Here is a 47413-nt window from a genome sequence, read left to right as displayed (position 1 = left end):
TCAAGAATTATAATCTCTTAAATTATAACATAGACAAATGATAAAATCTGCCAAAACCAGACAACTGCATCATAAGTACCGTACTACAGTGTAGCATAATAGGCTAGTCCATTCTTAGTAGTTTGTTTAGTTTTTCCATTAAAAATCGATGCTAAGCTATATAGATCTATTCATAGCAATACTGATTTCAGGGGTGATTTTCATATTAATTGACTAGTTATTTATAAAAGGAGAGTAATCATCCAACAAAATAAGAATCTAACGGGATTTATAACTCTTTAATTTCAAAACAAAAAAACCTAATCATTAAAGTAATTAGGCTTCATACTGTTAGGTCAACTCTTCTATTAAAAGGTGTCGTTCTTGCACTGTCGTATAGGAGCATATCGATCACTTTAGTTGTCTTTGCATCCTATATCCCTATTAAAAGACTTTTGTTTGTTTTGTGCAATTTATTTATTTTTTAATTTATATAAATGGAATTAAAGGATTTTAGGAATATTCGTCCAATTATTATAGGTAAATAAAACCTATGGGAAGGCGGACAAATAATGAAAATCCTCCAAAATGAAAACATGGATTCAATTCAGGAAGTTAAAGCTTGTATGCACGGTTTAAGGGATCTACGGATGTTTAAACGTCTCCAGGCTATCCTTTTGCATTTAAAGGGACGGCCTTATGCAGATATCGCTGACCTCTTAGGTTGTACCGAGCAAACGATATATAACTATGTACGAGCCTATAAAGCTAACGGATTGAAGGGATTAGTTCCCGGACAATCTCCCGGACGCCCTTGTCAACTAACGGAGGAACAAGAAAAGGAACTCTATCAGTTAATCGTTGAGAAAAAGCCAGCCGATGTCGGATTTCCCGCCGAGATGAACTGGACTTCTTTTCTTGTTCGCGATTGGATTAAGCAAACATTTGACATTGTCTATACGGATCGGGGTGTAAGAAAACTATTGACTCGTTTAGGATTTAGTTACACAAAACCAACGTATACCCTAGCAAAAGCTGACCCCGAGAAACAGGCGATGTTCAAACAAGAATTTGAAACGATTAAAAAAAATGATGAATGGCGAAATTGATCGAATTCTGTTTCAAGATGAATCTATGATCCGGGACTATCAAGCTTTAGCTCATACATGGTTTCCTATAGGACAACAAAAAGTGATACCTACTTATGGAAAACATCATGGGGTTAAATTAATTGGTACCCTCGATTATGAAACAGGCGAAGTGTTTGTCACCGAGGAGGAACACTATGATGCTCAAGTTTTCCTATCTTTTCTTGAAAAAGTTGTAGTCAAATAAGTTGTAGTCAAATACCAAGGTGAGAAAATTGTTATGATACTAGACAATGCTAGAATCCACCATGCGAAACTGATTCAACCTTTTCTCGAAGCCCATAAAGATCATCTGCAACTTGTTTTTCTCCCTCCGTATAGCCCGGAGTTAAACCTTATTGAAGGTCTGTGGGGATGGTTAAAAAAATCGATTATCTATAATGTTTTTTACAAAACGGTAGAAGAAATTAGAGTTGCTGTCCAGACCTTCATTACACAAATCAATAAAGAACCTATGAAAATTGTTAATCGCCTATGTCTAAAACTATAAAATCTTTAGTTCCGTCTATATAGATATTATATCAGCTTCCACATCATTAATTTTGCTCTTTAGAGAAGGAAAATCTGGCATTGATTCAGGTACAGTTCTCTCGACTTGTGTTCCGTTACTAGTATCAGTTATTTTAAATTTACCCTGATGTGCCCCTAATACCCAATAGTGGGTTTCTGGGACAACATTTACATCACCTTTATCAAGTTTCGGAGCAGCACCGAACAATAAAACTTTGTCATTGCTTTTCAAATTTGGCACACCATTAGAAAGAACCTTCACTTTTTCATTTAACTCTGCTTCAGTTAATTTCATTTTTTTATCTAACCCTAGAGCCTTTTTGGTTGTCATCCCACCTGGTTCAATAAAAGTAATAATAGCATCTTTTTTAACTGTATCGTTAAAAGACTTTGTTACTTTCACTTTTGCCTTAGTTAACACTGTACCCGCCTCGGTACCAATAGGAGTGTAATCCACGGAACCTGACTTTGTTGAATTCAGAAAAGCTTTCCTTTTGCTTGGGGGAAGGCTTTCTTTATTGATAATTCTTTCTTTATTGTATATACTTTGTATACACTAAATAAAAGGAGGAATTATGCTATGCAAGTACAAAGATGGGGGAATAGTTTAGCGATTCGCTTACCAAAGTCTTTATGTCAGGCGATAGGGTTTGAAGAAGGCAAAGAGTTAGATTTTACTGTTGAGAAAGACATTATCACATTGAAACCGAAAAAAGAATCAGAATCCTTAGAGAAAATGTTAGAGCGTATTACTCCTGAAAATTTGCACGAAGAACACTTTACTGATTTGGTAGGACGTGAAAAATGGTAAAACCTTATATACCAAACAGAGGAGATATTATTTGGATTACGCTTGACCCTCAAGCAGGAAGGCGACCTGCAATGGTACTTTCTCCAATGCTTTATAATCAAAAAACGAAGCTTTGCTTAATCATACCTGTTACGAATTAAGAAAAACCCCGAAATGACGGGGTTTTTTCTTTGTTATCCGATACTGCCTTCCATCTCGAACTTAATCAACCGGTTCATTTCGACGGCGTATTCCATTGGCAATTCTTTTGTAAATGGCTCGATGAAGCCCATGACGATCATTTCGGTTGCTTCTTGCTCGGAAATGCCGCGGCTCATTAGGTAGAATAGCTGCTCTTCAGAGACTTTGGATACTTTTGCTTCGTGTTCAAGCGAAATATTGTTGTTCAATACTTCATTGTTTGGAATTGTATCCGAAGTCGATAAATGATCCATAATCAGTGTGTCGCATTCAATATTGGCGCGGGCACCGTCGGCTTTGCGGCCAAAATGGACAAGTCCACGGTAATTTGTTTTACCGCCGTGCTTGGAAATGGACTTTGAAACGATTGTTGAAGAAGTATTTGGCGCTAAATGGATCATCTTTGATCCGGTATCTTGGACTTGGTCTTTGCCGGCAATCGCGATGGATAGCGTCATCCCGCGGGCACCTTCGCCTTTCAAAATAACAGCCGGGTACTTCATCGTTAACTTCGAACCGATGTTGCCATCGATCCACTCCATTGTTGCATTCGCTTCGCAGACAGCCCGTTTTGTTACAAGGTTAAAGACGTTGTTGGCCCAGTTTTGAATCGTTGTATAGCGGCAGTATGCACCTTTTTTGATAATGATTTCAACAACCGCGCTGTGCAGGGAGTTCGTTGTATATACCGGTGCTGTACAGCCCTCGACATAGTGAACAGATGCACCCTCATCCACAATAATCAATGTCCGTTCAAACTGGCCCATATTCTCGGAATTGATGCGGAAATACGCTTGCAGCGGTGTGTCTACCTTTACTCCTTTTGGTACATAAATGAACGAACCGCCGGACCACACAGCTGAATTCAGTGCCGCAAACTTATTGTCTGTTGGCGGAATTACTTTTGCCCAGTGCTCGCGGAAAATATCTTCATTTTCTTTCAGTGCCGAATCCGTGTCTTTAAAAACGATTCCTTGCGCCTCAAGGTCTTCCTTCATATTGTGATAGACAACTTCGGACTCGTATTGAGCGGATACTCCGGCAAGGTATTTTTGCTCTGCTTCTGGAATGCCCAGTTTATCAAATGTTGCCTTGATCTCTGCCGGAACTTCATCCCAAGATTTCTCGGATTTTTCAGATGGTTTTACATAATACGTAATTTCATCAAAATTTAATGAGGATAAATCCCCGCCCCATTGCGGCATCGGCATGCTGTAAAAATGCTCGAGTGATTTTAAACGGAAGTCCAGCATCCATTGCGGTTCTTCCTTCATTTTTGAAATTTCCTCAACAATTTCACGTGTAAGACCGCGTTTTGATCGGAAAATGGAAACGTCTCGATCGGCAAACCCATATTTATACTCACCGATTTCAGGCATTTTTTTCGCCATCGTCGTGTTCCTCCATTCTTATATGAAAAAGCGCAGGCATCAAGATTGGCAATCTGCCAGTCAACGTCACGCTTGTCAATTATTTTATTCTTGTTCAGTTAATCCTTTTTCCATCGCCTTCCAGGCTAAGGTTGCACATTTGATGCGCGCCGGGAACTTCGATACCCCCTGAAGCGCTTCAATATCCCCAAGATCAAGTTCTTCCTCATCATATTCTTTTCCCTGCATCATCTCGGAAAAAACGTTTGAGAGCTTCAAAGCATCAGCCAATTTTTTCCCTTTGATGGCTTGCGTCATCATCGAAGCAGACGACATCGAAATCGAACAGCCTTCGCCTTCAAACTTCGCATCCGCAACGATACCGTCCTCAATTTTCATCGTTAATTGAATCCGGTCGCCACAGGTAGGATTATTCATGTTTACCGTTAGGCTGCCTTCTTCCAAAACCCCTTTGTTGCGGGGATTTTTGTAATGATCCATAATTACCTGACGATAAAGCGCATCTAAGTTATTAGAAGACATCGCTAAAATACTCCTTCGTTTTGATAAGCGCTTCGACAAGCTTATCAATCTCTTCTTCCGTGTTGTAAAGGTAGAAGCTCGCACGGGCCGTAGCCGATGCTTTCAGCCATTTCATTAAAGGCTGGGCACAATGATGGCCGGCACGAACCGCCACACCTTCCGCGTCTAAAACAGTCGCTACATCATGCGGGTGAACATCGGCAAGATTGAATGTGATCAGTCCTGCGCGTTTTGCAGGGTCTTGCGGACCGTAGATCGTCAGGCCCTCAACTGCCTTTAATTTTTCAAAAGCATACGCTGTCAGCTTATGTTCATGATCGGCAATCACCTCAAGACCAACTTCATTTAAAAAATCTATTGCCGCTCCAAGTCCAATTGCCCCCGCAATAATTGGCGTCCCGCCTTCAAACTTCCAAGGCAGCTCCTTCCATGTGGAATCATGCAATTGAACAAAGTCAATCATCTCGCCGCCAAATTCGACCGGTTCCATTTTTTCAAGCAAATGCTTTTTCCCGTACAGTACACCAATTCCGGTTGGTCCAACCATTTTATGGCCTGAAAATGCGAGAAAATCACAATCCAAATCTTGCACATCAATCTTCATATGCGGTGCGCTTTGGGCGCCGTCTACCACCATAACCGCACCATGTTCATGAGCAATTTTCGCAATTTCTTTAACAGGATTAATCGAACCAAGTACGTTTGACACCTGCATCACAGAAACAATTTTCGTATTAGGAGTAACCGTTGCCCGAACATCATCAAGGGAAATTGTTCCGTCTTCCTGCAGCGGAATATAGTTCAGCTGGGCGCCTGTCCGCTTGGCCACTTGCTGCCATGGGATAATATTGCTATGGTGCTCCATATACGTAATGACGATTTCATCGCCTTCTTTTAAATTGTCCCGCCCATAACTTTGGGCAACCCAGTTAAGAGAAGTCGTTGTTCCTCTTGTAAAAATAACTTCCTGCATCGATTTTGCGTTGATAAACTTACGAACCTTTTCCCGGGCGCCTTCATAGGCATCGGTTGCTCTTGTGCCTAATGTGTGCACCCCGCGGTGAACGTTCGAATTATCTTGTTTATAATATTTCTCCAACGTCTCAATTACTTGAACCGGTTTTTGCGATGTTGCTGAACTATCAAGATAAACTAATGGATTGCCATTGACTTCCTGGTTTAAAATCGGAAAATATTGACGAATCGTTTTGATATCCATTATCGGACTTTCCTTTCAATGACTTCCGTTAATTGCTTTTTCACGCCTTCAATCGGAAGCTGGTTTACAACTGGAGCAAGGAAACCATGAATAATCAAGCGCTCTGCTTCAGCTTTTTGAATCCCGCGGCTCATTAAATAATACAGTTGTACTGGATCAACACGGCCAACTGATGCCGCGTGTCCTGCCATGACATCGTCTTCGTCGATTAACAGGATGGGATTGGCATCACCGCGTGCTTTTTCGCTAAGCATTAGCACGCGTGACTCTTGTTCAGCATTCGATTTCGATGCACCGTGCTCGATTTTACCAATTCCGTTAAAGACCGTAGAGGCGCTGTCTTTCATCACACCATGGTTTAAAATATTTCCATCGGTATGCTTGCCAAAGTGAACAACCTTTGTCGTAAAGTTCTGAGTTTGTTCACCGCTGCCGACCACCACGGTTTTCGTATCACCACTTGAGCCGTCGCCAATAAGATTGGTTGTATTTTCAGAAACCGTATTGCCTTCATTCATTAAGCCTAACGCCCATTCAATTCGGGCATCTCTTTCCGCAATACCACGGCGGTTTACATAGGTTGTGATCCCCTTCGCCAAATAGTCAACGGCACCGTAATTAATTTTCGCATTGGTATTGGCAATCACTTCTGTTGCGATATTTACCACATTGCTGGAAGAATCAAGTGTCGAAATGTAGTTTTCCACATAGACGACCGAGCTATTATCTTCAGCCACAACGATAACATGGTTAAAAAGATTAGCTTCCGGATCGTCATGCACGTAAACAGCTTGGATTGGCTCTTCGATTTCCACGTTTTTTGGAACGTAGAGGAAGGAACCGCCATTGAAAAGAGCTGCATGAAGAGCCGTTAACCGATGTTCATCTACTTTGATTGCTTTTGTCATAAAATATTTTTCAAGCAAATCCCCATGCTCACGGGCAGCTGTAAAAATATCTGTAAAAATAACTCCCTTGTTGCGAAGATCATCCGACAGTGTTAAATATGCCGGTGTTTGGTTGCGCTGAATATACAAATTTTTGTTCGTTGCTTCCAAATCGCCAATTAACGCTTTTACTTCCACTGGAAGCTCTGTTAATGATCCATATGATTTACTTTTGACTGTATGCTGATTAAACTGGCTAAAATTCCATTTTTCAATTTTCGTTTTGTCTGGTCTTGGTAGCGGTAGATCGCCAGCAATATTGATCGCTTTCACTCTAATTGCTTCAAGCCATGCCGGTTCACCCATTTCTTTTGAAAAGGAGCTGACAAAATCCGTACCGAACGATTGATTTGTTTCGATTGTCATGTTAATCCTCCTAACGCTTACGCTTCTTGCCCAACTGTTTCATCTTCAATGCCAAGTTCTTTCTTGATCCAGTCATATCCTTCTGCTTCTAAGCGTTGTGCAAGTTCTGGTCCGCCGGATTTCACGACGCGTCCCTGCATCATAACATGCACATAGTCAGGAGTGATATAGTTTAATAAACGCTGGTAGTGAGTAATCACCATACAGCCAAAATCTTCACCGCGCATTTCATTGATTCCCTTTGAGACTACTTTCAAGGCGTCAATATCAAGGCCTGAATCAATTTCATCAAGGATTGCAATTTTTGGCTCAAGCATCATTAATTGTAAAATCTCATTGCGTTTTTTCTCTCCGCCGGAGAAACCTTCATTGACATAACGCTGCGCCATATCGAGATCCATCTCTAGAAACTCCATTTGTTTATCCATTTTACGGATAAATTTCATCAAAGAGATTTCGTTTCCTTCTCCAAGGCGGCTATTAAGTGCCGAACGCAAGAAGTCAGCGTTTGTTACCCCAGTGATTTCGCTTGGATATTGCATGGCCAAAAACAGACCTGCACGGGCACGTTCATCGACTTCCATTTCCAGAACATTTTGTCCGTCCAATGTAATGCTCCCGCTTGTTACCTCATATTTTGGATGACCCATGATTGCCGATGAAAGCGTTGATTTCCCTGTCCCGTTCGGGCCCATGATCGCATGGATTTCGCCGCCTTTTATTTCAAGGTTGACACCTTTTAAAATCTCTTTCCCATCAATTGCTACATGAAGATCTTTGATCGTTAACGTTGATCCAGCCATATATATTTACCTCGCTTTTATAAAAAAATGGTATTAATTGAAAGCATTCTTTCTATTCTCATTCTATTCTCATTACAATCTTATAACAAATGAAATGTGTTAGCAACTCCTAAGCAGTGATAAAGGTCACAAATTAAAAATGATTTTCTTTTTCAATTGGTTATTGGTCTAAATAAGAGGTTTGCTCTTTTCTTAGGAAAAAGCCAGCATGATTCGTTGCCGGCTTTTTCTCATTCTTCCTATTTATATAGGTGCATATCTTCAAGCTCGTTTTATCCGTGAAATTTGTTCGTTTATCCGCGGAACTTTTCCATTTATCCGCGAAGTTTCTCTTTTTATCCATGGATTTTTTTGTTTTATCCGCATTTTTAATTTTTTTTCAAATAAGTTTTCGAAGATCCTGACCCTCTTTAGTATGCAAAAACGGAAATGGAACTATCCTTGTAATAACAAAAAGCAGGCTTATTGCCTGCTTTTTGTTATTTCGAAACCGGTACAACGGCACCTTTGTATTTTTCAAGGATAAAGTCTTGAATTTTTTTTGAGTGCAGTACATCAACAAGTGTTTTGATTGCTGGTTTATTTTCATCGCCTTGGCGCACCGCAATAATGTTCACGTAATTCGGATCAATCGGCTCTTGTGCGATTCCATCTTTTTTCGGATTTAAACCATTGTCAATTGCATAGTTGGAGTTAATCAGAACTGCATCTCCTTCACCGTTTTTAAAGATTTTCGGCAATAAAGACGCTTCGTAATTCGTATCAAATTTCAAGTTCTTTGGATTTTCCACAATGTCTTTAATATCGTACTCTTGAGGATTCACACCTTGTTTTAATTTAATAAGACCTAGCTTCTCAAGCATCCGCAGAAGACGAGGGTGATCGGAAACAGAATTACTCATAATTAGAGTTGCACCATTTGGAAGATCCTCAAGTTTTTTGTATTTTTTCGAATAAACAGCAATCGGCTCAATGTGAATTCCACCGGCATTGGCAAATTTATAGCCGTTTTCCTTCATTTGTACTTCCATATAAGGAATGGTCTGAAAGTAGTTTGCATCCAATTCTTTTGAAGCCAATGCCTTATTTGGCATAATGTAATCCTGGAACGTCTTAATTTGCAGATCAATTCCTTTTTCCTTTAAAATTGGCTGTGCTTCTTTTAAAATTTCAGCATGCGGTACATTGGAAGCACCGATAACCAATTTTGTCAGCTTTTTACCGCCTTGTGCATTATCCTTCGAAGTCGAAGTTCCGCATGCAGCTAAAGCCAGTACCAGCGTTAGCGCCAAAAGCGCTCCTAACCATTTTTTCATTCTAAACATCTCCTTTTATCGTTTATCTATTTTTTTCGTGATGGTATCACCAATAAACTGAATGATAAAGACAATAACCAAAATGATAATCGTAGCAACTAACGTCACATCGTTGCGGTTGCGCTGGAATCCCTCAAGATAAGCAAGATTTCCAAGGCCGCCGGCGCCAATGACACCTGCCATCGCGGTATAGCTGACAAGCGCGATGGCTGTAACCGTAATTCCGGACACAAGTGCAGGCATCGATTCAGGAAGCAGCACTTTCCAAATAATCGTTCCCATTGATGCACCCATCGATTTGGCTGCCTCAATCACCCCTTTATCAATTTCCCGCAATCCAATTTCAACCATTCTGGCGTAAAATGGAGCTGCTCCTACGATCAAAGCTGGCAATGCGGCGTTTTCGCCAATCATTGTCCCGAAAAGGAGGGTTGTGAACGGGATTAAGAGAACAATTAAAATAATAAATGGGATCGAACGAAAAACGTTGACAACGGCACTAATGACAAGATTAACAGGCCGGTTTTCCCACATATTTCCCGGTGAAGTAAGGAACAACAAAAGCCCAAGCAAAATTCCTAAAATAAAGGTAGCCAGAACGGAATAACCTGTCATGTATAGGGTTTGAACCGTTGCATCCCACATTGCCTGCCAATCAATATCCTTAAAATATTGCTTATCCATTTGAAACCACCTCCACTCCTACTTGCTGCGAACGGAGAAAATCAAGGGCTTGCTCAATTTCCTGCTGGTCGCCATCAAGGTGAATAAAGAGGGTGCCATATGAGCCATTTTGCGTTTGTGATATTTTTCCTTGAAGGATATTCACATTCGCTTTTGCATTCCGAATCAAATTGGTAATCACCGGCTGCTCGGCTGCCTCGCCAATAAAGGTTAATTGGACAATTCTTCCAGAATGATATTTTTCAAGCAGGTGATCAACTGTATCTTTTGTCGCCTCAGGTTCGGTTACCTGCTGAACAAACCGTTTTGTAATCGGCTGCTGTGGATTTTTAAATACTTCCAGGACTAATCCCGTTTCAACTACCTTACCGCTCTCCATTACTGCCACCCGATGACAGATTTTACGAATGACATGCATTTCATGGGTAATGAGCACAATTGTTAGACCCAGTCTTTTGTTGATATCAACCAATAAATCCAGGATTGAATCCGTCGTTTGCGGATCCAAAGCAGATGTTGCTTCATCACAGAGCAGGACTTTCGGATTATTGGCAAGTGCCCTTGCGATTCCGACCCTTTGCTTTTGCCCGCCGCTTAATTGTGAGGGGTATGCATTCTCCCTGCCTTCGAGGCCGACAAGCTTGATTAATTCTTGAACCCGCTTCAGCCTATCAGGGCCTTTAATGCCGGCAATCTCCAGCGGAAACGCAATGTTTTCGGCAACGGTTCTTGACCATAACAAATTAAAATGCTGAAAGATCATACTGATTTCCTGACGTGCTTTTCGAAGTTCCTTGCCTTTAATTTTCGATACTTCCTGGCCGGCTACTTTTATTGTACCTTCTGTAGGAATTTCCAATCCATTCAGCATGCGGATTAACGTACTTTTTCCGGCGCCGCTGTAGCCAATAACTCCGAAAATTTCTCCCTCGTCGATTTCTAAATTCACCTTGTCAACGGCGGTTAATTCACCCTGTTTGGACGGGAAAATTTTACGGACATTTTTAACAGATATCACTTCAATCACCTACTTTTTTTCAAATTTATAACCAACCCGCATTTATTTCAAGCGATTCCTGTACAACAGATAGCGTTTGATCGTTGAGCTTAAACCATTCTAGCAAAAAGAAAATGCCTTCCTGCATACTGGCAGAAAGGCATTAGAAAACAAACCTTTCTCCCATCTCCCAAAGCAAACGCTTTGTGTGAATTGGCACCATTTCAATTCGTATTGACGGTTGCCGGGCTTCATTGGGCACATCCCTCCACCTCTCTTGATAAGAGAATCCTCTATTCAATTAACGTTATCGGCTATTCCTAAAATAATTACGGAAACTATCGTATCACGGATAAAAAAAGGTGTCAATAAAAATTTCGACAAAATTCTCGAAATTCTCAACTACCCATTCGTTTTAAACCAAGAACTGTTCCGGTTCGCTTTTTGCTAAATAAAAGATGGACTCCAGCAGCAAGATCGTGCGAAAAGGCGCTTTGATAGACAAAACTTTTTTTTCCGCCAAGGAACGCAATTTTTCCTGTCCCTTCAATAAGGCAATCATTCCCTCTTCTCTGCCCGTCATCTGCCAATTTTCATACTCACCACTATCATTAGGATTCATACACACATCGCCGTCGAAAAAAACCATCGAAACCCGTTCTGCCTCTGTTATCAGCTCGATTGACAGATTGGCTTTCGTAATTAGTGGTTGTACGTGCGCTTTATTCTTGATACCATTGATAAAAAGTTGAACATTATCCTTCATTTTGACCACTCCGAATTAATCGCTCTATACGTATATATTCCGTAGTGGTTCCAATATTCCTTTCAAAATAGTTCGACAATTTCTTTTTAATTTCATCCCTACTGTCGAATATTTCCTGAGAAATATGTAGAAAGCAGCTGCTTTGGCACCTGCTTTCTACAGGATATGCTGATGGACTTTTTCCAATAGATACGGCACAGAATGAAAAGCATAAATCGTTTCAACAACTTGGCCATCTTTGACAAACAAAAGACAGGGCACACTTTCGATTAAAAATGCTTTTGCTGTTTCAGGATAATAATTCAAGTTCATTTTCCCGATTTTCAAATCGATCATTTCGGTGATTACTGTTAGCATTCGGGAAGCCATTTGGCACGTGCCGCACAGCGGTGTATAAAAATAAACAAGCCCGGTAGAATGATCCTCAAAGAAAGTATTTAGCTCTTGCTGGCTCCATTCATTCATCATCGTCAACCCATTTCCAAAAATTCAGCATGTACATCAATATTCGCGCCTAAAAGAATGGTTGCCAAATGCTTTACAGAGGCTGTCGCGACTTCACGGTACATTCGATCAATATGCAAATGCTTGGCTTCAGGAAACTCGCGCTTTAACTGCTTTCGGAGCTTCTCCCCTGCTTCATCTGCATCAACCAATATATAAATGTCTTTATCTACAAGCGATTCGACCAGCTCATCCATTTTATTCATGCTGATTGTACCGTTTGTGCAAATAATTTCAACTGGCTCATTAATAATCTTCTTTACTTTGTTTTTATCAGATTTTCCTTCGACAATAATCACTTTTTCCATCATCATGCTATCCATCCGAGATCACCCATAAAGTTAAGTTGTTCGTTAATGTTAACATATTCGCATACTTTCTTCACGTGCACCCATATATGGTACAACTATAGCATGATCCCCATGTGATCGAGTAGAGGTTTGCTTAGAAATTAGTTCCCCTGATTCCATTTGCCAGACTTTGGCGGATTCACATAGGTTCCGTTCATTTTGACGCCTACTCCTTGGCTGTAGACCATCTTTCCGCCAAAATAACCTGTCGACAAAATTCCTACTGTACTTAAAAGGGATAAAACAAGGTAAGCCGCCAATGATACACGGATCAACTCTTTCTTTTTCAAAACGAAGAATGCGCGGAACGCCACAACCAAAAAGGCAATCAAGGTTGTTAGATCCGCAAGATCCTGATGGTATTCGAATACGTTTGTATTTCCCCTCGCATCGTGCTCAGGGCCTGTCCCGACGGCAATCCATGCGCTGAGAAAGGCGATGAGCCAAAGCCAAAACCCTTTGCGCGGAGAAATTTTCCGCTTGGTGATAAGCGAAAAAACATCATAAATGGTTGCAAAAAGGATTAGGACAATTGGAAAATGAACCATTATTGGGTGAATATGCGAAAACACTTCTTGAAACATTTTTTTCCTCCTCTTTAAACTGCAGGTTGACAGCAGTTTTTCACTCACTAGGAGACATTACCATACGATTTTTAAAAATTTCTTAAAAAAAGAAAAGTACGGTCATCAAACCGCACTTTTCATGTAAATCAAAAAATTAGCTTTCTTGTGTCATTTTATCGTATTGGTCGGCTGTCATCAGCTTATCAAGTTCACTCTTGTCGGATGGCTCGATCACGATCATCCATGCTTTTTCATATGGAGACTCATTAACAAACTCGGGACTGTCGCTCAACTCTTCATTCACTTCAACAACTTTGCCACTGACTGGTGCATAAAGCTCGGAAACAGTTTTAACCGATTCAACACTGCCAAATGGCTCGTCAGCAGTAACCTCATCGCCAACCTCCGGAAGCTCTACAAATACGATATCCCCAAGTTCGGATTGTGCAAAGTAGGTAATTCCAACACGCACTTTAGCGCCTTCATCTTTTACCCATTCATGTTCTTCAGAATAACGCAAATCTTTTGGTGTATCCACTAGCGATCCCTCCATAATGATTTTTAAATTTATTTGATTCTCTTAAAAAGAGAAACCATCCTATCGCCACATTTTTTCAAATTCATCTTCACGAAAGCCAACCGTTACGTTTTTGCCGTCTGTTACAAGCGGCCGTTTAATCAGCATCCCGTCTGAGGCGAGCAAATCAAGAAGTTCAGCATCTGATGCCGTCTTGATTTTGTCCTTTAACCCTAATTCGCGGTATTTTAAGCCGCTTGTGTTAAAAAATTTCTTCAGCTCCAACCCGCTTTTTTTGTACAAATCTTTCAGTTCCTCCCGTGATGGAGGGTTTTCAACAATATGTATTTCTCGGTAGGACAGTTGAAGGTCGTCAAGCCACTTTTTCGCTTTTCGGCATGTCCCACATTTCGGATACCAATAAAATGTCAGCGCCAACTTGTTCACCGCCTTTTTCAGCTAAGGGTATTCATTAGAATAGTACCATATTCATGCGCAAACTCCTAACAATGAAGAATAAAATTTCACAAAAATGATGGATTGTTTGTCGGCGAGCACACCCCTCGCCAAGTGATACCGTCTATTTTCCAACAAATTGCCCTCTTCAATTGAAGAGGGCAATTTGTTTATCAAACAAGATAGCGTTCTGCGTCGATCAGTCGATCGGCGGCTTCACGTTTTTTTGCAATTACATTCGTTGGAGTGTGACGGGTAAACTTTCGAAGGGCCGACAGCATCATGCGAAGGCTGTCACCCGCCTCGGTTGCAACGAGCGTTTCTTTGGCATGCTGCTCGATTTCATTGAACGCTTCCTCGCAGAAAATCTGTGTATACAAGAGCTTTTGCTTGCTCTTCTCAAGCCCATCCCGCGCAATGGCCTTTTCTGTCCTCAACACAACCGATTCCATCGCGTAGGCATTTGAAATGATATCGGCAATATTAACCAACACTTCCTGTTCATGATCCAATTCTTTCCCATATTTCTGAGCCGCGAGTCCGGCAGCCAGCAAACCGATTTTCTTGGCGTTTTTCACAAGGTATTTTTCTTGAGCAAGCGGTGCGTCGCCTGGTTCTTCCGGCATCAGCATCATCAGCTCTTCCTGAAGGCTTTGGGCTTTTTGCAGCAATGGCAGTTCGCCCTTCATCGCTTTTCGCAAATACGTTCCCGGAACAAGCAGGCGATTGATTTCATTCGTTCCCTCAAAAATTCGGTTAATGCGGGAATCGCGATAGGCCCGCTCAATTTCGTATTCCTGCATAAACCCGTAGCCGCCGTGGATTTGCACACCTTCGTCGGTGACATAGTCCAGCACTTCACTGGCAAAAAACTTATTTAACGAACATTCAATTGCATATTCTGATATCGATTTTGCCACTACTTTTGGATCTTTTACTTCTTCTTTAGTGAGCTGCCCCATATGGTCTTCATATAGTCCAACCGTGCGATAAACAGAGCTTTCAGCTGCATAGATTTTGGCTGCCATTGTGCCGAACTTTTCTTTCGTCAAATTGAATTGGGAAATGGGCGTTTTAAATTGCTGGCGGCCGTTTGCGTATTTGACTGTGACTTCAAACGCGCGTTTGGCGCCGCCGATGGCACCTACTCCTAATTTATAGCGGCCGATGTTTAAAATATTAAAGGCGATCACATGCCCTTTTCCGTATTCGCCTAACAAATTTTCTTTCGGTACAGGCACATCTTCCAGGATCAGCGTCCGTGTGGAAGAGCTCTTAATCCCCATTTTCTTTTCCTCAGCGCCTGTTGAAACGCCTGGAAAGTCACGCTCCACGATAAAAGCAGTGAAATGCTCACCGTCAATCTTTGCATACACTACGAAGAGATCGGCAAATCCGGAATTCGTAATCCATTGTTTTTCCCCATTCAATAAATAATGCGTCCCTTCCGCATTCAAGCGTGCGGATGTTTTTGCGCTTAAAGCATCCGAACCAGATCCGGGCTCCGTTAACGCATATGCGGCAATTTTTTCTCCAGTTGCAAGTACTGGCAAATACTTTTTCTTTTGTTCCTCATTTCCGAATAAAACAATCGGCAAGGAACCGATCCCGACATGGGCACCGTGAGACAGTGAAAAGCCGCCCGCTCTAGCCATTTTTTCTGTAATGAGCGAAGAACTGATTTTATCGAGTCCTAAACCGCCATACTCTTCCGGGACATCGGTACCTAATAGGCCAAGTTCCCCCGCTTCTTTTAACAGGTTAACCGTCCGGTGAAACTCGTGGTTTTCTAAATACTCAAGCTGCGGGAGAACTTCTTTTTCAACAAAATCATCCGTCGTTTTGGCAATCATTTTATGCTCATCGCTGAAGTCTTCCGGAGTAAATAATTGCTCAAATGATACATCTTCGATTAAAAAACTGCCACCCTTTATTGTTTTTTTGGTTTTATTTTCCATAATCTTCCCCTTCTATTCGTTTTTCATTTTTTCGTTTACGCATAAAAGCGAACAAATTGTGACAGCCGCGGAATAAGCTGTGAAACTCGCGGAATGAATCCCAAAACAACAAGCGGAATTCCACCCGAAACCGGCGGAATTAAACATCATTCCCGCGGAATCGACGGAGGATCACCTTGCTTCTCGAAAACGCGTAAATTTTTCAATTTAAAGCAGTTCAAATACCCCGGCCGCCCCCATTCCGCCGCCAATACACATCGTCACAACCCCAAATTGCTCATTTCTTCGTTTCATTTCATGCAATAGGGTTAATGTCAGCTTTGCACCGGTACAACCAAGCGGATGGCCTAACGCAATCGCCCCGCCGTTCACATTGACTTTGCTTTCATCCAGGCCAAGCTCGCGAATCACTTGAATCGATTGGGAGGCAAACGCTTCATTTAGTTCAAACAACCCAATATCTGAGAGCTCAAGACCCGCCAGCTTCAACGCCTTTGGAATCGCTACGACCGGACCGACTCCCATAATTTCTGGCGGAACGCCTCCAACAGCGAATGAGCGAAATTTGACCATCGGCTTCAGCCCAAGCGATTCTGCTTTTTCCCGGTCCATTACCATTACCGCTGCCGCCCCGTCGCTTGTTTGCGAAGCATTTCCGGCGGTTACCGTCCCAGATAATGAAAAGGCTGGGCGCAATTTCGCCAATGTTTGCAGATTTGTATCTGGGCGCACCCCTTCGTCCTCAGAAAATTGAATTGTTTTTTCAATTAGCTTGTTATCGGATCCCACCGAGCGGACGGTTACCTCAACAGGGACGATTTCTTCAACAAACTTTCCTTCAGTTATGGCTTTGGCTGCGCGCTGGTGGCTGCGAACGGCAAAGGCGTCTTGATCCTCACGGGTTATTCCATATTTCTTTGCCACCTCTTCTGCTGTATGTCCCATGCTCATATAATATTGCGGTGCCGTTTCGGCCAGTTTTGCATTTGGGCGAATGACATGGCCCATCATTGGGACAAGGCTCATCGACTCGGCCCCACCAGCAATGGCTGTATCGATTTGTCCTGTCATAATCCCTTGGGCAGCATAGGCAATTGCCTGCAGTCCGGATGAGCAATACCGATTAATCGTAATCGCAGGAACGGTATACGGGAGCCCTGCGAGCGCACCGATATTACGGGCCATATTCATTCCCTGTTCAGCCTCCGGCATCGCGCAGCCGATGATGAGATCATCAATATTTCCTTCATAATTGCCAGCCCGCCTAAGCGTTTCTTTGACGACAAGCGCCCCGAGATCATCCGGGCGTACGCTGGCAAGCGTTCCTTTTTTCGCTTTGCCTACAGGTGTTCTGGCACCTGCAACAATAACCGCTTCCCTCATTTGATTTCCCCTCTTTCTTTTTCTTTCAAAAATCGATTCATCATCAAAACTATTTTGCTAGTTGCGAAGCGGCTTACCTTTTAGAAGCATATGCTGCATTCGCTGCTGGGATTTCGGTTCGGCAACAAGGCTTAGGAATGCTTCTCTTTCCAAGTCTAAAAGGTATTGTTCATCCACCTCTGTTCCAAACGGAACCTTTCCACCGGCAAGAACATATGCAAGCTTCTTGGCGATTTTCAAATCATGTTCTGAAATAAATCCTGAAAGATACATTGACTGAGCACCGAGCAATAATGTTGCATAACCTGTTTCGCCGACGACCGGAATCTTTCGGCGCTGCTTTGGCCTAAAGCCCTGTTCACTTAATGCCAGTACTTTCATCTTGGCATCATAAAGCAGATGATCGCCGTTAAAGCTAATTCCATCAACCGCAGTTAAAAACTGATACTCGCGGGCTTCGTCAGCCGAGGCCGACACTTTCGCCATCGCAATCGTTTCAAACACTTTATTTGCAATCGCTTGCAAATCGATCGTTACTCCCTTTGGAATGCTTTCCAAATGCTTACAGTACCATTCTTTATTGCCGCCACCTCCCGGGATGAGACCAACGCCCGTTTCAACAAGCCCCATGTAGGTTTCAGAAGATGCCTGGATATGGGCCGCCGCCAGGCAGATTTCCGCTCCGCCGCCTAAGGTCATCGCAAATGGCGCAGCAACTACCGGTTTTGAACAATATTTAAGCCGCATTCCTGCCTGCTGAAATTGGCGAACGACCATATCAAGCTCATAAACATTGTCATCCTGTGCTTCCATTACAATCATTGCAAGATTTGCACCTACACAAAAGTTCTTTCCCTGATTGCCAATGACAAGGCCTTTATACTTTTTCTCCACTTCCTCGGTTGCAAAGTTGATCATTTGAAGAATGTCGAGCCCAATCGCATTGTTTTGAGAATGGAATTCCAATAAGGCTACGCCATCACCCATATCCACCAAGCTTGCTCCGCTATTCCTCTTAATCACGCCGTTTTGTTTTTTCAACTGCTCAATCCGGATTGCTTTCGGATTGACTTTTACCGGGATGTATTTGCCATGATCGTAATAATAAAGCTGTCCGTTTTCTTCTTTATAAAAAGAAGTATGACCTTGCTCAAGCATAAGTGTGACCCACTGAGGAATTTCCGCTCCGCTTTCTTTCATTTTTTGCACCGATTTTTCAACCCCAATGGCATCCCATGTTTCAAATGGTCCCATTTCCCAGCCAAAGCCCCACTTCATTGCCCGGTCGATGGCAACAAGATCATCGGCAATCGTGCCAAGCAGTTCGGCAGAATAGAGAAGGACAGGGCTGAGAATAGTCCATAAAAATTCCCCGGCACGGTCTTTTGCGTAGACAAGCGCTTTTACTTTATTCGCTAATCCTTTTTCTTGCCGGCTCATCTCTGTTGCTGCTGTTTTTAATTTTTTACGCGGCTCGTATTCCATTGTAAGCGGATTCAGTTCAGCAATTTCCTTTCCCTTTTTAAGGAAAAATCCTTGTCCTGCCTTGCTGCCGATCCAGCCTTTTTCAAGCATTTCTTTCATGAAGGCTGGTACTTCAAACACCTTCTTTTCGTTTCCTTCTACTTGTTCATAAACGTTATTAGCAACGTGGATAAACGTATCCAATCCGACAACATCGAGCGTGCGAAAGGTAGCGCTTTTCGGACGTCCGATCAAAGGACCGGTAATTGAATCCACTTCACCTATACTATAACCGCCCTTGAGCATTTGCTGGAGCGTAACCAGCAGTCCATAAGTACCGATCCGGTTGGCAATAAAGTTCGGCGTGTCCTTCGCGACAACGATGCCCTTACCAAGCACGTCTTCGCCAAATTTCTTCATAAACGTGAGCACGTCGGGATCAGTGAATTTTGTTGGAATCACTTCTAAAAGCTTTAAGTAGCGCGGCGGATTGAAAAAATGTGTGCCGAGGAAATGCTTTTTAAAGTCTTCCGATCTGCCTTCAGCCATGGCTTCAATCGAGATTCCTGACGTGTTGGAGCTGACGATGCTTCCCGGCTTACGGAAGCGATCCACTTTTTCAAATACTTGTTTTTTCACGTTCAAATTTTCAACAACCACTTCAATTACCCAATCCACTTCTGTTAGCCGGCCTATGTCGTCTTCCAGATTTCCCGCTTCAATGAGGGAAAGATTTTGTTTTGTTGTCAACGGTGCTGGCTTTTGTTTTAAAAGTTTTTGAAGTGAAAGAGTGCTAATTCGGTTGCGTACGCGCGTATCCTGTAATGTGAGCCCTTTTGCTTTTTCCTCTTCAGTTAACTCAGTCGGGACAATATCTAGCAGCAATGTCGGTATGCCGATATTCGCCAGATGGGCTGCGATCCCTGACCCCATCACCCCGGAACCGATAACGGCAGCTTTTTTAATAAAACGATTCAAATTTTCCTCCCCCTTCACTTTTTGAATGAATACTCATTCATTTTTCTTTCAAAAAAAATTTCCTGCTGAAAGATGCTCATTGATACTTTAACTATAAAATATTTTAACTATTTGCGCAATCATTCATTGCTGAAAATTTAGAAAAATGATTCTTCTATAACATAAGCGGTGAATGGAGAAAATAGTAATCGAGGTGAGATCAATGGGTAAAATGAAAAAAAATCCATCGAAAACAGGTGTTAGCGCAGCAAGCGTGCAAGGCAATGCCGGTCCGACTGTCGAAAATGCTGGCGGCGGCAAAAGAAACAGCCAGAACAATCAATATAAATGAAAACTCGCCGATTGGCGAGTCCTTTGGACGAAGACAGAGGCGTAGTTGAATTTATGCGTTCAGAATTTATCCATATAAATTCTGATTAGCTAAAAAATAGCAGGAGGGAATCAACCCTCCTATTTTTTTACAACCCCTTTTAAAACAAAGGCAACGTTAGCCGGCCGCTCTGCTAACCGGCGCATAAAGTATCCGTACCAGTCTGTTCCGAATGGAACATAGACGCGCATTTTATAGCCCTCTTTCACCAGTTCCAGCTGCCGTTCCGGACGGATGCCGTACAGCATTTGAAATTCAAACTGATCGTTTGGGATATTGTGTTCCTTAACGAGTTTCTTTGTATAGTCAATGATTGCTTCATCATGGGTGGCAATCGCCGTGAAATTTCCGTTTAATAAATGCAGTTTGATGATTTTTTTGTAGTTTTCATCCACGTCTTTTTTATCAGGAAAGGCCACCTCTGGAGATTCTTTGTAAGCCCCTTTGACAAGCCTGAGATTGGGTTCAAATTCATTTAAATCCTCAATATCCCGCTCGGTTCGGTACAAGTACGCCTGTAAAACGGTGCCGACATTATCATATTCGATTTTCAGCTGCCGGAAAATATCGAGTGTTTTCTGACAGCGGGTGAAATCTTCCATATCAATGGTAACAAATAGATTGTGTTCTTTTGCAGCATTCAGAATCTTCCTCATGTTTTTCATAACCAGTTCATCGGAAAGATCCAGTCCCATCGAAGTCATTTTTAACGAAAGCTGTGAATGCAATTTTTCCTTGCCAATTGCCTTGATCGCTTCGAGCGATTGGTTCGTGCGCTCGATCGCTTCTGCTTCATTGTCAACAAATTCACCGAGATAATCGATCGTCACTTCCAGCCCTTTGCTGTTAAGTTCCTTTATCACTTTAATCGCCTGGTCGATCGTTTCCCCGGCAACAAAGCGTGATGCACCGAAACGAAGTCCGTATTTCTTTGCAGCTCTTGTTAGCGCTTTATTTTTTGATAAAAATAAGAAGAAATTTTTTAGTGCCTGCTCCATCCTGTTTCTCCTCCATGTAACCGTTTTCATCTACTTGAAAAATAGTTGCTTATCTCCTTTTATTTTACCACCTCAATTGTTTTTTGAATATAATTTATATCTTATTCCTTTTGCTGCCGCATTTTGCATAAAGTTGTGTCATTTTAGGGAGTCTAAACGTGTACATGTTTTTAAAACAGGAGGGGTAAAAATGCAACAGCAGCAAAATTTTCAAGCACAAAGTCAGCAAGGGATGATGCCACAGCCCCCGGGAGTTATTTCAACAAAAGATTCCCTCTATTTAACCGATATGATGTCCTGGAATTTACTTGCGGCCAAAAAGGCTCATTTCTATGCGAGCCAATGCCAGGATCAGCAGCTAAAAGCCGAGGCCGAAAAGTGCGGCCAGATGCACCAACGCCATTATGAAAAATTGCTTGGCCATTTAAATGAGCACCTTAACCAGCAACAGCCGCTCAACAATATGCAATAAGAAAAGCGAAGCGCCTTGCACATCGGCGCTGGAGTTGGACAGTTATCGAAGTTATGATAGAAATTCCGAGTAGCTAAGAAAAAAGGAGACTTTCAGTCATGAACCAAAACCAGCAAAAAATTCAGAATCCGGAAACCCAAGTGCCGAAAACGCCGCAAATGAATGAACGTGATTTTATTAACGATTTGCTGACAACGGAAAAATATATGACCACCTCTTATACAATGGCCCTTCATGAGGCAAGTCATAAAGGCTTATACGATGACTTAATGACGATTTTTACCGAAACGCAAAACAGCCAGCGCGACCTTTATAATTTAATGTTTCAAAAAGGCTGGTATGCAGTTGAAGCAGCCGACCAGCAAAAACTGCAGCAATCGTACCAGCAATTCCAAGGGTACACAAATCAACTGCCGTATGGGGGCGGGAATTTACAATAATGAAAAAAACGGAAGCATGGGGTTATATCCCTGCTTCCGTTTTATTTTTGCAATCGTTTTTGCTCGTTTAATTTTTTGATTTCCGCAATGATCTCTTTCATTTCGTTTTTTGCATCCGGGTAGAGCCCATTCCAATGTTTGGAAAGGGTTGGCATTGATTTGGCAATATGGGTATACAGCGCCCATATTTTCACCTTTTCTGTTACTTCCTTGCTGCAATCGCCAACAAGGAGCTCGCTGTATTTTTCCATCAAAGCTTCAAACTGTTCCGCAAATTTTTTTTCCATCATCAATCCCCCCCTTGATTTAGTTAAGAAAAATCCGCTTTTTAAGTTGTCGTGGAAAACATATATTTTTTGTAGTGGTACCGGATTGAAAAAATCAAGCCCAGTGCAAGCATATTGCCCATTAAGGAGCTTCCGCCGTAACTGATAAACGGCAGCGGAATCCCGGTGATCGGTAAGAGACCAATGGTCATTCCAATATTCTGGAACACATGGAACGTAATCATGCTGATCACCCCGACACATAGATACGTATAGTAATGGTTCTTCGTCTCCATTCCCACTTTCGTAATATGGTAAATCAGCAGGAAGAAAATGCTGATTAACACGCTGGCGCCAATAAAGCCGAACTCTTCTCCAACCGTCGTAAAAATAAAATCCGTATGGCTTTCCGGCAAGTATACATCACGATGTCCATACCCTTTGCCGCTTGTTTCCCCTGAACCGATCGCCAGCAGTGACCTTGTAAGCTGGTACCCGGTTGTACTTTGATTATTATAAGGGTCGAGCCATGAATAAATTCGGTCAAATTGGTATTGCTTGACCCCTATATATTTTTCCAAAAGGTCTGGTTTCACTAATACAAAATAAAATATCCCCGAAATAAGCAAGGTTCCCGATGCAAAAATGGGTACAAGAATTTTCCATGAAATTCCTGAAATGAAAATCATCCCGATCAGGATCGCAATAAAAACGAGCGAAGTTCCAAGATCCTGCTGAATCACAAGGATCAGCGGTACCATCGTCGTGATCCCCATTTTGATCAATAGCCAAAAATCCGATTGAACTGTTTTAAGCGGGTTTTTCGTATGATGATCCTCAATGAGCCGTGAGAGCGCTAAAATCAAAAAAACCTTGACGAATTCGGATGGCTGCAAGGAGCCGATCCCCGGCACTTTAAACCAGTTTTTCGCACCGTTGATTACCGGCGCAATGCTTTGAGGTGCTAGAATTAAAGCGATCAGCATAAAAATGCCAAAACCGTAGACATACCATGTTATTTTTTTCAATTGATCCGAATCAAGTGTGATGACGCTGGCGATGATCCCGGAGCCGATCACATAGTAAATCATTTGCTTCAGCAAAAAGTTGTCTTTATACTGACCTGTTGTCTGAGCGCTGTAAATCGAAATAGAGCTTACCAAAAACAAAAGCAGCAATATGAAAATAAGATTATAGTCAAGTTTGGACGTTGTATTTTTAGAAGTCATGGTTATTCTCCTTTTACATCAAAAAATGATGCATCTTGGGACGCTGGATGCAGCTGCTCGTCATCCTTTTTAGCGTCTGCTTCTCCAATTAGTACCTGTACAGTATTCCATTATATTTTTTATGGAGCCAAATCACAACTTTTATTGCTGCGATGGATTTATTTACAAAATCCGCCCTGACAATTCCAGCTTTCCCCGGGTCAAATGGTTGCGCCGGTGCTGCCAACGCATCTGCAGCGGATGTGACTGACGATTCCTGCTTTCCCAAACTCAATTGGTTGCATTGTTGTTGTCACAAACGGATGAATTTGTCCAATTCTTTGGTCAAGTTTGCCAAGTTCGGGAATATGCTTTTACTACCATGATTTTTTAAAAGCGGGGGAGCGTATGTTAACAAAACTAGAAGCGTTTGTTCTCGGAATCATTCAAGGACTTACGGAGTTTTTGCCGATCAGTTCAACGGGGCATCTTTATCTTGGCCGCCATTTGTTCGGTTTGCAGGAAGCAGGACTCTTGCTTGATACGATGCTCCATCTTGGCACATTGATCGCTGTTCTCGTCTTTTATAAGGACGAGTTTATCTACATGATCAAACATCCTTTTGCAAAGCGAACGTTTTTGTTAGGGGTCGGCACCATTCCAGCCGTTGTCATTGGGTTGCTTTTCAAGGATTTTTTTGATGAAATTTCCAAAACAGGCGTAACGATCGGCTGGGAGTTTTTGCTCACGGGATTGTTTTTATGGATGGCTGATTCAGTAAAAAATGGACATAAAAAGATGAAGGACATTTCCTTTACAGATGCTTTTGTCATCGGAACCTTTCAAGCGGCGGCGATTTTTCCGGCTCTGTCCCGCTCAGGGTTGACGATGGCTGCGGCGCTATGGCGGAAATTGGACAGGGAAACGGCGGCCTATTTCTCTTTTCTGTTGTCAACGCCTGCGATTGCCGGGGCCGTTCTTTTGCAAATCAAAGACTTAGCCGGCGGTACAGAAGAGATGATTTCATTTCAAGCATTGTTTGTCGGCATTTTGTCTTCGGCCGTTTTTGGCTATATCGCTGTCAAATGGATGATCCATTTTCTTAAAAAGCATTCCTTGAAACCGTTCGCCGTTTATGTATGGGTGCTTGGACTGCTTATCCTATTTTTCCAGTTTACAGGAAGATTTTAAATAAGTGGCTAAAGGCTTTAAATAACCTCTCTTCTAAACGGTGTCCTTTCGAAAGGGCACCCTCTTTTTGGTGAAAGATCCCTTCGTGCCTGAGCGAAAAATCAATACGGTTTTTGATGAAAACGAGGTGCGCCTTATAGTATTCTTGTACTAGAGGGAGCTGATCTCAACCATGAATAAAATTTCAATCAAAATTGGCTTGTTGTTTTACGCCGCCATCTTTCTGTTAGAAAGCATTTCCTTGTTTTTTTTACACAATAATATTCTTCATTCACGCGTACAAGAAGAATTGACAGCACTGCAAACCCGGGGAAATAATCATCGCGAAATTCTTCAATCCTCTTTTCGAAAAGAAACGATGCAGCACATTGCGTTGATGGAATCGCGCACAGATACACAAGTTGTGATCACCGCTCCAGACGGAACGATTCTCATTTCTTCCAATACGGTCATTCCCGAAATTAGCACCATTATGCGATTGCGGCCTGATAAGGTGCCCTATAAAGGATTGATCCTCGAGGATGATTGGCAGCGCGAAAAGTATATTGCTTCCGTCAGCCCGATCCTAATGAAAGGCAAGCTAAAAGGCTATGTTTATATGTTTCAAAAAACCGGAAAAATAAAAGCGCTCATTTCGAATCTAAGCCGCCACTTTATTTTGGCAACGGTTCTTTCACTCTTATTTAGTTTCTTAATCATTCTTTTTCTCACACGAGTGATCACCCGGCCGTTAATCCATATGAGCAAAGCAACGAGGGATATAAGCAAAGGAGACTTTTCTGTATCGCTGCCAAAGCTTGGCAATGACGAGCTTGGAGATCTCGGAAAATCAATTAAAGTTCTTGCCAGGGATTTGGAAGTATTAAAGAATGAACGGTCTGAATTTCTTGCCAGCATTTCTCATGAACTAAGAACACCGCTAACCTATATAAAAGGGTACGCCGACATCGCAAGGCGGGAACATACGTCGCCAGAAGAACGCGAAAAGTATTTGGAAATTATTTTTGAAGAAGGAGATAAACTCGCTGAACTAATTAAAGAATTATTTCATTTAGCCAAAATGGATCAGAATACGTTTTCCATTGAAAAAGAGTCCATTCTTCTTGCACCGTATTTGCACAGCATGATTGAAAAAATTTCCCCGGCGATTAAAGAACGGCAAATGGAGCTTGAGCTTCATTGTCCGGAAAAATTGACAGTGGAAATCGATCCTGTCCGTTTTGAACAAGTTATTTTAAATCTGCTTGATAATGCCCGGAAATACTCCGAGCCCAACACAAAGATTGTCGTTGAAGCAAAAGAAACGGAGTCGGAAACGGTCATTGCAATCAAAGATCATGGAAAAGGAATCCCGGCAGAAGATTTGCCGCGCATTTTTGACCGTTTTTACCGTGTGGATAAATCGAGGGCTCGCTCGCTAGGAGGCAGCGGTCTTGGCCTTTCGATCGTGAAGCAATTGGTGGAAGCGCACGGCGGGAAAATCTCTGCTTCGAGCAGCCCCCAGTCTGGCACAACCTTTTCGATTGCATTGCCAAAAGAAAACCGCTTATCGAAGTTGTGATAAGCGGTTTTTTGCCTGGTTCATTTTTCATTCAGGTGGATTGCTGCTTTCTATCCCTTTCTTCAATCCGGCGCTGATTTCCTTCGTGCTGGTTTTCCCCGAATAATTTTCAATTAATTCTTTTACATCAATGCCGCTCGAGGCCTTTAATGTTTCTTGAAGGCTCGCCATTAAATTGGTTGCATAGCTTGTTACTTTGTTCGCCCCACTATTGGATCCGGTTCCGCCAGTATCGACGACGGTAATTTTATCAATATTGGACAGCGGGCTGGCCACTTGCTTCGCATACTCCGGCAGCATCTTAATGACCATGTCCAAAATGGCCGCCTGACCGAATTGTTCGAAGGCCTCGGCGATTTTTTGTTTGGCTTCCGCTTCGGCAATCCCTTTCAAGCGAATGATTTCGGCTTCCGTTTCCCCTTGTGCTTTTTCGGCATCCGCTTTGGCAAGACCATCCAGGCGAATCCGCTCCGCATCGGCTTTCGCCATCGCTTCGACCTTGTATTTGCTTGCCTCGGCCTCGGCGATTTGTTTCACTTTATTGGCTTCTGCTGCCTGCTCGACGGCATAGCGGTCGGCATCCGCTTTTTTCTTCACTTCTGAATCGTATTGACGTTCGCGGCGAAGAATTTCTTTTTCTTCGAGTTCAATTTGTTTTTGCCTTTCGATAATTTTGATTTGCATTTCCTGTTCCATTACTTCTTGCTTGGAACGCGCGCTTTCAAGATCGTACGCCTGATCTGCCCGCGCTTTGGCGATATCCTGTTCACGCCGGTATTCGGCAATCTTCAATTGATTGATTTTCTCCGCTTCGGCAATTTCAGTTGCCCGCTCGAGTTCTGAACGCTTCGCTTCTTTAGCCGCCTCCGCTTTTTTGATTCGGGTTTCCTTCTCGGCCTCAGCTGTTGCGATATCGGCATCCCGGCGAACTTGAGCAATTCGCGGCTTTCCAAGCGAATCCAAATATCCGTTTTTATCCCGGACATCTTTAATGGTAAAGGAAACAATAACTAGCCCCATTTTGGCAAGATCTTGGGATGCAACCCGCTGTACTTCCTGTGAAAATTTATCGCGGTTTTTGTAAATTTCCTCTACCGTCATTGATCCGAGAATGGAGCGCAAATGGCCTTCAAGCACTTCTTTTGCCTCATTTTCACGATCTTCCTTTGCCTTTCCTAAGAACTGCTCGGCAGCGGTAGCAATCTCACTAATCGAGCTGCCAATTTTAATTATCGCAACCCCATCGGCCATTACCGGCACACCTTGCTCGGTATACACTTCAGGCGTTGTCACTTCCAGTTTGCTCGAAAGCAGGCTTAGCGGTTCGGATTGCTGGAATACAGGTAAAATAAAGCTGCCGCCGCCGCGAATAATTTTTATTTTATTCCCCGATTCATCTGTATGAACATTGCGGTTCCCAAGAAAACTACCTGTCACAATCAATGCCTCATCCGGACCGGCTGTTTTGTATTTTGTAATAAATACGGCAAATAAGGCGAGCAAAATAAAGACCACAATCCCCATGACGATCCAGATCATATTTAACTCCATCCGTTTCCCTCCTAAAGATATTTTTCTAATTTATGTTGATTTGTTACTTGAAGCACCCCGTTTTCTACATGGATAACCAAAATTTTTTCCCCATTCTGAATTTCCCGGCCATCAAAGCTGATTGCCGATTTAGCGATGCGGCCGCTAATGCTGTCAATTAATACTTCGCCAAACCCGTTTGACGGGATCGTTGTGATAACCGTTCCGACACGCCCAATCAAATCCGTTTCTTTGTATACGAGCGATTCTTCCGCTGATGATAACGGCACGAGCACAAACACGTTTAACAATGTGACCACGATGAAGGCACTGACAGCGGAAATAGCCATGATCAGCAAATAATTCAGTTCGGTGAGTCCTTCCAGTAAATAACCACTCGCTGAAAAAATAGTTACAAAAGCAAAAAGCAGAACCGGGTTTAAAAAATGCAATCCGTCCCCTGCACCTTGAAAATGCAAAACATCTGCAAATAAAACATAGAGAACCGTAATCGCTCCTGAAAAAATCAACCCGTACATATAAATCGTTTCCAGTGGAATACTAAATGGCTCCATACGCATCAATCCCCGTTTTTTCTTCTATAAGACAAACCAAATAAAACATAAAATTCCTTACATTACCTTTTTATATACGATTGACGGTGAAAAAAGATTCAAAAAAAGCAATTGTTTTGGAAAAATGACACAGGTAAAACGAAACTTGGTGCAGGGTCTGCTTTTTGGAACGAACGGGAGAGTGAAAATAAATGGGTTTCCGCTTGTTTTTCATTTTTTCCGCCTAGATATAGAGGAATTCCGCCTACATACCGGGGAATTCCGCCTAACTTTCCCTTTATTCCGCCTTCATACAAGAGAATTCCGCCTACACGTAAAATTCAATTGGGAATGAAAAAAACGAGAAGGGTTCACCCTCCTCGTTTTTTCCATTATTTCCACCAGCTGTCAAACATCGTTGCCGGAAGCTGGCGTTTGTGTTCAGTTACTAAATAGCGCTTTTCGATTTTTTCTGCTGCCTCTTGTGGAACAGGTTTTCCCTCAAGATAATCATCAAGCACGTCATAGCTAATGCCCAATTCAGTTTCATCCGCTTGTCCTGGTTTCTGATCCAATAGGTCTGCTGTCGGCACCTTTAAGTAAATGCGCTCATCGGCACCGAGTTCTTTTAATAAGGCTTTTCCTTGGCGCTTTGTCAAACCTGACAATGGAAGAATATCGGCTCCCCCATCGCCGTATTTCGTATAAAAACCCGTTACCGCTTCCGCTGCATGATCTGTTCCAACGACGAACAAGCCTTCCATACCGCCAATGGCGTATTGGGCAATCATCCTCATCCGCGCTTTCACATTTCCTTTATGGTAATCGCTAAGCGGCTGTTGTGCCGCCATTTGATTGTACTCAGTTTGCACCTCATCAACAGCTGCTTTAATATTAAAAACATATTCGCGATCCGCTTTAATAAATGCAAGGGCGCGCTGGGCATCCTCTTCATCACGCTGAACGCCGTATGGGAGACGGACAGCAATAAACAGTGCGTCTTTTCCTTCCTGGCGGAGCTCCTCAACCGCCAGTTGCGAAAGCCTTCCCGCCAAGGACGAATCTTGTCCGCCGCTGATTCCGAGAACATACCCTTTTGCATTTGTTTTTAGCAAGTAATTTTTCAAAAAGTCAATTCGCTTCCGCACTTCTTCTTTTGGATTAATTTCCGGTTGAATATGTAATTCTTTGATTATTTGCTTTTGCAAACTCATTGAGTTCTCCTCCTTCTCTTCCTCTCGATGAATTCAATGTACCATATCTAACCTATTTTTCCACACCTATATTCCTGTTATACCGTAATTCACTGGGGAATGAAACCATTCTGGCACAGAATTTAATCATATACTAATGCAACAAGGATGGTGTTTTTTGTGGAATGTTCCATCAATATCGGCCAGTTTACGGTTCACTCCCTTTCCAATAATGCGAATATTAATTTTCAAGCGACCTACCAAAACAGCCACACCGCCAATTCAAAAATTCAAGGCGGATGCTACAATTTTGGCGATTACTCCACTCTTTCCTGCTGTGAAAAAAATAGTTGCCTTTGCACGGCAGCTGAAAAAACGGAAACAATCGGCTAGTTTTCCCTCACTTGGAGTTTTCATCTGATTGCTGTATGCTAAAACATGGAGGGATCAAGATGGAAGAAAAAACATGCAATGAATCGCGGGTTGTTCGAACAAGCAGAGTATTTCCAACCGATGTAAACAATCACAATACATTATTTGGCGGAAAGTTGATGAGTGATGTTGACAATATTGCCTCAATATCGGCTCAGCGGCACTCACGAACCGAGTGTGTCACTGCTTCAACAGATTCAGTTGATTTCCTTAGCCCCATTACACCGGAAGATTCCGTATGCTTTGAATCCTACGTGACTTGGACAGGTACGTCATCGATGGAGGTTTTTGTAAAAATCACCGCTGAAAACTTAAAAAACGGCGAACGAAAAATTGCAGCAACTGCCTTTTTAACATTCGTGGCATTAGATGACAACGGGAAACCAACGAGAGTTCCGAAAGTCATTCCTGAAACCGAAGAAGAAAAAAAGCTCCACGAAACCGCAAGAGAACGGGCTGAAAAACGGAAGTTGCACCGCAAAAGCAGCAAGGAATTGGCCAATTATTTAACAACGAAAAAACCATGGGAGTAAGAAGCAACAAACGCCTGGCAACCAAACAGGCGTTTTGCTATAAATTCCTTCAAAGCATTGTTGTTTTACTGGATCATCATTTTGCTATCTTCTTTTAATGCGCTCATTTTAACCCTAAATTATACCGTATAAAATGAAGAATCCCCGCTTCGTGACAGCGGGGATGGTATTTCAGATGCCGTTAGTTTAAAAAGTTCTTTCGCTAGTTGATGGATGTCCAGATTTTTATCGCGTACATTCAACAGCACGGTAATGGAAGTGTCATCCTTATAATACACATGCAACGACTCCCAGCCGCCCAGCACTCCCCTGCTGTAAAAAGCATAACCCACATTGTACAACCCAAGGCCGTAGCCTGAACGAGAGCCTGGCTTCAGCATGGCTGCCAAACTTTCCTTTTTAAGCAGTTTACCGCTCGTCAACGCCTGATCAAACTTGCAAACATCAAGAGCTGTAGCATAAATATCCGCATAGCCAAACAGCGAGTTTGGATTCCGCATTGGTATCGCTACAAGGTGATTCATTCTCTTCCAATAGCCAACAGATGAATGAACCGATTTATCTTTCTCAGTCATAAAGCCCGAATGAGTCATCTTCGCCGGTTCGAAAATATTTTTTTGAATATAATCGTGAAGCGGCATTCCTGATACTTTTTCAACAATAAGGCCAAGGATCACATAATTGGCATCATTGTAGTCCCACTGGCTCCCCGGAGAAAACTTGACCGGCTTGTGTTCAACTAACCGAATCAGGGTTTCAGGGGAATGATGCGCCGTATGCCCATGCGGTTCCTGAATTCCGGAAGTGTGGGTAAGCAAGTGAACCAACTCGATGTTCCCACCGTTCGGAAAATGGGGAAAATAGTTTTTCACAGGATCATAAATGGATAACTTCCCTTTTTCTTGAAGCTGCAAAACACACGCAGCAACAATCGCCTTCGTAATGGAGCCAATCGGATGCGTGGTGGACGGGTGATTTTTTGATTGATCCGAAAAATGGGCAAAGCCTATACCTTCATTGAAAAGAATTGTGCCGTCTTTTACAATCGCCACATTGCCATTGATCCCGTTCGAAATCAAAAACCCGCGGATTTTTTGCCGGACAGCTTGGATTTCAGGTGATGCTGTTTCTCGGGCAGCCACGGTTTGGATGGCAGCCTTTCCCTTGCTTTTACTAAAGAAGAAGGGGGCATTTTGATAACTGCTTTCGCTGAAAACAATCCAGAAAAATAAAAGCAGAACCGGCAGTTTTCTCATCTTCACTGAATCATTCACCTATCCTTTGGGAAACTGATTTAGGATTAGTATGGTTAAAGATGAAACAGATCATGCTTTTTCCCAAAAAACGGAAAGGTTTGTGCTTAGTCATTGCCGGGATTTAGCTTTCTATCCCATGATAGGATGCCGTCTTCCTCATCAAATTCAATCGTAACGTCTACAACCCCTTTTTCTGCCATAATCCGTTCTTCCAATCGATCCTTAATATCATCCGCAGCAGCAACCGTTAAGCGGGGATCAACTTCAATCTCCAGCTCCACATGGAGATCCTCGCCCTCTTTAATCACGGTTATGCCTTGGATATCCTTTACATCTGGATCCTTCATTACCAATGCGCCAATTTTGTTTTCCATTTCTTCATCTGCTTGGCCGATTACTCCTGCTGCATTATCCAAAAATACTTTTCCTACCACAAATAACATCATAAGCCCAATGAGTATGGAGGCAATTCCTTCCGCCTGATGGAATGGGGTGTAACGAGAAAGAATGACCGCAAGAATGGCAACGAGTCCCCCAATTGTTGCAACTAAGTCTTCCATAAATACAAGCTTTGTCGCTGGCTTGGCTTTCCCCAAATAAGTAAAACTCTGTGCAAATATGCCAAAGCCCGTCTTGTCCATTCCGCTCTCATGAACAATTTCCTTCATTGCCTTAAACAGCACAAAGGATTCCAGCAACGTGGCTGCCGCTAAAACACCAACCGTTAACAGAAAACCTTCTGATTTTGTCGGATGGATGACATGGCTGTATCCCTCTTTAATCGTTTCAAAAGCCATAATGCCCACAACCAATACTGCCCCAAGCAAAACCAAATTAACGAGCCGGCCAAATCCGTTCGGAAAGCGTTCGGTCGGTGCTTTTTTGCTTAAGGCAGAGCCAATAAAGACAAATAGCTGGTTTGCCGCATCGCCTAAACTGTGCAATGTTTCAGCAAACATAGCAATATTGCCGGTAAAAAAATAGGCCGTGCCTTTGATAATGGCAATCACCGCATTGACAATCGCTGCCAGCATGGCAGAGCGGTTTCCTTTTTTCAATAAAAACAACAATTCCCGCATTTCGATCTCCTTTCTTTCCTTTTTATTTTTCTACCCTCAAAGCCCGAAAAAGATGCAATCATTCTTTTTATTTTAACCAAATGGGTGAAAGAAAGGAGACTTCGACTTTTCGTGTTATGCTTGCCGCAATCGTTCAGATAGCTGCTGATCGCGTGCTTTTTTTTCTTCCTCAGTGGCAAGATCGTATTTCTTCAGTAAATGGAACACGTGATTTAAATCGGTCTGGGAATGCTCTTTTTCAAAAAAAGATGCAAAAAGCCCGTACATTTCCTGTGGAAGAAATGCTTTTTGCGACTCGAATTTTGCTTTTACCTCTTCTGCTGAATGATCTAATTTACACTCACTCATTTTGTTTCCCTCCTCCATTTTATACTAGCAGGATACCAGATTTTGCTTTATTCTGCTAATGAGAATGCCCTTCTTCCGGGCGGAACAAGGGCGTTTGCAGCTACACTTTATCATGTTCTGTTACTTCAAGGACATCCAGTAAGAAAACAAAAATTGGAATACCGACGATCAATCCCCAAACGCCAAAAAAGTGTTCGGAAAAAATCAGCACAATAAACGTGTAAAAAACCGGTAAATCCGTTTTCGAAGACATCAAATTCGGGTTTAAAATATAGGCCTCAATGGCATGAATAATTAAAATGGCAATCCCGACATAGAGCACTGTCATAATACCGCCAATACTGTAGGCAATGATTGCCAGCGGAAAAAGTGAGAGGATAACGCCAGCAACCGGAATCAGTCCCAACAGGAAGATCATGATCGACAAGCCGCCAAGCTGTGGAAACCGTAAAATCCAGAGGGCAATCGTTGTCAGGATAGTATTAACCAGTGCAATGATTAATTGCGCTTCAATCACTTTCCCAAATGTTCTAACAAACTTTTGCGCAAAAAATTCAATTTCCTCGTAGACGGAAGCCACTTTGCTTGTCTTGAATTTCCGCGTAAACAGAATGAGTCTTGGTTTTTCCAAAAGGAAAAACAGACTCAATAAGATGGCCAATAAAAGCTGCAAGCCCACTCGGCTAATATCTGTGAAGTAACGAACAATATACGTAAAGCCTTGCTCCAAATAATTGGATATTTGAATTTTCTCCACTCGGCTTACAAAATAATTCAGCACAATATTGTTTTGCTTTGACGTATAAAAGGCTGTTAGCTGTTTAATTAACTGCGTAATTTCCGAGATGATCAGTGGCAAATATTTCACCAGGCCAAACGACAGCAGGCCGACAATCACTGTATAAAGGATGACCACGATCAACTTCCGATTCAAGCGAACATGCGCTTCGACATAATGAACGAGCCGGTCCATCAAAAAAGCGAAAATAAACGTCAGCAAAATCAAATTCAACATGTCTTTAAGCAAATAGAGCACAAATGAAATTAGCGCAAAAATGACAATTCTCTTAAATCCGCTGCTATGTACTAGTTTATTGATCATACAAAACCTCATTTATTTATGAATTAAGACCCTATTCATTATTATACAAAAGAGAAGAAGGGGTTTCCATAACGACTTCCTGTTTTTGCGAAACAACGGTTTTCGGAAACAGCAAAATGTTTATAAATCGTTTCACCTTTCTTCACACTTCCTTCATAACTTTTGGATAGGATAGGATTGTAGGTTGAAAACCTAACTACCTAACCCCCTTTTAAATACATTTTTCTCTAGCCGGCAGCTTTTCATGCCGGTTTTTTTTGGGGATTTTAGTGTTCTCCATGTTAAAAAGGCGACTAAGAAAAATTCATCAGTCGCCTTTTTACCTATCTTATTGCCTGGATAACCGTTCATTGACTGTCTCAACAGTAAAAATTCGTTTAGTTGATGCTGAAGTCTGATCATCTACATATTCTGTAATTTTATCGGTATAATTGCCAATGTTCTTACTACTGTTTTTTTGTAATTGTTCGTGCCCTGCTTTAATCTCGGTCAAGTTAAATTCAATCATGTCTAACCGTCTTTCCGTACCGTCTAATCGTTGTTCCACCCCATCGAAGCGCTTGTCCATTCCGTCCAGCCGTTGTTCCATCCCGTCTAAGTGCTTGTCCATTCCGTCTAACCGTTTATGAATTGGTTGCAATTCTTCCTTTACTATCGATCGTAACAAATCCACCATTTCACTCATTAGCATTCCTCCCCCGATATATCTTCTATATACCCTATCGTCTAGTCTTATAGTTCGGCCTATATAATGGACTTTGGGTGACAAGGCCACTTCTAAGAATTTCTCACGTTTTATGTCAATTTTTATATAGGCGAGAACCTGTCCAATTTTATTAAATCCTTCATTCTTTCGTCATAATTCGTTCATATCTATCAAGTAGTATAATAATTGGTTAGACGCCTTACAACCTAACCCCCTTTTTAAATAGACCCCTTATTGAACCTGCCAAATGGCGGGTTCCTTTTTTTGGGACTCTATTCCGAACTTTCTTTTTAAATCACAAAAGCCTCCGAAAATCACCTCGGAAGCTTTTGTGCAGAAATCCTATTCTATTTCGGTTGTTCGAAGGGAAGATGGACAACAACACTTGTCCATTCACCGAGCTTGCTGTCAATCATAATCCGACCATTAAATTTTTCAACAATCTGCTTGGCAATCGAAAGTCCAATTCCTTGGCCTCCCTGCTTGCGATTTCTTGATTTATCAACGCGATAAAACCGATCAAACACAAAGGGAAGATCTTCAGCAGGAATGCCGATTCCGTAATCTTTCACTTCCATTCGCAGCTGTTTTTGCCATTTCAAACAATGAATCTCAACAGTTTTGCTTTCTTTTGAATACTTCAGCGCATTATCCAGAAGAATGACCAGCAGTTGTTCAAACAATCTTTTGTTAAAAAGAATTTCGGTACGCGCAGACAATTCATTCTGAAAATGAATTTGCACATCTTCATGAATCAATCGGAAATTTTTTGCCACATCTTCAATCAGCGGGACAACATCCACACTTTCCAGTTCTTCGATCGCTTGCGAATTCTCATCCATTCTTGATAGTTCCAATAAATCCTTTACCAAAACCGTCAGCCGATCCACTTCGCGCAAACTCGATTTCAATGACTTCTCCAAAACCTTTGGATCTTCTTTGCCCCATCGGTCAACCATTGACAAATGACCTTTGATAATGGATAAAGGGGTCCGCAGTTCATGGGAAGCATCTTCAATAAATTGCCGTTGCTGGTTAAACGACTTTTCAATTTGATCCATCAACTCATTGAAATGGATCGCCAGTTCCGAGATTTCATCATGATTTTCCTTCACCTGCACCCGTTCTTTTAATCCATGCTTTTTAATGCGGTTAACAGTCGCCGATATTTCCTTAACCGGTGTAAGCAGCTTTTTTGAAATCAACAAGCCGCCAAAAAAGCTAAGGATGATCGCACCAATTCCTGTAGCCACCATAACAAAAAAGAATTGATCGACTAAACCTTCAAAAGTGGAAAGACTCCTGGCAATTTCAATTGTTCCAACAGATTGACCGTCTGTTATTGGACTGCGGAGAATCAATACCCGATCTTCCCCATGCCTTGTCAGCTCTACTTGCTCGACCGATGCCGGCTGCGGTTTTACCCACTGTGTGGACAAATCATTGGCAATAGACAGGATGACTCGACCGCGGTCATCAAGGATTCGAATAAATTGATGTTTTTCATTTAGTTGTTGCAAATACGGGTTGCGGGCTTGAAAGAGCTCTCCTTGTTTATCACGGTAATAGGCTTGAATATCCTTCAAATTTTTTTTTAGTGTCTGCTGTTCGTAGCGAACCATCCAATTATTCATCGTTAAAAACTGAACGACGTTGTAGGTTAAAAATAATAAAATCAATAAGAAGGAGGCCCAAAGAGCCAGCTTCCATTTGATTTTCAAATTTGTAAGTTTGTTCCGAAAGAAATTCATTCCCGCATCACATAACCAACCCCGCGTACCGTTTCAATATAATTTTCGCCAGTATCCGGATTGATCTTATTCCGTAAATACCGAATATACACATCGACAACATTTGTTTCAATGGCGATATCATAGCCCCAAATTTGATCCAGGATCACTTCTCTTGTTAAAACGCGGTTTATATTTTGCAAAAATAATAGCAGTAAATCGTATTCGCGTTTCGTCAGCTCAATAATTTCTGTTCCCCGTTGAACCGTTCTGGCCACTGTATTGACTTCAATGTCACGGAATTGAATCGTCTGCACTAATTTATTGGCGGTTTTTTCAATTCTTCTAAAAATCACCCGCATCCTCGCAAGCAATTCTTCAATTGCAAAAGGCTTCGGAATATAGTCATCTGCGCCGCTGTCAAGCCCCATTACACGATCAAAGACACTGTCTCTAGCAGTCAGCATAATGATTGGTGTGTCCTTTACCGTACGGATTCGACGGCAAATCTCAACACCGTTGAGACCCGGAAGCATTAAGTCAAGCAAAATCAAATCAAATGAGCGGTTTAAGGCAATATCCAGCCCCTGCCTTCCCTCATACGCCACTTCGACTTCAAATCCTTCATGCTCCAATTCTAATGATAAAAATTCCGAAATGCTTTCTTCATCTTCAATAATCAAAATTTTTTTCATCCTAATTCTCTCCTAAAAATTTACACAAAAAAATACTCCCTGCTCAATCTTTCGATTCGTCCTTTAGCTTCCTGCCCCTCAGCAGGGCAAATAAGAGGATGGCGAGGAGCAGCAATGGTTCCACCATAGCAACCACCGAAACGAGTGTAGGATTGATTTTCGTGTTTCCTAAGATTTCAACAGGGATGGCATTGCTTGAGTAAATCGCCAGATCTGTATCGCTGCTTACCGTAACATATAGCTTATAATGACTAGTATAAACGAAACGGACCGGCAACGATAGCTTTATTGATTGTCCTGGAGCAAGCGTGGGAATTGGAACTGGTTTATCCGCACTGTAGTCTTCCAGATTCACTGTCCAATGTTTTCCTAAATCAGCCATTGTGATATAGACCATTGCTTTTGTCAAAGCAGTCCCCGTCCGGTTTGTGATTTTTACATCAACTTTTGTTTCGAAGCCGGGATAATTGCGTACTTTTGTTGGCGAAAGAATTTGAATGTCAACGGAATTATTTCCAGCCGCAGCTGCATGTCCAAGATTATCGAAAGAGGCAGAAACAATTGCACTGAAAAGAACCAATACAATCCATAACTTTTTCATCATCATTCGCCTCCTTTAAAATCAAGTTTGCTGCTGGCATAGTACAAGCTTGCAAAAGCAATAAAGAAAAACCCAATAATCGGTAAAATATCGACTAGAATAATAGCTGCTGATAACTTATTTACAAAATAATCTTTCATGGCGAGCAAGCTTGAAGAAATCGGACTTAGCCGATCAAACAGGTAGGCGAAACCCGCCTTTTTCATTGTTGTCGACAAAAACATAGGAATGGCGGTTACGATAAACAAGACGATTGATAGCATTAACGCGTTTTTTGTTGAAGACAGCCAAGCCGAAAAGGCTAATGATAGGCAAGTAAAGGCAATCACCAACGGGAAAGCAATCAAGTAAAGAAACACAAGAATTTTCGGGAATAAGTTCGTACCATTTGCGAGCGCGTAAAAATACGGCAAGGACAGCAAGGAAAGAACAAGCCAAAAAACAATGATTCCGCTGACTTTACTGAGCGTGATCTGCATGCGGCTTAACGGGGTGAGCATTAAGCTTTCCAATGTTCCCTGCTCTTTTTCGCTCGAATACATCGTGGCTCCCAGCACAAGGGAAACGAGAACGCTGAGACCTACCATCACTTTCATAAATGTCATATTCACTTCAACCTGTGCCAGCAGGCTTAACTCTTTTACTGAAATAAAGCTGAACGCCAGGCCGCTGAACAGAATGGTGACTGCAAAGAAAATCCAAATGCCTTTTTTCGAAAGTACATGTTCTTTTATTTCTTTTCGTATTAATGCGGACTTCATTTCATTGTTCACCTTCCTTTGTTACATAGAAAAAGACATCTTCGAGGGTCACAGGCTGGCTGCTATCTGGAGATTGAATTTTCCGTTCATATTTATGAAGCAGTTGTGAAATTTCTCCTTCTTCAAGAAGGCGTCCCTTTTTCACAATGGCAACCCGGTTGCAGATTTCTGCGATTTCTTTTAGCAAATGAGAAGTGATAAACACCGTGACTCCTTGCTTTTGATTGAGATCCAAAATAATTTTCTGAATATCCTTTTGCCCTTGGGGATCAAGACCCAATGTAGGCTCATCAAGGAAAATCAGTGATGGCTGATGAACAATGGTTTTCGCGATGCCGATCCGCTGCCTCATCCCGCGTGAGTACTGCCCGATCCGAATATTCTTTTTTTCACTCATTCCGACCATTTCCAGCACGTTTATCACTCGTTCTGTGCGAATCTCTTTTGGGACGTCATACAGTTCGGCAAAAAAGGTTAAATATTCGTAACCGGTCATCCAGTTGTAGTACCCATGCGACTCCGGCAAAACTCCGATCTTTCTTTTCACGGATGGTTCGTCTTGCTTCACAAGTGTCCCTTCAATGGTAACCTCCCCGCCAGTTGGCTTGATTAATCCATTCAGCATCCGGATCGTTGTTGTTTTCCCTGCTCCATTTGGTCCTAAAAAACCGTAGATATCACCGCTTTTGACATGAAGGCTTAGATTACTCACTGCTTTAAATCCGTTGTCATATACTTTTGATAAATCCTTTACGTGGATCATAATTGCCCTCCTTTGTTGAAAAATCAGTACCGCCACCATTTTCTCCGGTCAACATTAAAAGCAAGGACATTGTTTTATGAAATTCAGGTCAAAATTAAATGAGAGGTTTCTCATCTGTCGTGAAACGGATTGTTAACTGGTTCTTTTTCCGATGGTTTCGCGTGGCATTTGCTGTTAATTGGGTAAGGCTTTTGAAGGGATTGCTTATTTCAGTGACCACCCGGCGGGTTTTTTGCGGTTGACGGGCCTTGACGGGGCTTCTTATCGACCTTGGGGCGGGTTTTTTGCGGTTGACGGGCCTTAAAGGGGCTTCTTATCGACCTTGGGGCGGGTTTTTTGCGGTTGACGGGCCTTGAAGGGGCTTCTTATCGACCACCGAACGGGTTTTCCACGGTTGACGGGCCTTGACGAGGCTTCTTATCGACCTTGGGGCGGCTTTTCCACGGTTGACGGGCCTTGACGGGGCTACTCATCGACCGCCGGGCGGGTTTCCCACGGTTGATGGGCCTTGACATGGCTTCCCATGACGCGTTGAACAAATTTTTCCTCTTATTGCATCATACCGGCCTTTCTCATTCGTGCACATCCTGTCCAAAACCAACAAAAATACGGCTGGCCAGTGGCCATGCCGCATGTAAAATTGGAAGAGGGGGATACTCCTTTAAAAAAACTTACTGATTTGCTTGTTCTCCATCGGCTTCTTTGCCATTTTGCTCTTTTTCATTGCCATCTGCTTCTGTTTTTAACACTTTGCCTGTTTTGGCATCGATTTTTACATCACTTGTTTTGCCATCTTTACCAGTGACTTGAACACCGTAAACAACTTTGCCATTCTCATCTTCTAGACCGGATGATTTGACTGTCCCAGGAACAGCTTTAAGCGCAATGGCCTCACTATCTGCTTTTGAAAGGGTTGCCTGTTTCGCTAAATCAGCCTGATTTTCGCTTTTTTCAGCTTCCTTTCCTTTTTCTTCGCCATTTTTCTCATTCTCATTGTCTGCTTCTGTTTTTAACACTTTGCCTGTTTTGGCATCGACTTTTACATCTTGCTTCTTGCCGGATTTGTCCACAATTTGCACACCATAAACGGCATTTCCATTTTCATTTTCCAGTTCTGAACCTTTCACAGTTCCTGGTACAGCTTTTAGGGCAATGCTTTCACTTTCCGCTTTAGACAGTTTCGCCTGCTTTAATACAGCAGCATCTGACTGGCTGTTTTCTTCCGATTGAACCGTTTTTGCCGGAGAAGCAGCATAAGATTTCGTTAAGGACACACCTGCGAAGCTACCGCCGACAATGGTCATGGCAAGAGCCGGGATCAACAATTTTTTCTTGTTCACTTTCATTCCTCCTAAGATAGAATAACTTGCCTTACACATGTTATTAAACAGGAGGCAGATTAAAAAAATCCGTCCAGTTTCCTAAGAATTTTATCATTTTGATCCTTCTGTTTTATCCTCTTTCATGGTCTTTACTGTGCCTTCAAGCTGTTCCGAAACTTGCACCAGTTCTTCAATCGATTGATGGATTTTACTCATGTATTCGAGTTGACCTTGTGCTTCAGATGCAACAGTTTGCGCAATCGAAGATGTTTCTTTGGCAATCTGGGTCATTTCTTCAATCGATGCGACCATCTCTTCTGCCGACGCCGACATGGTTGTCGTGTTTTCGGAAACATGCTCAATTTTGCCGGCAACCGATTCAATGGTTTTCACCATTTCTTCAAAATGCTCGCCGACTTGATGAACATGATTGGTTCCTTGCAGCACCTCTTCTGTTCCCATTTTCATTGCCGTAACGGAGGACGCAATATCCTGCTGGATTGCCTGAATCAATGCAGCAATTTTCGAAGTGGCGGTCGCCGATTGTTCAGCCAGTTTCCGAACTTCATCTGAAACAACTGCAAAACCTTTTCCTTGCTCACCTGCTCTTGCCGCTTCAATTGCCGCATTTAACGCAAGCAGGTTTGTTTGGGAAGCAATTTCCGATATCACATTCACGATCGTGCCAATTTCTGCGGAATGCCGATCCAAGCGGTTAATGATCTCCAAGGTGCCATTCACGTTCTCCGAAATCGACTTCATCTGGGCGACCGTCGTCTGAATAAACTGATTGGCTTCATTTGCCTGCTCCCGCATAAAATTCGCTTCTTGTGAAACTTCTGTCGTATAATGGGCAACATTGCTGATCCCCTCATTCAGCCCTTGCAGGGCATTGCGGCTGTCATACGAACTTTGCACTTGCATTTCCGAACCTGTTGCCACTTGCTGCATTGCCCCCGTGATTTCCACACTTTTATCATTAATCAATTTCGAATGGTCCGAAACCATTTCCGTTTTTTCCGACACCGTTTCAGTGGCTTGCGAGATTTGGCCAATCATCCGTTTAAGATGATCCGCCATCTTTTGAAAGGACGCTGAAAGAGCACCCACTTCATCCTTTCTTTGCAGAATATGATCATCCATTTCGACTGCAAGATTTCCTCCCGCAATTGCAGCTGAAGCAGCCTGCAATTTCGCCAGCGGACGAGAAACAATTTTTCGAAAAACAAAAGTAATGCCGAAGATTCCAACAAGTAGTACCGCCAATGTTGTTATAATGATCGAAATCAGCTGCTGTTGAATCATAGCATTCGCTTTATCTAATGAAAAAATAATTCCTGCTACATGATGAACTTGTCCGTTCAAATGCAAGGGGGCAGTTACATCAATTTCCTTACCCGTGACGATGGGCACACTTTTATCACGATTTGCAGCAGCCAGATCCTCCTGTCCCGCTGGCTTGCCCATTAAAGCCGAATTGGACGATGCAATGACCCTCGGATTTGAATCAATCGTATAGACACTGAATTCCTTCAGCTCCTTTACAGACTTTGACAATTTCGTAATCCGTGTCTGAAACATCTCATTTGTAACATGCGATTCCTCGAGACCTGACTCAAACGTGTTAATAATCGCCAATGCTTTGGCCTTTTCCTCTTCGATCAGCGCATTCCTCGTATTGATATAAACTACCGTTGAGCTAATCGTTAATGATAAAACAAACAAGACAAGAATCAATAAGTTAATTTTTCGCGCAATTGATGACATAAACAGCCTCCAAATGAAATTGAATAACTATGTACTACCAGAAATTTTTATGCAACCGGAAGAACGCTTCTATTCTAGCAAAAAAATAATGAAAAAGTCCTATTTGAAAAGATTAAAAATTTCTCATTTTGTGGTTGAAACAATCAGGTTTCACTCGGAATTTGGGCGTAAATGAATTGGACTTTTTGCAAAAATGGGTCTAAAATGATTGAATGATGAGGGTAGTAGCTGGTGTGTTTTTCAACCAGTACCGCTATGACTTTTGAAAAATAGAAAACTATCTTTTCGTTTCGATCTGTTTAAGGTGGAGGAGATTTTCGATGGGTTTTGCAGCATTCGCTAACAATGAACAATCAAATTCCCATTGGTATGCAGTGGCAACGGTGTGTATTGGCGCTTTTATGGCCGCACTGGACGCAAGCATTATAAACATTGCCTTGCCAAAATTGCAACAGCAGTTCAATACGCCAATGAATGAAATTGAATGGGTAAGTTTGGCGTATTTATTATCCTTAGCGTCATTAATCTTAATTTTTGGCAGACTTGCGGATATGATTGGCCGGCGCTGGTTATATATCATCGGATTTGTTCTTTTCTCGGTCAGTTCCCTTTTTTGCGGATTGGCCCCATCGTTGTCTGTTTTGGTTGTTGCACGCGTACTGCAGGGAATGGGAGCTGCTTTGCTTCAGGCCAACAGCGTATCGATTATTACGTCTGCAACCCCAAAGCGGGATCTTGGTAAAGCCATCGGTTTCCAGGCGAGTGCCCAAGGGATCGGCTTAAGCTTAGGGCCGGTCGTCGGCGGGGCACTGCTCTCGTTTGTCAGCTGGAAATGGCTGTTTTTTATTAACCTCCCGATTGGGATCATTGGTATTGTCCTTGGTATCCTATTTCTGCCAAAAGACGCAGTTCAAGTTCAGAATGGTAAAACGAAATTTGATTTTGCAGGTGCCATTTTTCTAATTCCTTCATTAATTACCATTATCTACATCTTGAACATGGGGTTAAAACTGGGCTGGACATCACCGGTTATGATCGGCAGCTTTGCGGTTGCTGTTGTGTGCAGCTATTTATTTATTCGCATTGAAAGCAAACGGGCGGAACCATTGGTTGACTTAAGCCTGTTTAAACATTCTTTTTTCACCTTTGGCAACATAACGGGTATTTTGTCGTTTATGGTCATGTATGCTGTATTATTGCTGACGCCGTATTATTTAGATCAAGTAAAACATCTGCCGATTTTTCAAGCAAGCTTTCTCATTACCGTTATTCCCATTGGCATGACGATTGCCACCCCGATTTCAGGGATGATCACTGATCGCCGCGGCCCAGCCGCACCCTTGCTTCTTGGCCTTTCGATGACAACTGTCGGCTCGCTTTTATTAACCTTTATTGACATTACGGGAACCTATGTTATTACCAGCATTGGGCTTTTCTTGGTCGGTTCAGGGATTGGCATGTTCACCCCGCCGAATAACAGCAGCATTATGGGCAGTGTCCCGAAAAATGTTCTCGGGATTACAGGCGGAATTTTGAATATGTCCCGAACACTTGGTATGGGGTTAGGGGTTACCTTTGGCGGTCTCATGTATCAGTTCTTCTCGAACATGTACGGGTCTTCACCACTTGAACAGCTGCTGCTGACATTTCGGTCCTCGTACCTGTTGATCGCCATTTTTTCCTTGCTAACCCTTCTGATCACCTTTAAAAATTGCAAAAGGGAATTTAAACACAACGACTAATACCATTCAAAAGAAATCGGGTTATGAGCAACGTGCTAGCGCCCTGCTTATCGATGCTAGAGCTTAGACAGTTATCGACGTTCGAGATCGTTCGAATCGTATAAGAAAAATCCAATGGCGGCCTCCATTTTGAGACCGCCTTTTTTGCTGCTTCACCTCTTTCTTTTTATCCAAAACGGGCTGTACAGGATTGAGAAACTCAACACCATGACAGCTTCAAGCGATAGTAGATACCCTGGCCATGGACCCAAATAGTTCAAAAGCGAAGACATCCGCGGTTTTTCCATAATGTAAAGGTAATTCGAACCAAGCAACGTATTGACGAAAAAGACACAAGCTGCATAAAGATTCACAAACAAAATTGTTACCCACATCGCCCTAGATGTCGGTCGGCGATCTAATGCTGCCACCATCAACAAACAGGCCAAAATCACGCCGCCGTGTGAAACAAAAAATTGAATAGAGCGAAAGTGGGGAAACGAGTATTTGTAAAGATCTGGTGTCAGTATCGCTTGAATCGAACTTGCTAATCCAGCAAAATACATAAATTGAAAAACTCGATCGCTTTTCGTCAGCAACATCACAATGGCAAGAATCACAGCAAGATCACTAAGATGGAGAGGCAACGCCTTTTTGGCTGACCAGGCATGAGTAAAAATAAGCCAAATATGGTACGATCCTTCCGAAGCGAGTAAAAGAAGTGCCAATGAATAACGAAAAAACGGTTGCTTTTCCTTTACCTTTTTTTCAAAAACAAAGAGGAACATACAAAGTACAAAGATAAGCGCGAGTGTAACAAGATTATAATGCTACATATAAACTAGACAATAAAAAAGGAGTTTCTTAGTTGTATGTCAACCACTCGAAGAAAGTTTAACCCAGAAGAAAAAGCGCAAATTGTACTGGAAATCCTAAAGGAAGAAAAGTCAGTTTCACAGCTCGCTTCTGAGCATGGGATCCATACCAATGTCCTCAACCGGTGGAAATCCGAGGTGGTACAAAACCTCTCACAGCTGTTTGTTGATGATCGTAAAGGTATCACCAAAATGAAAAAAGAATATGAACAACAAATCAATGAACTCTACGCCGAGGTTGGTAAGTTAACCACCCAATTGTCGTGGCTTAAAAAAAAATCTGGCCTCTAACTTTACTCGTGAAGAGCGTATTGATCTCATAGAATGGGATTGCTCCGAACACTCCATCCTCGTACAAGCGGATTTACTTAATCTAAACCGCACCAGTCTTTACTATAAGCCGGTCCCTCCCTCTCCGGAGGAAATTCGCCTCAAGCACCGGATTGATGAGCTATACACAAAGCATTCTTTTCTGGGCTATCGAAAGATAGCTGCCATTATGAATCGAGAAGGGGATCTTATTCACGAAAATACAGTAAGAAAGTACATGCGAGAGATGGGTATTATGGCTATCTATCCCGGTCCGAACCTTAGCAAACGGGATCTCCAGCACCGGATCTACCCCTACCTACTTCGAGGGCTAAACATTACTCAGCCCGACCAGGTTTGGAGTGTGGATATCACGTATATCCGGATGAAGCAAGGCTGGATGTACCTCTACGCCATCATGGATTGGTATTCTCGCTTCATTGTGGATTGGCAATTGGATCAAAGCCTTGAAATCGGGTTCGTATTAGAGACTATGAGAAGGGCGCTAGCCAAACGCAAACCCGCCATTATTAACAGTGATCAAGGGAGCCACTTTACCAGCCCACAGTACACAGATTTGCTAAAGGAGAACGAAATCCGCATCAGCATGGATGGCAAAGGCCGTGCAAAGGACAACATCGTTATAGAACGGTTCTGGCGTAGCCTGAAGTACAATGAGATTTATATCAACGACTATACTAGCCCGCGAGAAACGAGGCAAGGTGTGGAACGCTATATCCATCTACACAACCACTACTTACCACACCAGTCATTGGATAACCATACACCAGCTGCTGTGTATAACCGGGATGTTGTACTGTTATCCACATGTGAATAACAGTAGCGGTGTTCGTCAAGAAAGTTGTCTTATATTTATATCTAAACTTAAAAAATCCTACCGCGCTTCGCTTGCTGCCCTCTTCATAAAAGATTCGTTCTAACGAACCAATCTTTTATGAAGAGGATGAAATTTTACCAACATTTCAGCGCTTTGGGGTGATCTTGGGTGTAGGAGGAAACCATTTCTCCCACGCCTTCGCTTATACTATGTCCTCCACCTGTGGACAATGTCTAATTGGCGCTATTCCCCTCAATTTCCATACAGGAAGAGGAGATCAAGACCTTTGTATTATAGAAATATCTAAGTAATTAATCTTGTATACACCTTAATTTTTCAAAAAAACTGTCTTGACTTCTTGTAGCACCATAGATGTTCCCCCGAAAACGCACGGAAGGGAGCAAGTTTCGAATGATAGTGGAAAAAAGTATTCATCGCATCGCCCCAATGTCCAAAAATTCATTTGTTGTGACTACTTAGTATAAGGTATCGATTCAACTATCTATACATTCGGCGTTAAATTCATCCAGCCAACTCCCCATTTACAAAACGTAAAAAACAGTCATTCCCTAAAGAAATGACTGTCTTACATTTAAATCGTACTTTCTGGCTGCAGTGAGCAATTGTATGTTCCTTTTTCAATTTGAATGGTGGCGTGCTCAATGGCAAATTGATCATGCAATTCTTGTGTCAGTTTTTGCAGCAACTGGTCATTATCTTCTATTTCTGATCGAATTAAATGGACGGTCAAAGCACTTTCTGTTGTACTCATGGCCCACACGTGTAAATCATGAACTTCCAATACCGTTGGCAAGCTGCTTAAATATTCCTTTATTTTTGTTATATCAATTCCTTCAGGAACAGCATCAAGGGACAAATTAATCGACTCTTTCAGTAATCCCCACGTTCCAAGGAAAATAACGACAACGATAAGCAAACTAACGACTGGATCAATCCATTGCCAACCTGTCCAGAGG

The 47413-nt window shown here is 42.3% G+C and carries 48 protein-coding genes, 2 pseudogenes and 1 riboswitch (1 of these 51 running past the window's edge); of the genes and pseudogenes, 12 read left to right on the top strand and 38 right to left on the bottom strand.

Features of this window, described 5'->3' with window-relative positions:
• Window positions 1–575: 575 nt before the first annotated feature.
• Window positions 576–1617 (top strand): annotated as a pseudogene (locus tag ACQYAD_RS00980) (IS630 family transposase).
• 15 nt (window positions 1618–1632) lie between these two features.
• On the opposite strand, the gene ACQYAD_RS00975 reads toward ACQYAD_RS00980, so the two are convergent.
• A complete protein-coding gene (locus ACQYAD_RS00975; RefSeq protein WP_430234669.1) occupies window positions 1633–2058 on the bottom strand; it encodes a hypothetical protein in 426 nt (141 codons plus the stop codon).
• A gap of 159 nt (window positions 2059–2217) precedes the next feature.
• Here ACQYAD_RS00975 and ACQYAD_RS00970 point away from each other — a divergent pair, with 159 nt between their 5' ends.
• Together ACQYAD_RS00970 and ACQYAD_RS00965 are read left to right on the top strand one after the other, a co-directional pair.
• A complete protein-coding gene (locus tag ACQYAD_RS00970; protein ID WP_430234667.1) occupies window positions 2218–2448 on the top strand; it encodes an AbrB/MazE/SpoVT family DNA-binding domain-containing protein in 231 nt (76 codons plus the stop codon).
• Entirely contained in the window at window positions 2442–2588 is a 147-nt protein-coding gene (locus ACQYAD_RS00965) for a type II toxin-antitoxin system PemK/MazF family toxin (protein ID WP_430234665.1), read from the top strand. The genes ACQYAD_RS00970 and ACQYAD_RS00965 overlap by 7 nt, the downstream gene beginning before the upstream one ends.
• Before the next feature lie 33 nt (window positions 2589–2621).
• Here the strand turns inward: ACQYAD_RS00965 and sufB are convergent, their stop codons facing one another.
• From sufB to ACQYAD_RS00880, 17 genes are all read right to left on the bottom strand, one after another.
• Window positions 2622–4019 (bottom strand): Fe-S cluster assembly protein SufB, encoded by a 1398-nt coding sequence (sufB, locus tag ACQYAD_RS00960; RefSeq protein ID WP_430234663.1) that lies wholly within the window; start codon window positions 4017–4019, stop codon window positions 2622–2624.
• 84 nt (window positions 4020–4103) lie between these two features.
• Window positions 4104–4541: a Fe-S cluster assembly sulfur transfer protein SufU gene (gene sufU, locus ACQYAD_RS00955; protein ID WP_430234661.1), complete on the bottom strand. Its 438-nt coding sequence runs from the start codon at window positions 4539–4541 to the stop codon at window positions 4104–4106.
• Window positions 4531–5760: a cysteine desulfurase gene (locus ACQYAD_RS00950; protein WP_430234659.1), complete on the bottom strand. Its 1230-nt coding sequence runs from the start codon at window positions 5758–5760 to the stop codon at window positions 4531–4533. The genes sufU and ACQYAD_RS00950 overlap by 11 nt, the downstream gene beginning before the upstream one ends.
• A complete protein-coding gene (sufD, locus tag ACQYAD_RS00945; RefSeq protein WP_430234657.1) occupies window positions 5760–7073 on the bottom strand; it encodes a Fe-S cluster assembly protein SufD in 1314 nt (437 codons plus the stop codon). The genes ACQYAD_RS00950 and sufD overlap by 1 nt, the downstream gene beginning before the upstream one ends.
• A gap of 17 nt (window positions 7074–7090) precedes the next feature.
• Window positions 7091–7876 (bottom strand): Fe-S cluster assembly ATPase SufC, encoded by a 786-nt coding sequence (gene sufC / locus ACQYAD_RS00940; RefSeq protein ID WP_430234655.1) that lies wholly within the window; start codon window positions 7874–7876, stop codon window positions 7091–7093.
• A gap of 479 nt (window positions 7877–8355) precedes the next feature.
• On the bottom strand, window positions 8356–9192 hold the full coding sequence (locus ACQYAD_RS00935) for a MetQ/NlpA family ABC transporter substrate-binding protein (RefSeq protein ID WP_430234653.1): 837 nt from the start codon (window positions 9190–9192) through the stop codon (window positions 8356–8358).
• Window positions 9193–9207: 15 nt separating this feature from the next.
• Window positions 9208–9876 carry a methionine ABC transporter permease gene (locus ACQYAD_RS00930; RefSeq protein ID WP_430234651.1) on the bottom strand — a complete coding sequence of 223 codons (669 nt, stop codon included), beginning with the start codon at window positions 9874–9876 and terminating at the stop codon, window positions 9208–9210.
• Window positions 9869–10894: a methionine ABC transporter ATP-binding protein gene (locus ACQYAD_RS00925; protein WP_430234649.1), complete on the bottom strand. Its 1026-nt coding sequence runs from the start codon at window positions 10892–10894 to the stop codon at window positions 9869–9871. The genes ACQYAD_RS00930 and ACQYAD_RS00925 overlap by 8 nt, the downstream gene beginning before the upstream one ends.
• Before the next feature lie 159 nt (window positions 10895–11053).
• Window positions 11054–11160: riboswitch (SAM riboswitch) on the bottom strand.
• A 128-nt stretch (window positions 11161–11288) separates the two neighbouring features.
• The gene (locus tag ACQYAD_RS00920; protein WP_430234647.1) at window positions 11289–11639 is read right to left on the bottom strand and encodes a hypothetical protein; all 351 of its coding nucleotides are present in this window, start codon (window positions 11637–11639) and stop codon (window positions 11289–11291) included.
• A gap of 156 nt (window positions 11640–11795) precedes the next feature.
• Window positions 11796–12107 (bottom strand): thioredoxin family protein, encoded by a 312-nt coding sequence (locus tag ACQYAD_RS00915; RefSeq protein ID WP_430234645.1) that lies wholly within the window; start codon window positions 12105–12107, stop codon window positions 11796–11798.
• 2 nt (window positions 12108–12109) lie between these two features.
• Window positions 12110–12466: a toprim domain-containing protein gene (locus tag ACQYAD_RS00910; RefSeq protein ID WP_430234643.1), complete on the bottom strand. Its 357-nt coding sequence runs from the start codon at window positions 12464–12466 to the stop codon at window positions 12110–12112.
• Window positions 12467–12594: 128 nt separating this feature from the next.
• Window positions 12595–13077: a DUF2231 domain-containing protein gene (locus tag ACQYAD_RS00905; RefSeq protein ID WP_430234641.1), complete on the bottom strand. Its 483-nt coding sequence runs from the start codon at window positions 13075–13077 to the stop codon at window positions 12595–12597.
• Between the two features lie 136 nt (window positions 13078–13213).
• Complete coding sequence (gene gcvH, locus ACQYAD_RS00900) at window positions 13214–13597, bottom strand: glycine cleavage system protein GcvH (protein WP_430234639.1); 384 nt, start codon at window positions 13595–13597, stop codon at window positions 13214–13216.
• 60 nt (window positions 13598–13657) lie between these two features.
• Window positions 13658–14014 carry an arsenate reductase family protein gene (locus tag ACQYAD_RS00895; RefSeq protein ID WP_430234637.1) on the bottom strand — a complete coding sequence of 119 codons (357 nt, stop codon included), beginning with the start codon at window positions 14012–14014 and terminating at the stop codon, window positions 13658–13660.
• Window positions 14015–14205: 191 nt separating this feature from the next.
• Entirely contained in the window at window positions 14206–15990 is a 1785-nt protein-coding gene (locus tag ACQYAD_RS00890; RefSeq protein WP_430234635.1) for an acyl-CoA dehydrogenase family protein, read from the bottom strand.
• Between the two features lie 207 nt (window positions 15991–16197).
• Complete coding sequence (locus ACQYAD_RS00885; RefSeq protein ID WP_430234633.1) at window positions 16198–17373, bottom strand: acetyl-CoA C-acetyltransferase; 1176 nt, start codon at window positions 17371–17373, stop codon at window positions 16198–16200.
• 57 nt (window positions 17374–17430) lie between these two features.
• Window positions 17431–19815, bottom strand: coding sequence for a 3-hydroxyacyl-CoA dehydrogenase NAD-binding domain-containing protein (locus tag ACQYAD_RS00880; protein WP_430234631.1), 2385 nt, complete (start codon window positions 19813–19815; stop codon window positions 17431–17433).
• A gap of 202 nt (window positions 19816–20017) precedes the next feature.
• On the opposite strand from ACQYAD_RS00880, the gene ACQYAD_RS00875 reads away from it, so the two are divergent.
• Window positions 20018–20146: a YuzL family protein gene (locus tag ACQYAD_RS00875; RefSeq protein ID WP_430234629.1), complete on the top strand. Its 129-nt coding sequence runs from the start codon at window positions 20018–20020 to the stop codon at window positions 20144–20146.
• A gap of 119 nt (window positions 20147–20265) precedes the next feature.
• Here the strand turns inward: ACQYAD_RS00875 and ACQYAD_RS00870 are convergent, their stop codons facing one another.
• Entirely contained in the window at window positions 20266–21183 is a 918-nt protein-coding gene (locus tag ACQYAD_RS00870) for a proline dehydrogenase family protein (RefSeq protein ID WP_430234627.1), read from the bottom strand.
• A gap of 190 nt (window positions 21184–21373) precedes the next feature.
• On the opposite strand from ACQYAD_RS00870, the gene ACQYAD_RS00865 reads away from it, so the two are divergent.
• Together ACQYAD_RS00865 and ACQYAD_RS00860 are read left to right on the top strand one after the other, a co-directional pair.
• The gene (locus ACQYAD_RS00865; protein ID WP_430234625.1) at window positions 21374–21655 is read left to right on the top strand and encodes a hypothetical protein; all 282 of its coding nucleotides are present in this window, start codon (window positions 21374–21376) and stop codon (window positions 21653–21655) included.
• Window positions 21656–21753: 98 nt separating this feature from the next.
• The gene (locus ACQYAD_RS00860; RefSeq protein WP_430234623.1) at window positions 21754–22095 is read left to right on the top strand and encodes a spore coat protein; all 342 of its coding nucleotides are present in this window, start codon (window positions 21754–21756) and stop codon (window positions 22093–22095) included.
• A gap of 41 nt (window positions 22096–22136) precedes the next feature.
• Here ACQYAD_RS00860 and ACQYAD_RS00855 read toward each other — a convergent pair whose 3' ends face one another.
• The gene (locus tag ACQYAD_RS00855; RefSeq protein WP_430234677.1) at window positions 22137–22382 is read right to left on the bottom strand and encodes a DUF2573 family protein; all 246 of its coding nucleotides are present in this window, start codon (window positions 22380–22382) and stop codon (window positions 22137–22139) included.
• Between the two features lie 41 nt (window positions 22383–22423).
• The gene (locus tag ACQYAD_RS00850) at window positions 22424–23590 is read right to left on the bottom strand and encodes an FtsW/RodA/SpoVE family cell cycle protein (RefSeq protein ID WP_430234621.1); all 1167 of its coding nucleotides are present in this window, start codon (window positions 23588–23590) and stop codon (window positions 22424–22426) included.
• A 387-nt stretch (window positions 23591–23977) separates the two neighbouring features.
• Here ACQYAD_RS00850 and ACQYAD_RS00845 point away from each other — a divergent pair, with 387 nt between their 5' ends.
• Both ACQYAD_RS00845 and ACQYAD_RS00840 read left to right on the top strand, forming a co-directional pair.
• Window positions 23978–24760 carry an undecaprenyl-diphosphate phosphatase gene (locus ACQYAD_RS00845; RefSeq protein WP_430234619.1) on the top strand — a complete coding sequence of 261 codons (783 nt, stop codon included), beginning with the start codon at window positions 23978–23980 and terminating at the stop codon, window positions 24758–24760.
• Window positions 24761–24932: 172 nt separating this feature from the next.
• A complete protein-coding gene (locus ACQYAD_RS00840) occupies window positions 24933–26321 on the top strand; it encodes an ATP-binding protein (protein ID WP_430234617.1) in 1389 nt (462 codons plus the stop codon).
• Window positions 26322–26348: 27 nt separating this feature from the next.
• Here ACQYAD_RS00840 and ACQYAD_RS00835 read toward each other — a convergent pair whose 3' ends face one another.
• The 3 genes from ACQYAD_RS00835 to nadE form a co-directional block, all read right to left on the bottom strand.
• On the bottom strand, window positions 26349–27872 hold the full coding sequence (locus ACQYAD_RS00835) for an SPFH domain-containing protein (protein WP_430234615.1): 1524 nt from the start codon (window positions 27870–27872) through the stop codon (window positions 26349–26351).
• Window positions 27873–27883: 11 nt separating this feature from the next.
• Entirely contained in the window at window positions 27884–28426 is a 543-nt protein-coding gene (locus tag ACQYAD_RS00830; RefSeq protein ID WP_430234613.1) for an NfeD family protein, read from the bottom strand.
• 371 nt (window positions 28427–28797) lie between these two features.
• Entirely contained in the window at window positions 28798–29619 is an 822-nt protein-coding gene (gene nadE / locus ACQYAD_RS00825) for an ammonia-dependent NAD(+) synthetase (RefSeq protein ID WP_430234611.1), read from the bottom strand.
• A 159-nt stretch (window positions 29620–29778) separates the two neighbouring features.
• Here nadE and ACQYAD_RS00820 point away from each other — a divergent pair, with 159 nt between their 5' ends.
• Both ACQYAD_RS00820 and ACQYAD_RS00815 read left to right on the top strand, forming a co-directional pair.
• Window positions 29779–29991, top strand: a complete 213-nt coding sequence (locus ACQYAD_RS00820; protein ID WP_430234609.1) for a spore germination protein — start codon at window positions 29779–29781, stop codon at window positions 29989–29991.
• Between the two features lie 59 nt (window positions 29992–30050).
• Entirely contained in the window at window positions 30051–30563 is a 513-nt protein-coding gene (locus ACQYAD_RS00815; protein WP_430234607.1) for an acyl-CoA thioesterase, read from the top strand.
• 119 nt (window positions 30564–30682) lie between these two features.
• On the opposite strand, the gene ACQYAD_RS00810 is transcribed toward ACQYAD_RS00815, so the two are convergent.
• The 12 genes from ACQYAD_RS00810 to ACQYAD_RS00755 form a co-directional block, all read right to left on the bottom strand.
• The gene (locus ACQYAD_RS00810) at window positions 30683–31819 is read right to left on the bottom strand and encodes a serine hydrolase domain-containing protein (RefSeq protein ID WP_430234675.1); all 1137 of its coding nucleotides are present in this window, start codon (window positions 31817–31819) and stop codon (window positions 30683–30685) included.
• A 104-nt stretch (window positions 31820–31923) separates the two neighbouring features.
• Window positions 31924–32898, bottom strand: coding sequence for a cation diffusion facilitator family transporter (locus tag ACQYAD_RS00805; protein ID WP_430234605.1), 975 nt, complete (start codon window positions 32896–32898; stop codon window positions 31924–31926).
• A gap of 114 nt (window positions 32899–33012) precedes the next feature.
• Window positions 33013–33246, bottom strand: a complete 234-nt coding sequence (locus ACQYAD_RS00800) for a hypothetical protein (RefSeq protein ID WP_430234603.1) — start codon at window positions 33244–33246, stop codon at window positions 33013–33015.
• A 100-nt stretch (window positions 33247–33346) separates the two neighbouring features.
• A complete protein-coding gene (locus ACQYAD_RS00795) occupies window positions 33347–34348 on the bottom strand; it encodes an AI-2E family transporter (protein WP_430234601.1) in 1002 nt (333 codons plus the stop codon).
• Between the two features lie 328 nt (window positions 34349–34676).
• Complete coding sequence (locus ACQYAD_RS00790; RefSeq protein WP_430234599.1) at window positions 34677–35033, bottom strand: hypothetical protein; 357 nt, start codon at window positions 35031–35033, stop codon at window positions 34677–34679.
• 368 nt (window positions 35034–35401) lie between these two features.
• Window positions 35402–36805 (bottom strand): sensor histidine kinase, encoded by a 1404-nt coding sequence (locus ACQYAD_RS00785; protein WP_430234597.1) that lies wholly within the window; start codon window positions 36803–36805, stop codon window positions 35402–35404.
• Window positions 36802–37479 carry a response regulator transcription factor gene (locus ACQYAD_RS00780; RefSeq protein WP_430234595.1) on the bottom strand — a complete coding sequence of 226 codons (678 nt, stop codon included), beginning with the start codon at window positions 37477–37479 and terminating at the stop codon, window positions 36802–36804. The genes ACQYAD_RS00785 and ACQYAD_RS00780 overlap by 4 nt, the downstream gene beginning before the upstream one ends.
• A gap of 43 nt (window positions 37480–37522) precedes the next feature.
• Window positions 37523–38080, bottom strand: a complete 558-nt coding sequence (locus tag ACQYAD_RS00775; protein WP_430234593.1) for a hypothetical protein — start codon at window positions 38078–38080, stop codon at window positions 37523–37525.
• A 2-nt stretch (window positions 38081–38082) separates the two neighbouring features.
• The gene (locus ACQYAD_RS00770) at window positions 38083–38841 is read right to left on the bottom strand and encodes an ABC transporter permease (protein WP_430234591.1); all 759 of its coding nucleotides are present in this window, start codon (window positions 38839–38841) and stop codon (window positions 38083–38085) included.
• Window position 38842: 1 nt separating this feature from the next.
• Window positions 38843–39604: an ABC transporter ATP-binding protein gene (locus ACQYAD_RS00765; protein WP_430234589.1), complete on the bottom strand. Its 762-nt coding sequence runs from the start codon at window positions 39602–39604 to the stop codon at window positions 38843–38845.
• A gap of 671 nt (window positions 39605–40275) precedes the next feature.
• Window positions 40276–40944: a PepSY domain-containing protein gene (locus ACQYAD_RS00760; RefSeq protein ID WP_430234587.1), complete on the bottom strand. Its 669-nt coding sequence runs from the start codon at window positions 40942–40944 to the stop codon at window positions 40276–40278.
• A 93-nt stretch (window positions 40945–41037) separates the two neighbouring features.
• Window positions 41038–42693 carry a methyl-accepting chemotaxis protein gene (locus ACQYAD_RS00755; RefSeq protein WP_430234585.1) on the bottom strand — a complete coding sequence of 552 codons (1656 nt, stop codon included), beginning with the start codon at window positions 42691–42693 and terminating at the stop codon, window positions 41038–41040.
• A gap of 320 nt (window positions 42694–43013) precedes the next feature.
• Here ACQYAD_RS00755 and ACQYAD_RS00750 point away from each other — a divergent pair, with 320 nt between their 5' ends.
• Window positions 43014–44435: an MFS transporter gene (locus ACQYAD_RS00750; RefSeq protein ID WP_430234583.1), complete on the top strand. Its 1422-nt coding sequence runs from the start codon at window positions 43014–43016 to the stop codon at window positions 44433–44435.
• Between the two features lie 152 nt (window positions 44436–44587).
• Here the strand turns inward: ACQYAD_RS00750 and ACQYAD_RS00745 are convergent.
• A pseudogene (locus ACQYAD_RS00745) lies at window positions 44588–45238 on the bottom strand (TIGR02206 family membrane protein); the annotation flags it as partial.
• Between the two features lie 48 nt (window positions 45239–45286).
• Between ACQYAD_RS00745 and ACQYAD_RS00740 the strand changes: the two are divergent.
• Window positions 45287–46436 (top strand): IS3 family transposase gene (locus ACQYAD_RS00740; RefSeq protein ID WP_430234555.1). Its coding sequence is split into 2 segments (ribosomal slippage): window positions 45287–45561 and window positions 45560–46436, totalling 1152 coding nucleotides; the frame shifts between segments, so codons are not numbered across the junction.
• A 592-nt stretch (window positions 46437–47028) separates the two neighbouring features.
• On the opposite strand, the gene ACQYAD_RS00735 is transcribed toward ACQYAD_RS00740, so the two are convergent.
• On the bottom strand, window positions 47029–47413 hold the 3' portion of the coding sequence (locus tag ACQYAD_RS00735; RefSeq protein ID WP_430234581.1) for a cation diffusion facilitator family transporter. It continues 536 nt past the right edge of the window; 385 of the gene's 921 nt are visible here — the last part of the coding sequence; the start codon falls outside the window, past its right edge; it ends in the stop codon at window positions 47029–47031.

The sequence above is a fragment of the Neobacillus sp. SM06 genome (assembly GCF_050496765.1).
Classification (GTDB): domain Bacteria; phylum Bacillota; class Bacilli; order Bacillales; family Cytobacillaceae; genus JAEVLT01.
This window is presented reverse-complemented; position numbering and strand designations above follow the sequence as displayed.

Bases quoted from the DNA above. Each gene is read 5' to 3' on its own strand.
- ACQYAD_RS00770 (WP_430234591.1), bottom strand. From the start codon at position 38,841: ATGAAGTCCGCATTAATACGAAAAGAAATAAAAGAACATGTACTTTCG.
- ACQYAD_RS00865 (WP_430234625.1), top strand. From the start codon at position 21,374: ATGCAACAGCAGCAAAATTTTCAAGCACAAAGTCAGCAAGGGATGATG.
- ACQYAD_RS00935 (WP_430234653.1), bottom strand. From the start codon at position 9,192: ATGAAAAAATGGTTAGGAGCGCTTTTGGCGCTAACGCTGGTACTGGCT.
- ACQYAD_RS00795 (WP_430234601.1), bottom strand. From the start codon at position 34,348: ATGATCAATAAACTAGTACATAGCAGCGGATTTAAGAGAATTGTCATT.
- ACQYAD_RS00875 (WP_430234629.1), top strand. From the start codon at position 20,018: ATGGGTAAAATGAAAAAAAATCCATCGAAAACAGGTGTTAGCGCAGCA.
- ACQYAD_RS00840 (WP_430234617.1), top strand. From the start codon at position 24,933: ATGAATAAAATTTCAATCAAAATTGGCTTGTTGTTTTACGCCGCCATC.
- ACQYAD_RS00885 (WP_430234633.1), bottom strand. From the start codon at position 17,373: ATGAGGGAAGCGGTTATTGTTGCAGGTGCCAGAACACCTGTAGGCAAA.
- ACQYAD_RS00815 (WP_430234607.1), top strand. From the start codon at position 30,051: ATGGAAGAAAAAACATGCAATGAATCGCGGGTTGTTCGAACAAGCAGA.
- ACQYAD_RS00765 (WP_430234589.1), bottom strand. From the start codon at position 39,604: ATGATCCACGTAAAGGATTTATCAAAAGTATATGACAACGGATTTAAA.
- ACQYAD_RS00810 (WP_430234675.1), bottom strand. From the start codon at position 31,819: ATGAGAAAACTGCCGGTTCTGCTTTTATTTTTCTGGATTGTTTTCAGC.
- ACQYAD_RS00890 (WP_430234635.1), bottom strand. From the start codon at position 15,990: ATGGAAAATAAAACCAAAAAAACAATAAAGGGTGGCAGTTTTTTAATC.
- ACQYAD_RS00845 (WP_430234619.1), top strand. From the start codon at position 23,978: ATGTTAACAAAACTAGAAGCGTTTGTTCTCGGAATCATTCAAGGACTT.
- ACQYAD_RS00930 (WP_430234651.1), bottom strand. From the start codon at position 9,876: ATGGATAAGCAATATTTTAAGGATATTGATTGGCAGGCAATGTGGGAT.
- ACQYAD_RS00780 (WP_430234595.1), bottom strand. From the start codon at position 37,479: ATGAAAAAAATTTTGATTATTGAAGATGAAGAAAGCATTTCGGAATTT.
- ACQYAD_RS00970 (WP_430234667.1), top strand. From the start codon at position 2,218: ATGCAAGTACAAAGATGGGGGAATAGTTTAGCGATTCGCTTACCAAAG.
- ACQYAD_RS00965 (WP_430234665.1), top strand. From the start codon at position 2,442: ATGGTAAAACCTTATATACCAAACAGAGGAGATATTATTTGGATTACG.
- ACQYAD_RS00910 (WP_430234643.1), bottom strand. From the start codon at position 12,466: ATGGATAGCATGATGATGGAAAAAGTGATTATTGTCGAAGGAAAATCT.
- ACQYAD_RS00775 (WP_430234593.1), bottom strand. From the start codon at position 38,080: ATGAAAAAGTTATGGATTGTATTGGTTCTTTTCAGTGCAATTGTTTCT.
- sufD (WP_430234657.1), bottom strand. From the start codon at position 7,073: ATGACAATCGAAACAAATCAATCGTTCGGTACGGATTTTGTCAGCTCC.
- ACQYAD_RS00835 (WP_430234615.1), bottom strand. From the start codon at position 27,872: ATGGAGTTAAATATGATCTGGATCGTCATGGGGATTGTGGTCTTTATT.
- ACQYAD_RS00755 (WP_430234585.1), bottom strand. From the start codon at position 42,693: ATGTCATCAATTGCGCGAAAAATTAACTTATTGATTCTTGTCTTGTTT.
- ACQYAD_RS00750 (WP_430234583.1), top strand. From the start codon at position 43,014: ATGGGTTTTGCAGCATTCGCTAACAATGAACAATCAAATTCCCATTGG.
- ACQYAD_RS00850 (WP_430234621.1), bottom strand. From the start codon at position 23,590: ATGACTTCTAAAAATACAACGTCCAAACTTGACTATAATCTTATTTTC.
- nadE (WP_430234611.1), bottom strand. From the start codon at position 29,619: ATGAGTTTGCAAAAGCAAATAATCAAAGAATTACATATTCAACCGGAA.
- ACQYAD_RS00870 (WP_430234627.1), bottom strand. From the start codon at position 21,183: ATGGAGCAGGCACTAAAAAATTTCTTCTTATTTTTATCAAAAAATAAA.
- ACQYAD_RS00790 (WP_430234599.1), bottom strand. From the start codon at position 35,033: ATGAGTGAAATGGTGGATTTGTTACGATCGATAGTAAAGGAAGAATTG.
- ACQYAD_RS00830 (WP_430234613.1), bottom strand. From the start codon at position 28,426: ATGGAGCCATTTAGTATTCCACTGGAAACGATTTATATGTACGGGTTG.
- ACQYAD_RS00805 (WP_430234605.1), bottom strand. From the start codon at position 32,898: ATGCGGGAATTGTTGTTTTTATTGAAAAAAGGAAACCGCTCTGCCATG.
- sufC (WP_430234655.1), bottom strand. From the start codon at position 7,876: ATGGCTGGATCAACGTTAACGATCAAAGATCTTCATGTAGCAATTGAT.
- ACQYAD_RS00855 (WP_430234677.1), bottom strand. From the start codon at position 22,382: ATGGAAAAAAAATTTGCGGAACAGTTTGAAGCTTTGATGGAAAAATAC.
- ACQYAD_RS00905 (WP_430234641.1), bottom strand. From the start codon at position 13,077: ATGTTTCAAGAAGTGTTTTCGCATATTCACCCAATAATGGTTCATTTT.
- sufB (WP_430234663.1), bottom strand. From the start codon at position 4,019: ATGGCGAAAAAAATGCCTGAAATCGGTGAGTATAAATATGGGTTTGCC.
- sufU (WP_430234661.1), bottom strand. From the start codon at position 4,541: ATGTCTTCTAATAACTTAGATGCGCTTTATCGTCAGGTAATTATGGAT.
- ACQYAD_RS00915 (WP_430234645.1), bottom strand. From the start codon at position 12,107: ATGATGAATGAATGGAGCCAGCAAGAGCTAAATACTTTCTTTGAGGAT.
- ACQYAD_RS00860 (WP_430234623.1), top strand. From the start codon at position 21,754: ATGAACCAAAACCAGCAAAAAATTCAGAATCCGGAAACCCAAGTGCCG.
- ACQYAD_RS00950 (WP_430234659.1), bottom strand. From the start codon at position 5,760: ATGGATATCAAAACGATTCGTCAATATTTTCCGATTTTAAACCAGGAA.
- ACQYAD_RS00920 (WP_430234647.1), bottom strand. From the start codon at position 11,639: ATGAAGGATAATGTTCAACTTTTTATCAATGGTATCAAGAATAAAGCG.
- ACQYAD_RS00800 (WP_430234603.1), bottom strand. From the start codon at position 33,246: ATGAGTGAGTGTAAATTAGATCATTCAGCAGAAGAGGTAAAAGCAAAA.
- ACQYAD_RS00785 (WP_430234597.1), bottom strand. From the start codon at position 36,805: ATGAATTTCTTTCGGAACAAACTTACAAATTTGAAAATCAAATGGAAG.